This is a genomic window from Rhizobium sp. SEMIA4064 (assembly GCF_003025035.1).
Classification (GTDB): domain Bacteria; phylum Pseudomonadota; class Alphaproteobacteria; order Rhizobiales; family Rhizobiaceae; genus Rhizobium; species Rhizobium paranaense.
The window spans coordinates 1-52,999 of the sequence record NZ_PYJN01000011.1 but is presented as its reverse complement, the minus strand read 5'-3'; the positions used below and the strand labels follow the sequence as shown (position 1 = coordinate 52,999).

45 protein-coding genes and 1 pseudogene are annotated in these 52,999 nt (G+C 60.6%); 31 read left to right on the top strand and 15 right to left on the bottom strand.

The annotated features are described in order from the left end of the window. The 4 genes from C9E91_RS06480 to iolB all read left to right on the top strand — a co-directional run. On the top strand, nt 1–1,251 hold a 1,251-nt coding region (locus C9E91_RS06480), incomplete at its 5' end, for a PfkB family carbohydrate kinase (protein WP_146143983.1). Between the two features lie 88 nt (nt 1,252–1,339). Next, on the top strand, nt 1,340–3,190 hold the full coding sequence (iolD, locus tag C9E91_RS06475) for a 3D-(3,5/4)-trihydroxycyclohexane-1,2-dione acylhydrolase (decyclizing) (RefSeq protein WP_107107547.1): 1,851 nt from the start codon (nt 1,340–1,342) through the stop codon (nt 3,188–3,190). 67 nt (nt 3,191–3,257) lie between these two features. Further along, nucleotides 3,258–4,175 (top strand): myo-inosose-2 dehydratase, encoded by a 918-nt coding sequence (iolE, locus tag C9E91_RS06470; RefSeq protein ID WP_107107546.1) that lies wholly within the window; start codon nt 3,258–3,260, stop codon nt 4,173–4,175. A gap of 83 nt (nt 4,176–4,258) precedes the next feature. Continuing rightward, entirely contained in the window at nt 4,259–5,056 is a 798-nt protein-coding gene (iolB, locus tag C9E91_RS06465; protein ID WP_107107545.1) for a 5-deoxy-glucuronate isomerase, read from the top strand. 50 nt (nt 5,057–5,106) lie between these two features. Here iolB and C9E91_RS06460 read toward each other — a convergent pair whose 3' ends face one another. The 3 genes from C9E91_RS06460 to C9E91_RS06450 form a co-directional block, all read right to left on the bottom strand. Beyond that, a complete protein-coding gene (locus C9E91_RS06460) occupies nt 5,107–6,474 on the bottom strand; it encodes an MATE family efflux transporter (protein ID WP_107107544.1) in 1,368 nt (455 codons plus the stop codon). A gap of 67 nt (nt 6,475–6,541) precedes the next feature. Next, complete coding sequence (locus C9E91_RS06455) at nt 6,542–6,979, bottom strand: glyoxalase superfamily protein (RefSeq protein ID WP_107107543.1); 438 nt, start codon at nt 6,977–6,979, stop codon at nt 6,542–6,544. Between the two features lie 260 nt (nt 6,980–7,239). Further along, nucleotides 7,240–7,686, bottom strand: coding sequence for a baeRF12 domain-containing protein (locus C9E91_RS06450; RefSeq protein ID WP_107107542.1), 447 nt, complete (start codon nt 7,684–7,686; stop codon nt 7,240–7,242). A gap of 229 nt (nt 7,687–7,915) precedes the next feature. On the opposite strand from C9E91_RS06450, the gene C9E91_RS06445 reads away from it, so the two are divergent. Together C9E91_RS06445 and C9E91_RS06440 are read left to right on the top strand one after the other, a co-directional pair. Further along, nucleotides 7,916–8,308, top strand: a complete 393-nt coding sequence (locus tag C9E91_RS06445) for a pilus assembly protein PilZ (RefSeq protein ID WP_107107541.1) — start codon at nt 7,916–7,918, stop codon at nt 8,306–8,308. 90 nt (nt 8,309–8,398) lie between these two features. Next, nucleotides 8,399–9,511: a pyridoxal phosphate-dependent aminotransferase gene (locus C9E91_RS06440; RefSeq protein WP_107107540.1), complete on the top strand. Its 1,113-nt coding sequence runs from the start codon at nt 8,399–8,401 to the stop codon at nt 9,509–9,511. A gap of 131 nt (nt 9,512–9,642) precedes the next feature. On the opposite strand, the gene C9E91_RS06435 is transcribed toward C9E91_RS06440, so the two are convergent. Then, nucleotides 9,643–9,906, bottom strand: coding sequence for an SEL1-like repeat protein (locus C9E91_RS06435; RefSeq protein ID WP_107107539.1), 264 nt, complete (start codon nt 9,904–9,906; stop codon nt 9,643–9,645). A gap of 459 nt (nt 9,907–10,365) precedes the next feature. Here C9E91_RS06435 and C9E91_RS06430 point away from each other — a divergent pair, with 459 nt between their 5' ends. From C9E91_RS06430 to C9E91_RS06425, 3 genes are all read left to right on the top strand, one after another. Further along, complete coding sequence (locus tag C9E91_RS06430) at nt 10,366–10,704, top strand: DUF2147 domain-containing protein (protein WP_107107538.1); 339 nt, start codon at nt 10,366–10,368, stop codon at nt 10,702–10,704. Between the two features lie 182 nt (nt 10,705–10,886). Beyond that, a complete protein-coding gene (locus tag C9E91_RS19740) occupies nt 10,887–11,063 on the top strand; it encodes a hypothetical protein (protein ID WP_181316024.1) in 177 nt (58 codons plus the stop codon). 119 nt (nt 11,064–11,182) lie between these two features. Next, a complete protein-coding gene (locus C9E91_RS06425) occupies nt 11,183–12,685 on the top strand; it encodes an AMP nucleosidase (protein ID WP_107107537.1) in 1,503 nt (500 codons plus the stop codon). A gap of 179 nt (nt 12,686–12,864) precedes the next feature. Here C9E91_RS06425 and C9E91_RS06420 read toward each other — a convergent pair whose 3' ends face one another. After that, nucleotides 12,865–13,611, bottom strand: a complete 747-nt coding sequence (locus C9E91_RS06420) for a helix-turn-helix transcriptional regulator (protein ID WP_107107536.1) — start codon at nt 13,609–13,611, stop codon at nt 12,865–12,867. A gap of 74 nt (nt 13,612–13,685) precedes the next feature. Here C9E91_RS06420 and C9E91_RS06415 point away from each other — a divergent pair, with 74 nt between their 5' ends. Beyond that, nucleotides 13,686–14,084 (top strand): VOC family protein, encoded by a 399-nt coding sequence (locus C9E91_RS06415; protein WP_107107535.1) that lies wholly within the window; start codon nt 13,686–13,688, stop codon nt 14,082–14,084. 101 nt (nt 14,085–14,185) lie between these two features. Here C9E91_RS06415 and C9E91_RS06410 read toward each other — a convergent pair whose 3' ends face one another. Beyond that, on the bottom strand, nt 14,186–14,395 hold the full coding sequence (locus tag C9E91_RS06410) for a hypothetical protein (protein ID WP_107107534.1): 210 nt from the start codon (nt 14,393–14,395) through the stop codon (nt 14,186–14,188). A gap of 156 nt (nt 14,396–14,551) precedes the next feature. Between C9E91_RS06410 and C9E91_RS06405 the strand changes: the two genes are divergently transcribed. From C9E91_RS06405 to C9E91_RS06390, 4 genes are read left to right on the top strand one after another with little or no spacing between them, the layout of a single operon-like run. Then, nucleotides 14,552–14,911: a YciI family protein gene (locus C9E91_RS06405; RefSeq protein ID WP_107107533.1), complete on the top strand. Its 360-nt coding sequence runs from the start codon at nt 14,552–14,554 to the stop codon at nt 14,909–14,911. A 10-nt stretch (nt 14,912–14,921) separates the two neighbouring features. Next, on the top strand, nt 14,922–15,284 hold the full coding sequence (locus tag C9E91_RS06400) for a YciI family protein (protein ID WP_107107532.1): 363 nt from the start codon (nt 14,922–14,924) through the stop codon (nt 15,282–15,284). 18 nt (nt 15,285–15,302) lie between these two features. Next, nucleotides 15,303–15,665, top strand: coding sequence for a YciI family protein (locus C9E91_RS06395; RefSeq protein ID WP_107107531.1), 363 nt, complete (start codon nt 15,303–15,305; stop codon nt 15,663–15,665). Nucleotides 15,666–15,691: 26 nt separating this feature from the next. After that, a complete protein-coding gene (locus C9E91_RS06390) occupies nt 15,692–16,933 on the top strand; it encodes an RNA polymerase sigma factor (RefSeq protein ID WP_107107549.1) in 1,242 nt (413 codons plus the stop codon). A 6-nt stretch (nt 16,934–16,939) separates the two neighbouring features. Here C9E91_RS06390 and C9E91_RS06385 read toward each other — a convergent pair whose 3' ends face one another. After that, complete coding sequence (locus C9E91_RS06385; RefSeq protein WP_107107530.1) at nt 16,940–17,899, bottom strand: lysylphosphatidylglycerol synthase domain-containing protein; 960 nt, start codon at nt 17,897–17,899, stop codon at nt 16,940–16,942. A 94-nt stretch (nt 17,900–17,993) separates the two neighbouring features. On the opposite strand from C9E91_RS06385, the gene C9E91_RS06380 reads away from it, so the two are divergent. The 3 genes from C9E91_RS06380 to C9E91_RS06370 are packed head-to-tail and all read left to right on the top strand — an operon-like array spanning nt 17,994 to nt 21,183. Beyond that, a complete protein-coding gene (locus C9E91_RS06380) occupies nt 17,994–19,013 on the top strand; it encodes a glycosyltransferase family 2 protein (protein ID WP_107107529.1) in 1,020 nt (339 codons plus the stop codon). Then, complete coding sequence (locus C9E91_RS06375; RefSeq protein ID WP_107107528.1) at nt 19,006–20,502, top strand: glycosyltransferase family 39 protein; 1,497 nt, start codon at nt 19,006–19,008, stop codon at nt 20,500–20,502. The genes C9E91_RS06380 and C9E91_RS06375 overlap by 8 nt, the downstream gene beginning before the upstream one ends. Before the next feature lie 60 nt (nt 20,503–20,562). Further along, the gene (locus C9E91_RS06370) at nt 20,563–21,183 is read left to right on the top strand and encodes an NUDIX hydrolase (RefSeq protein ID WP_107107527.1); all 621 of its coding nucleotides are present in this window, start codon (nt 20,563–20,565) and stop codon (nt 21,181–21,183) included. On the opposite strand, the gene C9E91_RS06365 is transcribed toward C9E91_RS06370, so the two are convergent. Continuing rightward, the gene (locus C9E91_RS06365) at nt 21,184–22,551 is read right to left on the bottom strand and encodes an aspartate aminotransferase family protein (RefSeq protein WP_107107526.1); all 1,368 of its coding nucleotides are present in this window, start codon (nt 22,549–22,551) and stop codon (nt 21,184–21,186) included. 288 nt (nt 22,552–22,839) lie between these two features. Here C9E91_RS06365 and C9E91_RS06360 point away from each other — a divergent pair, with 288 nt between their 5' ends. Then, nucleotides 22,840–24,180 (top strand): glutamine synthetase family protein, encoded by a 1,341-nt coding sequence (locus tag C9E91_RS06360; protein WP_107107525.1) that lies wholly within the window; start codon nt 22,840–22,842, stop codon nt 24,178–24,180. 6 nt (nt 24,181–24,186) lie between these two features. On the opposite strand, the gene C9E91_RS06355 is transcribed toward C9E91_RS06360, so the two are convergent. Then, nucleotides 24,187–25,134, bottom strand: a complete 948-nt coding sequence (locus C9E91_RS06355) for a diacylglycerol/lipid kinase family protein (protein ID WP_107107524.1) — start codon at nt 25,132–25,134, stop codon at nt 24,187–24,189. Between the two features lie 349 nt (nt 25,135–25,483). Between C9E91_RS06355 and C9E91_RS06350 the strand changes: the two genes are divergently transcribed. Then, nucleotides 25,484–26,701, top strand: coding sequence for an MFS transporter (locus C9E91_RS06350; protein WP_107107523.1), 1,218 nt, complete (start codon nt 25,484–25,486; stop codon nt 26,699–26,701). A 384-nt stretch (nt 26,702–27,085) separates the two neighbouring features. Continuing rightward, nucleotides 27,086–28,459, top strand: coding sequence for a magnesium transporter (gene mgtE, locus C9E91_RS06345; protein ID WP_107107522.1), 1,374 nt, complete (start codon nt 27,086–27,088; stop codon nt 28,457–28,459). 52 nt (nt 28,460–28,511) lie between these two features. Here the strand turns inward: mgtE and C9E91_RS06340 are convergent, their stop codons facing one another. Next, nucleotides 28,512–28,985: an Lrp/AsnC family transcriptional regulator gene (locus tag C9E91_RS06340; protein WP_107107521.1), complete on the bottom strand. Its 474-nt coding sequence runs from the start codon at nt 28,983–28,985 to the stop codon at nt 28,512–28,514. 145 nt (nt 28,986–29,130) lie between these two features. On the opposite strand from C9E91_RS06340, the gene C9E91_RS06335 reads away from it, so the two are divergent. Continuing rightward, complete coding sequence (locus C9E91_RS06335) at nt 29,131–30,033, top strand: DMT family transporter (protein ID WP_107107520.1); 903 nt, start codon at nt 29,131–29,133, stop codon at nt 30,031–30,033. 89 nt (nt 30,034–30,122) lie between these two features. Here C9E91_RS06335 and C9E91_RS06330 read toward each other — a convergent pair whose 3' ends face one another. Next, a complete protein-coding gene (locus C9E91_RS06330) occupies nt 30,123–30,656 on the bottom strand; it encodes a GNAT family N-acetyltransferase (RefSeq protein WP_245407438.1) in 534 nt (177 codons plus the stop codon). Next, nucleotides 30,656–32,320 carry an electron transfer flavoprotein-ubiquinone oxidoreductase gene (locus C9E91_RS06325; protein ID WP_107107519.1) on the bottom strand — a complete coding sequence of 555 codons (1,665 nt, stop codon included), beginning with the start codon at nt 32,318–32,320 and terminating at the stop codon, nt 30,656–30,658. Before C9E91_RS06325 ends, C9E91_RS06330 begins: the two co-directional genes overlap by 1 nt. Before the next feature lie 287 nt (nt 32,321–32,607). On the opposite strand from C9E91_RS06325, the gene C9E91_RS06320 reads away from it, so the two are divergent. The 6 genes from C9E91_RS06320 to C9E91_RS06295 all read left to right on the top strand — a co-directional run bounded on the left by C9E91_RS06320 (nt 32,608) and on the right by C9E91_RS06295 (nt 40,991). Beyond that, nucleotides 32,608–33,396, top strand: coding sequence for an SDR family oxidoreductase (locus tag C9E91_RS06320; protein WP_107107518.1), 789 nt, complete (start codon nt 32,608–32,610; stop codon nt 33,394–33,396). Nucleotides 33,397–33,825: 429 nt separating this feature from the next. After that, a complete protein-coding gene (locus tag C9E91_RS06315; RefSeq protein WP_107107517.1) occupies nt 33,826–35,070 on the top strand; it encodes an efflux RND transporter periplasmic adaptor subunit in 1,245 nt (414 codons plus the stop codon). Continuing rightward, nucleotides 35,067–38,186, top strand: coding sequence for an efflux RND transporter permease subunit (locus C9E91_RS06310; RefSeq protein WP_107107516.1), 3,120 nt, complete (start codon nt 35,067–35,069; stop codon nt 38,184–38,186). Before C9E91_RS06315 ends, C9E91_RS06310 begins: the two co-directional genes overlap by 4 nt. A gap of 238 nt (nt 38,187–38,424) precedes the next feature. Continuing rightward, entirely contained in the window at nt 38,425–39,714 is a 1,290-nt protein-coding gene (locus C9E91_RS06305; RefSeq protein ID WP_107107515.1) for an Hsp70 family protein, read from the top strand. A gap of 55 nt (nt 39,715–39,769) precedes the next feature. Next, nucleotides 39,770–40,657, top strand: a complete 888-nt coding sequence (locus C9E91_RS06300) for a uracil-DNA glycosylase (protein WP_107107514.1) — start codon at nt 39,770–39,772, stop codon at nt 40,655–40,657. Nucleotides 40,658–40,799: 142 nt separating this feature from the next. After that, entirely contained in the window at nt 40,800–40,991 is a 192-nt protein-coding gene (locus C9E91_RS06295) for a hypothetical protein (RefSeq protein ID WP_107107513.1), read from the top strand. A gap of 274 nt (nt 40,992–41,265) precedes the next feature. Here the strand turns inward: C9E91_RS06295 and C9E91_RS06290 are convergent, their stop codons facing one another. Continuing rightward, nucleotides 41,266–42,141 (bottom strand): hypothetical protein, encoded by an 876-nt coding sequence (locus C9E91_RS06290; RefSeq protein WP_107107512.1) that lies wholly within the window; start codon nt 42,139–42,141, stop codon nt 41,266–41,268. Between the two features lie 335 nt (nt 42,142–42,476). Here C9E91_RS06290 and C9E91_RS06285 point away from each other — a divergent pair, with 335 nt between their 5' ends. The 4 genes and pseudogenes from C9E91_RS06285 (at nt 42,477) to C9E91_RS06270 (ending at nt 49,285) form a co-directional block, all read left to right on the top strand. After that, a complete protein-coding gene (locus C9E91_RS06285; RefSeq protein ID WP_107107511.1) occupies nt 42,477–43,718 on the top strand; it encodes an MFS transporter in 1,242 nt (413 codons plus the stop codon). A 52-nt stretch (nt 43,719–43,770) separates the two neighbouring features. Next, nucleotides 43,771–43,965 (top strand): annotated as a pseudogene (locus tag C9E91_RS20095) (hypothetical protein); the annotation flags it as partial. Between the two features lie 125 nt (nt 43,966–44,090). Next, entirely contained in the window at nt 44,091–46,739 is a 2,649-nt protein-coding gene (pepN, locus tag C9E91_RS06275; RefSeq protein WP_107107510.1) for an aminopeptidase N, read from the top strand. A 230-nt stretch (nt 46,740–46,969) separates the two neighbouring features. Continuing rightward, nucleotides 46,970–49,285 carry a PAS domain-containing sensor histidine kinase gene (locus tag C9E91_RS06270; protein ID WP_107107509.1) on the top strand — a complete coding sequence of 772 codons (2,316 nt, stop codon included), beginning with the start codon at nt 46,970–46,972 and terminating at the stop codon, nt 49,283–49,285. A 1-nt stretch (nt 49,286) separates the two neighbouring features. Here the strand turns inward: C9E91_RS06270 and C9E91_RS06265 are convergent, their stop codons facing one another. Together C9E91_RS06265 and C9E91_RS06260 are read right to left on the bottom strand one after the other, a co-directional pair. Further along, the gene (locus C9E91_RS06265; RefSeq protein WP_107107508.1) at nt 49,287–52,244 is read right to left on the bottom strand and encodes a bifunctional [glutamine synthetase] adenylyltransferase/[glutamine synthetase]-adenylyl-L-tyrosine phosphorylase; all 2,958 of its coding nucleotides are present in this window, start codon (nt 52,242–52,244) and stop codon (nt 49,287–49,289) included. 133 nt (nt 52,245–52,377) lie between these two features. Next, a partial coding sequence (locus C9E91_RS06260) for a sensor histidine kinase (protein ID WP_146143981.1) occupies nt 52,378–52,999 on the bottom strand: 622 nt, incomplete at its 5' end.

Below are 52,999 nucleotides of genomic sequence, written 5' to 3'. Positions count from 1 at the left end.
GACGATGTGCTCGGCGCATTGAAGGAAATCCGACGCCTTTCCTCGGCAACCATCGTGCTGAAGCGCGGCGCCATGGGCTGCATCGTTTATGACGGCCCGATCTCCGACGACCTCGAAGCCGGCATCGTCGGCCAGGGCTTTCCAATCGAAGTGTTCAACGTGCTTGGCGCCGGCGATGCCTTCATGTCCGGCTTCCTACGCGGCTTCCTGCGCGACGAACCGCTGAAGACCTGCGCCACCTGGGCCAATGCCTGCGGGGCCTTTGCGGTCTCGCGCTTGCTCTGCTCGCCGGAATATCCGACCTGGGCCGAACTCGACTTCTTCTTGAAGACGGGCAGCAAGCACCGGGCGCTGCGCAAGGACGAGGCGATCAACCATATTCATTGGGCGACGACGCGCCGCAGTGACGAGATCCCGTTGCTGATGGCGCTTGCCATCGATCATCGTTCGCAGCTCGTCAGCGTCGCCGACGAACTGGGTATCGGCCACGACAGAATCGTTGCCTTCAAACGGCTTGCGGTCGAGGCGGCGGCGCGCGTTTCTAGTGGGCGCGCGGGCTATGGCATGCTGATCGACGAGCGCTTCGGTCGCGATGCATTCTTCGATGCCGCCACCAAGAACTTCAGCTGGATCGGCCGCCCCGTCGAATTGCCAGGCTCCAAGCCGCTGAAATTCGAATTCAGCCAGGATATCGGCTCACAACTCGTCGAATGGCCGCTCAACCACTGCATCAAATGCCTCTGCTTCTACCATCCCAACGACCCGGCGGAATTGAAGGCGGAGCAGCAGGAGAAGCTGCGCACACTGTTCGAAGCGGCCCGCAAGGTCGGCCGCGAGTTGTTGGTCGAGATCATCGCCGGCAAGAACGGACCGCTGACCGACGATACAATCCCGACGGCGATGGAAGAGCTTTACGCGCTCGGCATCAAGCCGGACTGGTGGAAGCTGGAACCGCAGGAATCGACTGCGGCCTGGAAAAAAATCGATGCTGTGATCGCCAAAAATGATCCATTGTGTAGGGGTATCGTGCTGCTTGGCCTGGAAGCGCCGGCGGAGGAACTGATCCGCAGCTTCGAGGCGACGCTGGCCGCGCCCTCCGTCAAGGGTTTTGCCGTCGGACGGACGATCTTTTCCGATGCGGCGCGCACCTGGATGTCGGGCGGCATGAACGACGAGGAAGCGATCGCCGACATGGCGGGCCGCTTCCGGCAATTGACCCAGGCGTGGCTGAAAACCCGCGGCCTGGAATAGCTGGCGCATCGCTCCGAAAGGCGGATACCGCTTTTCGGGGTCAAGCGATGCGCAAACAATGGACTAAAATGCATTTGGGAGGCGCCCCATGGGCAAGACGATCCGATTGACGATGGCGCAGGCCGTCGCGCATTTCCTCAAAAAGCAGATGACGGTGATCGATGGCCAGAAGCAGCCGATCTTCGGTGGCGTCTGGGCGATCTTCGGCCATGGCAATGTCGCCGGCGTGGGGGAAGCGCTCTATCAGGTGCGCGACGAATTGCCGACCTACCGCGCCCATAACGAGCAGGGCATGGCGCATGCGGCTATTGCTTATGCGAAGACGAGTTTCCGTCAGCGCTTCATGGCCTGCACGACATCGATCGGTCCCGGCGCGCTGAATATGGTGACCGCTGCCGGCGTCGCCCATGTCAACCGCATCCCCGTGCTGTTCCTGCCCGGCGATGTCTTCGCCAACCGCGCGCCCGACCCCGTGCTGCAGCAGATCGAGGATTTTGGCGACGGTACGGTGTCGGCCAACGATGCCTTCCGTCCGGTTTCGCGCTATTTCGATCGCATCACCCGGCCCGAGCAGATCATCACGGCGCTGAAGCGCGCCATGCAGGTTCTGACCGATCCATTCGATTGTGGTCCGGTGACATTGTCGCTTTGCCAGGATGTACAGGCCGAGGCCTTCGACTATCCGGAGAGCTTCTTTGAGGAACGCATCTGGACGCCGCGCCGCCCGCAGCCGGATGCGGACGAGCTGGCAAACGCGATCGCACTGATCCGCAGATCCGAAAAGCCCGTGATCGTCGCCGGCGGCGGCGTACTTTATTCCCAGGCGACGAAGGAGCTTGCTGCTTTCGCGGAAGCACATGCCATTCCCGTCGTCGTGACACAGGCGGGTAAATCGGCGATCGACGAAACGCATCCGCTGGCGCTCGGCTCGGTCGGCGTCACCGGTACTTCGGCTGCAAACGCGATTGCCGAAGAAACCGATCTGGTGATCGCTGTCGGCACCCGCTGCCAGGATTTCACCACCGGTTCCTGGGCGCTGTTCAAGAACGAAAAACTGACCATGGTCGGCCTCAACATTGCGGCCTACGACGCGCTGAAGCACAATGGTCACCCCTTGGTGACAGATGCGCGCGAAGGGCTGAAGGCCCTATCTGCCGGCCTCTCTGGCTGGAAAGCTCCGGCGGCTCTTGTCGAGAAGGCAACACGGGAAAAGAAGATCTGGCTGGAGGCAGCCGCCAAGGCGATGGCGACGACGAATACCGCCCTGCCCTCCGACGCCCAGGTGATCGGCGCCGTCACCCGCACGCTCGGCGGCGAGAAAAGCATTGTGCTCTGCGCGGCCGGCGGCCTGCCGGGCGAGCTGCACAAACTGTGGCCAGCGACCGCACCCGGCAGCTATCATATGGAATACGGCTTCTCCTGCATGGGCTATGAGATCGCCGGCGGCCTTGGTGCCAAGATGGCACGCCCGGACAAGGAAGTCGTCGTCATGGTCGGCGACGGCTCCTACATGATGCTGAATTCGGAGCTGGCGACTTCGGTCATGCTCGGCCTGAAGCTCACGATCGTCCTTCTCGACAACAGAGGCTACGGCTGCATCAACCGGCTGCAGATGGCGACCGGCGGCGCGAACTTCAACAATCTGCTCAAGGATTCGCGTCACGAGATCATGCCGGAGATCGATTTCCGGGCGCATGCCGAGAGCATGGGCGCCGTTGCTGTCAAGGTCGCCTCCATCGCCGAGCTCGAACAGGCGATCGAAGCCTCGAAAAAGAACGACCGCACCTCGGTCATCGTCATCGACACCGATCCGCTGATCACGACAGACGAAGGCGGGCATTGGTGGGACGTCGCCGTTCCCGAGGTCAGCCCGCGCGCCGAGGTCAACCAGGCCCGTGCGGGTTATGAAAAAGCCCGCGCCTCCCAGCGTATCGGCTGATCAATTTCCGTCATCTTTCTGGAGGAGCTGTCCCGCTCCTCCAACACTGCTTTTAAGGAGACTATTGATGAAGGCCAAACTCGGCATGTCGCCCATCGCCTGGTGGAACGACGATCTTCCGGAGCTCAGCGACGACGTATCTCTCGAAGAATGCCTGCGGCAATCCCGCGGCGCGGGCTTTACCGGCATGGAACAGGGCCGGCGCTTCCCCAGCAATCCCGATGAGATGCTGCCCATCCTGCGCGCCGCTGACGTGACGCTTTGCGGCGGCTGGTTCTCGGGTACGCTGGTCAATGAGGAGCTTGCCGCAAACAAGGATCGCATCGCTCCGATGATCGAGCTGTTCAAGGCGGTCAACGCGCCTTGCATCGTCTATGGCGAAGTCGGCCGCTCCATCCAGGGCGATCGCTCCAAGCCGCTCGCCACCAAGCCACGTCTTTCGGACGACGAGATGAAGGCCTATGCCCGCCGCCTCACCGAGTTCGGCGAATGGTGCGCCGAGCAGGGCATGCCGCTCTCCTATCACCATCACATGGCGGCCGTCGTCGAAACCGAGCCGGAACTCGATGCCTTCATGCGCAATTCCGGCGAAGGCATTCCGCTTCTGCTCGATGCCGGCCACCTGGCCTTTGCCGGCGGCGACGTGCTGCGCGCCATCGACAACCACCACGCCCGCATCAACCACGTTCACGTCAAGGATATCCGCAAGTCTATCGTCGATGGACTGGATCGCAGCCGGCAGTCCTTCCTCGACGCGGTGGCGCTCGGCGCGTTCACAGTGCCGGGCGACGGTTCGCTCGATTTCGGCGCCATCGTCCAGCGTTTTGCGGATCACGGCTATGAAGGCTGGTTCGTCGTCGAAGCCGAGCAGGACCCGCGCAAGGCTCCGCCGCAGAAAATGGCCGAGATCGGCCATGCCGAATTGATGCGCATCATGACGGCAGCCGGTTATACGGTGGAAACCGAAGGTTTTCCCAAGGGGTAACGGAAAACAAGCAGCCCTCGTTAACTTCCCCTGTTGGATGGTTGGCGAGGAGCGTTTTCCCAGACAATAGAGGAAGAACACCCATGCCAAATCTCAAGGTCAAACCTGATGGCTCCCATGGTCGTGTCACCCATGTCACGCCCGAAAATGCCGGCTGGACCTATGTCGGCTTCGACCTTTACCGGCTGAAGCCCGGCGAAACGGCTTCGGCTGAGACGGGCGATCGCGAGGTCTGCCTCGTCTGGGTCAGCGGCAAGGCGAGCGCCAAGGCAGGCGCGAAGGATTTCGGTTCGCTCGGCGGTCGCATGAACCCCTTCGAAGGCGCGCCCCACGCGCTTTATATTCCGGCCGGCTCCAACTGGTCCGTCGTCGCCGAGACCGACCTCGAGCTCGCCGTCTGCTCGGCGCCGGGCGGCGGCTCCTATGAGGCTCGCGCCATTCCGCCGGGCACCCACCCGGCGCTGACGCGCGGCAAGGGCACCAATGTCCGCTATGTCAACAACATCATGCCGGAGGATGACGGCGCGGCGCATTCGCTGCTGGTTGTCGAAGTCATCACGCCGGGCGGCCATACCTCGTCCTATCCACCGCACAAGCACGATCAGGACAATTTGCCGAACGAAAGCTTCCTCGAGGAGACCTATTATCACCGCCTCAACCCGCCGCAGGGCTTCGGCTTCCAGCGGGTCTATACCGATGATCGCTCGCTGGATGAGGTCATGGCGCTGGAGGATGGCGATGTGACGCTGGTGCCGAAGGGCTATCATCCTTGCGCCGCCTGCCATGGCTACGACCTCTATTATCTCAACGTCATGGCCGGTCCGAAGCGCGTCTGGAAATTCCACAACGCGCCGGAACATGAGTGGCTTCTCAAGGCATAAACTCCCAAGAGCATGGCAAGGCCGCGCCTCGATGGCGCGGCCTTTCAATTTTATGCCGGTAGCAGACCGTATCGCCACCCGCGGTCCCTGGCATTGCGCGACAACACCAACCAGGCGAGCAGAAGCATTCCCGTTTCGGCAAAGACCGGCACCATCCAGATTCCTGTTTCGCCGAACACGAAGGGCAGCAGGAATGTCAGCGGCAGGGTGAAGAGATAGGGTCGCGCCAGGCCGAAGATCGCGCCGCGCTTCGCATCGCCAATCGACTGGAAATAGGACGACAGCACGATCATCTGCCCGAAGAGGAAATAGGCGCCGACCGTCCAGGGCAATATACGCCCCACCTCCGCAACAATGACGGAATCCCCGACGAAAATACTGCCAAGCCTGCCCGCCAGCATTTCGACAGCCAGTTCCACCACGCTGCAATAGATCAGCGCCGACACCATGGCGATCTGCAGGCTCCGCCCGACGCGGGTGGAGAGCCCGGCGCCGTGATTGTGACCGGATATCGTCTGTAGTGCGATGCTGAGACCGAGGAGCGGCAGATAGGCGAAGGTCATCACCCGGGTGATGATTCCGTAAGCGCCCACCGTCGCGACATAGTCTCCCTGGTGCCAGATCGCTAGGTTGAAAAGGATTGCCGCAGAACTCAGGGATATGCCGATGAAACCGAGGCTCATCGGCGCACCGAAGGCGGCGATCCCTCGCCACTCGGTAACCGGAAAGGATGTTGACGGCCTAAGCGCACCCGGCTGCCGCCAACGGTAGAGCAGAATGACCGCCAGGCAAATAAATTGCGCCGCGATCGAACCGGCGGCGGAGCCGATGACGCCCCAGTGCATCACCGCCATCAGCAGCCAATTGGCGAGGATATTGAGCAGGGTCGAGGCAAGCGTCACCAACGTCATGAAGCCGATCTTGCCTTCGCAACGCAGAGCGTCGATATGCACCGACAACAGGAAACTCACCGGAGCAAAGCCGACCATGATGCCCATGAAGGCGCCGGCATTGGCGGCAACAGCGGCATTGCCAGCCGCCCCTGTTGTGATGACCTGCCGCCCGACCGTCCAATAGAGCGCGTTGACCAGGATCACCACCGCCAGGGCCAGGCCATGGGCGGCGCTGAAAACCTGCCTTGCCCCCGTTCGATCTCCCGCCCCCAGACGGCGTGCCAGGATGCTCGCCATGCCGTTGGAGACCAGCGATTGCAACGCGATCAGCAGCATGAGCGCTGGGAAAATGAGGCTGACCGCCGAGAGTGCATCGGCGCCCACAAAGACGCCGAGGAAATAGGCATCGACGACGGCAAACAGGCCGTTGATGGTTGTGATCATGATGATCGGTGCGGCCGTGCGGGCAAAGACGCCCGGCAACCAGCCGGTCAGGAACATGTTGCTTTCGGAATGATTCGTCATAGCGAAATCCACGCAGCATCGCGCGCCGCCAAAGGACGGCCGCGATCGATTGATGAAAGGATGGTTGTTAGATGTCCAGCACCAGATGCGGCACGCCGTCCGAGGTCTTCCGCGGCGAGACGCCGTTGACGTCGATCTGGGCGTTGATGCGCTGCCGGAAGGCCGAGAAGCTCTCGAAGGTCACGACATCCACCGGAGCGTCGAAATGGATGGTGATTCTGTAAAGCCCGCCGGACTGCTCGGAGAGTGCCAGTACCTTACCGGTGAAGGGCTGGTTCAGATAGCGGCCACGCACCGCTGCCCCGACAGCGACCGGCGCAGTCGGCGCCGCGTTCGGTTTCGCGGCGAGTGCCGATAGCGTGTTCCAGTCGCGCAGCCCATATTGCTTGGCGACCAATTCAAGGGCTGCGCTGTGGGCCATTTCGCCACCGCGCTCGGCCATGGCTTGGCGCAGACGTTTGGCCTGCGCTTTCAATTCATCGATGGACGGATAGATCGTCGTCACGGAGTCAGCCTCTCGGAAGGCATGCGTTTACGACTGCAGATCGGAGCTCGCATTACCGCCAGTCAGCATGCGCCAGATGGCTGTGACCATATTCGCGAGGGCTTCACCATGGATTTTCATCCGCGAGCGGCCGGCGCCTCGAACCGGATTTTCGTATGATCGAAGCGGATGCTGCTGTCAAGATGAGGCATTGCTAGAGAGACGGCGCCGTTCAGGCGCGGTTACCGAGGGACGGCTGTATTTCGTCCCTCGCCATCGTTTCAAGCGGCCAGATGGCGCTCGATCTGATCGATTGGAAAATTCGTCAGGTCCTTGGCGACTTCGGCCACGATAACCGCCTGCGAATGAGCCCCGAGATGAGGCCGCAGGACGCCGAGTGCGCGCGGCGGCGCCACGAGGATGAGGCGGCTGATGCCTTTCTGCTGCACTAGCACATCGAGCTTTGCCGCGACGCTTTTTAGGAATTCGGCCGCCGCCTGCTCATGCCATTCCGTTTCTTCCACCGCACTCCCTGCGAACCCATCGGCCTGATGCGTGCGTCCCGGTTTATCTGCGCCGAGCTCCCGATCGGGTGCATGCGGCTGCTCCATGGTTTCGCACGTTCGCAAATCCGGATGCGGGCCACTATCCGAGCTCTTCAGGATCAGCGCCTTGGCGCCGTCGCAAACGACAACCCATGTTCCTCGGGAAATTCTGATATCGACCATCATCCCTATCCTCACGCTTGATGAGACGGCCTGAAAACCGCCGACAAAAAGGGAACGTCTCATGGCGCGAAGGGTTCAAAAAACGACCCATGGGGCATGCGAGTCCGCCCAACCGGCTGAAAAACTGCCGAATCGTTAAAATTCGATTGGCTCAGTTGACGCTTAGGCAAAATCTCCGTGCAAGGTTGATGCTGTAACCGAGATGAATTCGGTAGCCTCCAACCGGGGAATGACAATGCTTCGCGCTACGCATCTGGCGAAAGTCAAATCCGAAGTCTATGAACGGAAGTGGGAACGGTTCTTCGTTCAGCGCCCAGCCCGTATCATTGCCGTACGCCCATGTCTGACAGGCATCTCAAGCCGTAGTGCGGAGATCATCGACATTTCACAGGGCGGCGCCAGCTTCATCGTCGGTACGACCGTTGGCCTGCCGACGCACTATTATCTGAACATCCTCGGCCTCGCCTATCGCATCGGCTGCGCGGAGATCAACCGCGTAGGCAACCGCGTCAATGTTCGCTTCATCAACCTGATCGAGCCGGAAACATTGAGACGCGTCGTGCGCGCCGATTTCATGATCGGCAATGTCGAAGCGATGGCGGCGCGAGGCAAGCGGCAATAGGCGTCGGCATCAGGCTTTTCCGCCCTTGCAACGGCTCGCCAAGCGCCTATTGTGCTGCGCCTTGCAACAGAGTTCGGAAAACAAGCCAGAATGTCCGCCTTTTCGCGCTTCACCCCGCTGATCAGCGCCCTTCCCTCCACCGTGCCCTTCGTTGGCCCGGAGGCCCTCGAACGCCAGCGCGGCCTGATCGTCCAGGCACGCATCGGCGCCAATGAAAACGGCTTCGGCCCCGCCCCCTCGGTTCTCGAGACCATGCGCGAACAGGCCGGCGAGATCTGGAAGTACAACGATCCGGAAAATTTCGCGCTGAAGGGAGCGCTCGCCGCGCATCTCGGCGTCAAGCCTGCGAATATCGCCATCGGCGAAGGCATCGACAGCCTGCTCGGTCTCATCGTGCGTATGGTCGTCGAGCCGGGAGCGCCCGTCGTCACATCGCTCGGCGGCTATCCGACCTTCAATTTCCATGTGGCCGGCTTCGGCGGCCGGCTGGTCACGGTGCCCTATGTCGACGATCGCGAGGATCTCGATGGGCTGCTCGCGGCGGTGAAGCGCGAAAACGCGCCGCTCGTCTATTTCGCCAACCCCGACAATCCGATGGGAAGCTGGTGTGATGCCGACAGGATCGTCGCTTTCGCCCGCGCCCTGCCGGAAAGCTGCCTGCTCATCCTCGACGAGGCCTATAGCGAAACCGGCCCTGCCGGCTCCCTGCCCGATATTTCCGCACTGATCGATCTGCCGAATGTGCTGCGCACCCGCACCTTCTCCAAGGCTTACGGCCTTGCTGGCGCGCGCGTCGGCTATGCCATCGGCTTGCCGGAGACGGTGCTGGCTTTCGACAAGATCCGCAATCATTTCGGCATGAACCGGCTGGCAACGGCGGCCGCGCTCGCGGCGCTGAAGGACCAAGCCTACCTCGCCGAAGTCGTCGGCAAAATCCATGCCGCACGAGAGCAAATCGGCACGATCGCCCGCAATAACGGGCTTTTGCCGCTTGCCTCCGCCACCAATTTCGTCGCCGTCGATTGCGGCCGCGACGGCGCCTATGCGCGTGCCATCGTCGATGGGTTGATCCAGCACCGCGTCTTCATCCGCATGCCGGGCGTTGCGCCGCTCAATCGCTGCATTCGCATCAGCGTCGGCCCCGAGCGCGATCTCAACCTTCTAGCCGAAGCACTGCCGAAGGTGTTGAAGGCAATCGGCTGACCTAAAAAACGAAAAACCGCGCCGGCCTTGTTTCCGGCCGGTCGCGGTTTTTCTGATAGTGGCAGCGCGCCTCTCCGCCCGCTGCCGGGTCCCCTCTTTCGAGGCAATATTCGTATTCTTGGTGACGCGCTTCAGTGCGTGGTCATCCACTCGCGGGCGGCGCGAAGTGCCGAGGCGAGTTCCATCTTGGTCAGCGTGGCTGCGACGTCGGCGCGGAGCTCGGCGGCGCGGTCGCTGCCCTTGATGGCGGCGATGTTCAACCATTTATGGGCAGCAACGAGGTCTGCTTTGCACCCTCTGCCGGTCGCATAGATTATGCCCAGCTCGCAAAGGGCTTCAGCGCTGTTGCCACCCATCATGGCCATTTCGGATGTCGGTATTTCGAAGCGTGCCATCGGTTCAATCCCTGTTTCAGTCTATTCGTTATCGACCCTGTTTTTCCTTCCGGACCTTGCCGTCTATCGCGGCTTGATGATCCTTCCGGTCGGCGGGTTTGCCCCGCTCGTTTGATGGCTTCACTATCGCAGACGGCTTTCAAAAAACGGCTAAAATGCATGCTTAATTCGATGCAAACAAAGTACAAATGCTTGGTAAACTTGGGATTTTGTTAAACATCGCTTCCCTTGCAAATTAAGGACTTTTGAGCCAGTTTTACGCCTCGTTAAGGTTTGGATCTAAACCCTTCGTTCACCACGAAAACAGCCGCTGAAACAAGGCTCGTTATTTTTCGATGCGATCGGAAGGGCCAACCGGCAGGAAAATCGTGCCGGAAAGTCTATTTGCCTTTACGTCCGTATTGGATAACTTCGCCACGTCCGGGCTGTGGGGCCGAAGGACATTCGGGAGGAAAGACCATGATCCGCGCCACCATTCTCGCCGCAGCACTGCTTTTCAGCGCAGGCGTGGCCCTGGCCGACGAGCCGATCGTCGGCAATTGGAAGACCACGGAGGGTGACACCGCCGCCATCACGCCTTGCGCCGACAGCTACTGCGTAACGCTGAAGACCGGCAAATACGCCGGCCGCCAGATCGGCAAGATGCAGGGCAAGGACGGAGCTTACACGGGCGAACTTACGGATCCCGAGGACAACAAGACCTATAGCGGCTCCGGCACCGTCAGCGGTAAAACCGTGAAGATGCAGGGTTGCGTGCTCAAGATCTTCTGCAAGTCGCAAACCTGGACGAAGCTTTAAAAGATACTTCGCCGAGCGAATGCGGGGCCGATCAATACGTGCTTCGCTTGGGAAAGACCTTCGGCTCAAGGTTCATAAGCCGCTAATATTTCTGAACACTGGATGAACCAGTGTCTCAGCACCTGTTCAGCATGACCATGGCAAAACAGTGTCCAGGATAGGGCACGGGTAGGGCCAGGACAATGAACACGATCATCATGGCGCGGCGTTTCGGCATCATCATGCTGTTTGCCGCCATCTTTGCGATCACCTTTTCGGTAGCGGTTGAGCATACCGGCCGCAGCGGTGCGCAATCGCATTTCGGCGCAAGCTTCACTTGCCTGCAGACGGGCAGCCCCTATTGCACGACGGTGCAATAGGGCCGACTTCGCCGCTTTCGAGAAATGAACCGCGAAACGCTATAAAAATAGCTGCGAAAATCGGATAGCGCGCCTTGTAACGTCGTTTGCTTGTTAAAGACGGCACTCTATAATGGCGCATGAGCAACCGAATCTCTCCTTTTTCACCCCTCGACATTTCTTCACCCAGTCCGTTTCAGCCGCGGAGTTTCGACGATCCTGCCAAGGCAGTCGAAGCTTTGACCGAGCTTTACGAGCGTAACACGACGTTCCTGATCGACAGCTTCACGAAGCTCGCCAAGGGTGCGCCGATCGCGGCGCGTTACCGCGCCTTCTACCCACAGGTCAGCATCGAAACGACAAGCTTCGGCCATGTCGATTCGCGTCTTTCCTACGGCCACGTCACGGCGCCGGGCGTCTACACGACCACCATCACCCGCCCGCAACTCTTCCGGCATTATCTGAAAGAACAACTGTCGCTGTTGATGCGCAGCCATAATGTACCGGTCGTCGTATCGGAATCGACGACGCCGATCCCGCTGCATTTCGCCTTCGGCGAAGGCGCACATGTGGAGGCTTCGGCCGCCGCTTTTGACGATATTCCGCTGCGCGATCTCTTCGATACGCCGGACCTGAACACGACCGACGACGAGATCGCCAATGGCGAATATATCCCGCCGCCAGGCGAGCCCTCACCACTGGCGCCGTTTACCGCACAGCGTATCGACTATTCGCTCGCCCGCCTCGCCCACTACACTGCGACCAGCGCGACGCATTTCCAGAACTTCGTGCTCTTTACGAACTATCAGTTCTATATCGACGAATTCTGCCACTGGGCGCGTGACCTGATGGCCAAGGGCGGCGATGGCTATACCGCCTTCGTCGAGCCGGGCAATATTATCACGCCGGCCGGTTCCAGTCAGCCGGAGGGGAACACGGCCCCGCCACGGCTGCCGCAAATGCCGGCCTACCATCTGAAAAAGAAGGGCCACGCCGGCATCACCATGATCAATATCGGCGTCGGCCCGTCCAACGCCAAGACGATCACCGACCACGTCGCCGTGCTCCGCCCGCATGCCTGGCTGATGCTCGGCCACTGCGCCGGTCTGCGCAACAGCCAGCGGCTCGGCGACTACGTGCTGGCCCATGCCTACATGCGTGAGGATCACGTTCTCGATGACGACTTGCCGGTATGGGTGCCGATCCCGGCGCTCGCCGAAGTGCAGGTGGCGCTGGAAGCAGCCGTTGCCGAAATCACCGGCTATGAGGGCTTCGAGCTGAAACGCATCATGCGCACAGGTACGGTCGGCACGATCGACAATCGCAACTGGGAACTGCGCGATCAAGCAGGGCCGGTCAAGCGCCTGTCGCAGGCCCGCGCCGTGGCGCTGGACATGGAGTCAGCGACGATTGCCGCCAACGGCTTCCGTTTCCGCGTTCCCTACGGCACGCTGCTCTGCGTCTCCGATAAGCCGCTGCACGGCGAACTGAAGCTGCCGGGCATGGCGACCGCCTTCTACCGGACGCAAGTGAACCAGCATCTGCAGATCGGTATCCGCGCCATCCAGAAGCTGGCCGCGATGCCGCCGGAAACGCTGCATTCACGCAAGCTGCGCAGTTTCTTCGAAACCGCATTCCAGTAGGAGTAAGTGGCGTTTCGCCCCAGCTCCGAACTGAAATGTGGGATTCAAGCAGGCATTGATGCTGGATCAATTTATAAGAGTGTTGTTTCCGGCGGCTTATCTCGCCGGAAACACTTTCGTGAAGCATTCCGCACATCCAGTGTCGCAGAATGTCTGTTTGCAGCATCGCTAAGCCGTCGTTAGCGACTCAAGCCATTTGCTTTTGCATTCATGATTGCTTGATCGCGGGTCTGGAGCAGCTCGAATTGTTCCGCTCTCCATTGCTGCCATTTGCGGCGGAGCTCGCCGGGGCGCAGGCCGATGGTTTCATCGCACAGAATTGCCCTGGTCATCCTGTCGCAGCGGAAGTGCCTGAAATCCTGCCGTAATTCGCACCAAGCCACCAGCATGCGATGGCTCTCCGCGTAGCCGAGGATGACTGGCCACACGATGCGCTCTGTTATCTCGCCGTTCTCCGCCTGATAGCTCAGCGCCAATTTACGTCTCTGACGGATCGCTTCCCGGATGTCGGCAACGTCAATGATTTCCGTTGGCGGGCGCACGCCTGGTTTCACGCCAATGCTCGGCTCGTCAATAAACGGCCGCAAGTTTTCAGGAACGGCGGCCGCAATTTTGACGATGACATCACGGGCGGCGTTGGCAATGAGAGTATCGGAATGGCCGGCGACCCATTGCGCGCCCAGTATCACAGCCTCGATTTCATCAGGCGTCAACATAAGCGGCGGCATATCGTAGGCGGAATCCAGCAAATAGCCGAAGCCTGCTTCACCCGAAATCGGCACCCTCTGGCCTATGAGATCGCCAATGTCGCGGTAAACGGTGCGTTTCGAGACCTCAAGTTCTTGCGCAATGTCAGCAGCAGTCACCGGCCGGGTACTCCGACGCAGGATTTGAATGATCTGAAACAGGCGATCGGCTCGACGCATATACTGACTCCTGCTGCCATAATGGTGGCAACAGGGCTGTGCGACAAGCTCCATCGTGTGAAAAGGAGCCCACAATGAAATTTGCATCGACACGCATCATCACCGCGGACATCAAGCAACTGGCCGCCTTCTACGAGATGGTCGCAAACGTGAAAGCGCAGTGGCTAGCGCCGGTCTTTGCCGAAATAGTCTTGCCCGGCGCCGTATTAGCGATTGGTTCAGCGGAAACGGTTGCGCTCTGGAAGGAAGGCAGCGCCGAACCTTGCACCAATCGCAGTCTCGTTCTGGAGTTTCAGGTCGACGATATCGACGCCGAATATGCTCGTCTCAAAGACAAGGTGCCCCTCGTGCATGAACTCAAGACAATGCCTTGGGGCAACACAACGTTTCAGTTTCGGGACCCCGATGGAAATGCCGTTTCGCTCTATATGCCGAGTACTGATGAAGCAAAGAAGCGATTTGCCGCCAGATAGAGTGACCACCGCGATTGCGAAAAGTCGGAGTTTCGTAACAGGACGTATTCCGCACTTCAGCTAGCGCGGCCGTTTCGCCCATTATTTTTTGGCCTCCGGCATCAAACGCCCTGATCGGCGGCAGCGACCTGCGGCCGATCGATCGTCGAAGCGGCGACCCAATTGAGGCAGAGGATCAGAACCGCAAAAGCAGCAAAGCCGATTGCGGTCCGAAGAACGACCTTGCCGAGATCCGGCGTCTCCATCAGATCCTTCTCCGATAACGTCTTCCTAGCCCAGTAATTCACCAATGCTGTTTCCAAGGTGTGCATGTCCGTCTCTCCTTTGGTGATGACGGAACCTTGTCGAGCGGCCCCACCCTTTTTCGACAGCGAGGAAATTTTTTGTCATGGTGCCGGTCGGGATGTCGATTTCCGTGCGGACCGCTCGTCTATTGCTGTCAGCAAACGGAAAGAGGAGGCGCTGCGATGAAATATCTTTGCCAGGTCTGGTTCGACGGCACGAAGCTCGATGTCATGACCGAGGAGGACAAGCACAGGCTCGATTCGGATTCGCTCGGCTATGACCGCGATCTGATGGCGAGCGGCCACATGATCCATGCCGAAGCGCTGCAATCGCCAAGCTCGGCGGTGACGGTGCGGGTCCGCAACGGCGAGACGTCGGTGACTGACGGTCCCTTCATCGAGACCAAGGAATATCTTGGCGGCTTCATCCTGATCGAAGCGAAAGACCTGAATGATGCGATCCGTGTCGCCGCGGGCATCCCGCTCGCCAAGCTTGGCAGTATCGAGGTGCGGCCGATCTATTCCTTCGGCCCCGACATTTGAGGAGGCGACTATGAAGTTCCTTTGCCAGGTCTGGTTTGATACCGCCGAGATCAGCACGCTTTCCGAAGAGGAAGGACGAAAGCTGACACAGGACTCGGTCGACAATGACAACCGGCTGCGCGAGAGCGGCCACCTTATTGTTGCCAATGCCTTGCGTGAGCCGGAGACTGCCAGGACGGTGCGAATGCGCAAGGGTGAGACCGGTGTCACAGACGGCCCCTTTGCCGAAATGAAAGAGCATCTTGGCGGCTTCGTACTGATCGAGGCGAAGGATATGGACGAGGCGATAAGCATCGCCGCAACCTTCCCTGTCGCCCGGTATGGCATGATCGAGGTCCGCCCGGCCTATGACATCCGGTTTCCAGACGAATAGGCATAGGAGGATGGCGAGATGCGTTTCTTATGCTTGATCTACACCTCCGCGGACGTCGACGGCACGCTGACCTCTACCGAGGTCGATGGCTTGATCACCGAGCACTTCGCCTATGACGAGAGCCTGCGGCAGAACGGCGAGCTGATCCTTGCAGATGCTCTGGCGACACCCGACAACGCAATCGTCATCCGCCCGCGCGGATCGGCACTTTCCACAACGGATGGCCCCTTCGTCGAAACGAAGGAGCATCTGGCTGGCTTCTATCTCATCGAGGCTGCCGATATGGCCGATGCAACGGAGATTGCCCGGCGCATCCCCTCCGGCCGCCATGGCGCCATCGAAATCCGTCCGATCCGGATACTGACCCTTCCCGGCACCTGACAGGAGAGCAAGAGACCGCCGTGTCGCTGAACGAAACCATCGACGATATCTACCGCAGCCAATCACGCCGCGTGTTTGCGACGCTGATCCGTCTGCTCGGCGATTTCGACCGGGCGGAGGAGGCCCTTCACGATGCCTTCGCGGCAGCGGCGCAGCAATGGACGGAAGAGACCCTGCCGGCCAACCCCTATGCCTGGCTGGTTTCGACAGGCCGCTTTCGGGCGATCGACCACATCCGGCGGCGAGCGCGCTTCGATGCCTCGGAGGCCGACATCGTCGACAGCCTGTATCCGGAGGGCGAGATGATCGAGATCGCCGAAGGCGAAGAGATCGAAGACGATATGCTGCGGCTGATCTTCACCTGCTGCCATCCGATCATCCCGGCGGAGGCGCAGACGGCGATGGCGCTGCGCGAGGTCTGCGGTTTGACGACGGAAGAGATCGCCCATGCGTTCCTCATTTCCGCGCCGACCGTCGCCCAGCGTATCGTTCGCGCCAAGAATCGCATTCGGACCGCCCAAATTCCCTATGAAGTTCCGGCAAAGACGGAGTTGCCGGAGCGACTGGCGCAGGTGCTGCATGTCATCTATCTGGTCTTTAACGAAGGCTATTCCGCATCATCCGGCACAACGATCGTCCGCGCCGATCTTGCCGCCGAAGCCATCCGTCTTGGCCGCTTGCTGCTGAAGCTCCTGCCCGATCCGGAGGTTGCCGGATTGCTGGCGATGATGCTCCTGCAGGATTCGCGGCGGCTCGCGCGCGCCAGCGCTTCCGGCGACCTCATCTTGCTTGCCGATCAGGACCGTGGGCTCTGGGACATCAGGGGAATTCGCGAGGGGCTGGCCTTCGCGACCGAGGCGATGGCGGGCGAAAGCGTCGGCAGCTATGCGCTGCAGGCGGCGATTGCCGCCGAGCACGTACGCGCACCAACGGCGGACCGGACGGATTGGCGGCGGATCGTGATGCTTTATGATCTGCTGCTGGTGGCGCATCCCTCGCCGGTGGTCGAACTCAATCGGGCAGTCGCGGTTTCGATGTGCGATGGACCGGCGGCTGCGCTCGAGATCGTCAATGGCCTGCTGAGCGAAGACCGCTTGGCCCGATATCATCTGGCCTACGCCGCAAAGGCCGATTTCCTGCGCCAGCTCAACCGCAAAGACGAAGCACGACAGTCCTACGAGACGGCGCTTTCACTATGTCACCAGGCGCCCGAGCAGGCGTTCCTGCGCAAGCGGCTGGCGGAGCTTGCCGACAAGACCGGGCGATAAGCCTAGTCAATTGTGCTTCCTTGAGATCAGCAGGGCGAGTGCCGTTCCTGTCAGAGCAGAAACGACGATCAGCAGGTGCGCGCTGATGCTGGCCTGCGCCAGATTATCAAGCGCGTCTTTTAATCCCGGAGCGCCGAAAGCGATGGCACCAGCGGTGATCCCAGCCGGATAGGTTCCGACCCCTCCGGGCGCGTGTACCGGCAACACCGAAGAAAGCTCGCCGCCGACCGCGCCACCGAAGCTTGCCGACAGCGGCGTGACATTCATCAGGCGAAGCGCCCAGGCGAGCACCAAAACCTTCACCAGCCAATTGACCACCGTCGTCAGCCAGGCGCGGGCAAAAGCGCTGGCATTGGCCGGCATTCCGCGTTCCAGCTCATGCACCAGCCCCTGCGCTTTCTTCGGCAATGCCTTGCCAGCAAATTTGAGCAGCGGGCGGCGCAGGATAAAGGCGGCGACCGGTAAGAGCAGGAAAGCAAACCACAGAACCCAAGCAAGAGCACCATAGGGCGAGGCCAGTGCGAGGCCGACACCCGCCGCGGCGAGCAACGCGTGCAGGTCGAGCAGCCGCATGACAAACAGCGCCGAGGTGCCTCGTGCCAGGGGAATGCCGAATTCGGAGCGCATCAGCACCGGAAAGCTGGTCTCGCCGGTGCGGAAGGGCATCATGATGTTGAGCAGATTGTGGACCTGCGTCACGCGAAAGAGCGCGGTGAAATGGCCGCCGGTCTCCTTCGGGAAATAGTCGTAGATGCGCCAGGTGCGAAGGAAGTAGGTGCTCGTTAGCAGCGCCAATGCCAGCAGAATGGGTGGGACGCCGACTTTACCCCATTGCGCCAGGATCGAACCCCAGCCCCAGAACCATTCGATGAAGGCTGCATAGGCGAGGACGACGGCTAATGTCAGCAGCGTCATGCGGTTGCGAATAAACCAGTTCTGTCGGCTGGCAACCATCGGAGTCTTCATGTAGTTAAGGCACCCAATGCGAGCGGAGGCTGACGCCGGACATGTCGCTCGTTCCGTCCGGCCGGTTCTGCCGGTCTTTTAGGAGAAAGAAGAGTTGCAGACAACGGCAGAGTCGATCCGCCCCCTGACCGACACGGTAAGTGCCATTGAGCTTTCGCTGGTCGTGCCCGTCTTTAATGAGGAAGAAAGCGTCGGACCGCTGATCGAGCGCATCTGTTCCGCCATGGTGGGTTTCACCAAGCCCTGGGAACTGATCCTCATCGACGACGGCAGCACCGATGCCACGCTTGCCAATGCGCGCCGTTCGCTCGGGCACGAGGGACTGACGCTGCGCATCGTCGAGCTTCAACGCAATTTCGGCCAGACGGCCGCCATGCAGGCCGGTATCGACACCGCCACCGGCCGGCTGATCGCCACGATGGACGGCGACCTGCAGAACGACCCGAAGGATATCCCCTCGATGGTCGAGGAGTTGGAGCGGCGGCAGCTCGACCTACTCGTCGGCTGGCGCAAGAATCGCCAGGACGGGCTTTTCCTGCGCAAGATTCCCTCCTGGTGCGCCAACTACCTCATCGGCCGCATCACCGGCGTCAAATTGCATGATTATGGCTGCAGCCTGAAGATCTACCGCGCCTCGATCATCAAGCAGGTGAAGCTGATGGGCGAGATGCACCGCTTCATCCCGGCCTGGGTCGCGGGCGTCGTACCGAGCTCGCGCATCGGCGAAATGGTCGTTACCCATCATGCGCGCCAGCACGGCATATCGAAATACGGCATTTCGCGCACCTTCCGTGTCATCCTCGACCTGCTGTCGGTGATGTTCTTCATGCGCTACAAGGCGCGGCCGGGCCATTTCTTCGGCTCTCTCGGCCTTGGCCTCGGGGCGCTCGCCGCCCTGATCCTGCTGTGGCTCTTCGTCGACAAGTTCATCTTCGGCGACGATATTGGCAACAGGCCGCTGCTGCTGGTCGGCGTCGTGCTCCTGCTGTCGTCGGTGCAGATGATCACCACGGGTATCCTAGCCGAGATGATCGCGCGCATCTACTATCGCGATGACCTGTCGCCGAACTATATCGTCCGCAAGATCTTCGATCGGGATCATCAGGATGCATAGGCTTCTGGTCCGCCGACCGGATACCATCATCCTTCTACTTGCCGGTTACTTCGCTCTGGAATTCCTGGTGCGGCTCGCCATGCCGCATGGCATGCGCTACGACGAGTCGCAGCAGGCGCTGTTCTCGCAATGGCTGACACTCGGCTATGATTCCCAGCCGCCGCTCTATAATTGGGTGCAGGCGCTGGTGGTGTCGGTCTTCGGATTGTCGCTGGCGGCGATTTCCATCGTCAAGAACATCGTGTTGTTTCTGGTCTTCTTCAGCTACTACAAGCTGGCGAAGCTGGTTTTGTCGGACAAGGTTTTCGCGGCGATCGCCACGCTGTCGCTGCTGACTATTCCCCAGCTCTTCTGGGAGGCGCAACGTGACCTGACACATACGGTCGCGCAGCTCCTGACCATCAATCTTTTCCTCTACGGTGCGATCCGCACGCTGAAGGCACCGAGTACGGGCTCCTATGTATTTACCGGCATCGCGCTCGGCCTTGGCATGCTGTCGAAATATAATTTCGCGCTGCTTGCCGTCGCCGCGGTCATTGCCGTCCTTATGTATCCGCAGGGGCGCGCGCGCCTCTTCGATAAGCGCTTTCTGCTGACCCTGCTGATCTCCCTGTTGATCTTCCTGCCGCATGGATTGTGGCTGATCCATAATCTCGACCTCGCCTCGGGACGGACCCTGGGGATCATGGAGGAGGATGCGCCGGAAACTGCCTTTGCCAAGCTGGTGAAGGGACCACTGGAATTCGTGAAACTGGTGCTCGTCATCTGCGCACCGACGCTCGTCATCTATGCGCTGGTATTCGGCAAAAGCCTCTTCAAGAACCTCGGACGATCGAACGAATGGACCCGCTTTTTCGAGGTCCTTTTTGCGGCCATCGCCGTGCTGGTGCTGATCCTGATCGTCGGCATCGGCATGACGGCGCTGCGCGACCGCTGGCTGCTGCCCTTCCTGTTCCTGCTGCCGATCTATCTGTGCCTGAAGATGGAAGTGGCTGGCATCAAAGCGGCGGATTTCGGCAAGCGCTTCTTCTATATACCGCTGGCGATGATGCTGCTCATCCCGGCATCCCTTTTGACCCGCGTCACCTTCCCGGCGCTTTTCGGCTCCTATGACCATTACAACACCCCCTACCCCGCCTTCGTCAGCCAGGCCGTGGCGACGGAAGGCAAAAAGCCGGGTTTGGTGCTGACGGACAATTGGCTGCCGGCCGGCAATCTGCATTTGCAACTGCCTGACGTGCCGGCCATGTCGCTGTTCTTCGGAAATCTGACGGCGGACTATCAATGGAGCGCCGACAAGCCGATCCTCGTCGTCTGGCGACCGGGCAAGAACGCCGACGGCGTGCCCCCACCATTAGCGAACTGGTTGCACGATACGCTCGGCCAGCAATATGCGACGCCGGATGTCAAACTCGCAGACGTCCCGTATATCCACGGCAAAGCGGGCGATACGGCGTCTTTCGCCTATTCCTGGATTTATCCGAAGTAAGGGCAACCCGATCCAGAGTGATCGGCCGTCCAGTTTCAACTTTCAACGCAGGAACTGCTCATGGACCCGACCGACACGCTCACAAGCATCCTGCCTGACGCTGCCGATCTTCCGCCATGGCAAGTGAAAAGCTCCACCCATCTGCATCATGACCGGTGGCTGAAAGTCAGGGCTGACGCCTGTGTTACTGCCGAGGGCGTGGAGATCGCCCCTTACTACGTGCTGGAATATCCCGATTGGGTGGAAGTCGTGGCACTCGATGCGGAGGACAATATCTATCTGGTCCAGCAGTATCGCCATGCTCTCAACGTCGTCTCATTGGAGGTGCCAGGCGGGGCTATCGATGCGAGCGATGCCAACCCGATAGAGGCGGCCGCCCGCGAGCTGCGGGAAGAAACCGGCCTCATCGCTTCCGATTGGGAATATGTCGGCGCCCTCGCACCGAACCCGGCCACCCACTCGAACCTTTCCCATATCGTGCTCGCTCGCAACGTCGAGATGTCAGCGAAACCCGCAGACGATCCGACGGAACGCATTCGGCTTATTCGCATGCCGATCCGCCAGGCCATCAAACTGGCGCTGGAGGGTAAGATGATTCAGACCATTCATGTCGCGGGACTGACACTTGCCCTGCACAAAGCGGGCAAATGGGATGCGTCAGCCCTGGCGGACAAGGACTGATTACGCTCTCGCCTCGGCCCACACGGCGTCGAGCGCCAGCCGCGTGATACGCACCATCGCATCCACTTCCTCATGGCTGATGATCAGTGGCGGCGAGGCCAGCATTCGGTCCGCCGTGGCGCGCAGCACGAGGCCATTGGTTAAAGCGTGATTGCGTACGGCGGAGCCGATGGCATCCGGCTTCTCGAAACGGCGGCGGGTGGATTTGTCGGCGGCAAGCTGTAGCGCGCCCATCAACCCGATGCTGACGGCTTCGCCGACCATATCGTGATCCGCCAGACTGCCCCAGGCCTTCGCGAAATAGGGCCCGATATCGTCGCGAACGCGCTCGATCAGCCGCTCATCCTCGATGATCCTCAAATTTTCCAGCGCTGCGGCGGCGCAGACCGGATGGCCGGAATAGGTGAAGCCGTGGTTGAATTCGCCGACATCATTGATCAGCACATCGGCAATGTGGTCGCTGACCAACACGCCGCCGATCGGCAGGTAGCCCGAAGACAGGCCCTTGGCGATCGGCGCGAGATCGGGCTCGACGTTGAAATGCTGATAACCGAACCAGGAGCCGAGCCTTCCGAAGCCGCAGATCACTTCGTCGCAGACGAGCAGGATATTCCGCGCCTTGCAGATGCGGGCGATTTCCGGCCAATAGGTCGCGGGCGGTATGATGACACCGCCTGCTCCCTGCACCGGCTCGGCGATGAAGGCGGCGACGTTGTCCTCGCCCAACTCATTGATCTTCTCTTCCAACTCGCGCGCAGCCTTGAGGCCGAAATCTTCCGGAGAAAGATCGCCGCCATCAGCGTACCAATAGGGTTGACCGATATGGACGACGCCGGGGATCGGCAGATCGCCCTGCTCATGCATGTATTTCATGCCGCCCATGCTGGCGCCAGCAACGGTCGACCCGTGGTAACCATTGCGGCGAGCGATAACGGTCTTCTTGGCCGGTTTGCCCACCGCACTCCAATAGACGCGCGCCATACGGAACCAGGTGTCGTTGGCTTCCGAGCCGGAGTTGGTGAAGAAGACATGATTGAAATGCGGCCCGGCATGAGCACAGACCTTCTCCGACAGGAGCGTTGCCGGGGTCGTCGTCGTGCCGAAGAAGGTGTTGTAATAGGGCAGCTCATTCATCTGGCGGATCGCCGCATCGGCGATTTCCGTTCGCCCATAGCCGATATTGACGCACCAAAGGCCGGCAAAACCGTCGAGATATTTCTTGCCGTTGCTGTCGAAGATATAGACGCCCTGGCCGCGCTGGATGATCCGAGCGCCGTCGGCATTCAACTTCTTCATGTCCGCGAACGGATGGAGATGATGAGCGGCATCGACGGCGGCGAGATTGGAACGGCTGGAAGTGTCGGACATGGCTTATTCGAACCCTGTTGAGATTGGTGCCTGTCAGGCCCATCAACGCCGCGACTATGTGCATGGCCCCTCACCCCAGCCCTCTCCCCGCACGCGGGGGCGAGGAAGCTTATCGCGCCGGCAATCGACCGCATCAGGTGCGGCAAGCATGGGCGGGTCCCCTCTCCCCGCAGGTGCGGGGAGAGGGCTAGGGTGAGGGGCCTGGCACGAAGCCGCAACATAGCCAGACTTGACTAGAGGCTATCATGGTTTACGACCATGACGTGAGCATCGGGGATTTACAAGGGCATGGCGGCTGACAACGCAACCGAGGGCACAGCCCGTATCGAAGTGTTGATATCGGATATGAACGGCCGGCTGCGTGGCAAGCAGGCCCCCATCGAAGCCGAAAAGAAAGTCTGGTCCGGCGCGGTGCGCCTGCCGACCTCAACGCAATCCCTGGATATTTGGGGCGACGACAATGACGATCTCACCGGCCTGTCTCTGACAATCGGCGATCCCGATGGCACCTGCGTCGCTGATCGACGCACGCTTGCGGATATGCCATGGGCGCCGCCGGGATCGAAGCAAGTGCTGGCCATGATGCATGAACTCGACGGCCGCCCGAGCTTTCAGGACCCGCGCGCTATCCTTGCCGCCGTCGTCGACCGCTATAAGACGCTCGGCCTGACGCCTGTCGTTGCGACCGAGCTGGAATTCTATGTTCTCGCCGGCGACTGGCGCGAGCGCGGCATCCCCTCGCCGCCGGCGGCGCTGATGTATCGTGGTGAGCCGAACGGCTATCAGCTCTACGATATGGATGCTGTCGATCTGCTCGGCGATTATCTCGAAACCCTGCGCGCCTATGCCAAGGCGCAGGGCTTGCCGGCGGATGCAACCACGGCGGAGTTCGGCCCGGGGCAGTTCGAAGTCAATCTGCTCCATCGTCCGGACGCGCTTGCCGCTGCCGATGACTGCACTGCCTTGAAACGAATAGCCGAGCAAGCGGCGCGCAAACACGGCCTCAAATCGACCTGCATGGCGAAACCCTATAGCGATCACGCGGGCTCCGGCCTGCATGTGCACGCCAGCATCATCGACGGTGAGGGCCGCAATATCCTCGATGCAGCCGGCGGCGAGCCAAAGAGGCTGAAATCAATCTGCGCCGGTCTGCTGCAGACCCTGCAGGATGCGCAGTTGATCTTTGCGCCCTACGCCAATTCCTATCGCCGCTTCCAGCCGGGCTCGTTTGCGCCCGTGGACCTTACCTGGGGTTACGGTCATCGCGGAACGGCGGTGCGCATCCCTGAAAAGGATGGACCAGGCGCCCGGATCGAGCACCGCGTCGCCGGCGCCGATGCCAATCCATACCTCATGCTGGCGGCTATCCTCGGGGGTATGTTGCTCGGATTGCAGAGTGAACTCGATCCCGGCGAGGAGACGACGCCAAGCCATGTGCCGGCAAATGCACCGCGCCTGACGCATGATTTCCTGACCGCCGTCGAGCGCTTCCGCGCCTCTCCCTTCATCGCCGATATTTTCGGGGAGCGATACCAGAAGCTCTATGGCGATACGAAGCACAAGGAAGCGATCCGCTACCTGCGCACCGTATCCGATTTCGATTACCGGACGTATCTGCCGCGCCTTTGACAGATTTCAGACGACTGCGCTGCTGATGGAGTCTTCCTCGGCAACCCGCGCGGCCGTGCCCTGCTTGACCATCACTTTCAGCTCGCCGGCATGAAGTTTGAGCGCGATATCACGTTCCAACGGCAGCAGCTCGCCATCCACGACGCAGTTCGCCAGGCTGCGCAGCTTCGGGAAATGCAGGTGCACTTCACGCGTATGCATGACCATGACGTCGGCGTTTTCGCGGAAGCGGCCCCGCAGCATATCGATCGCGAGTCGTGCGACGCTCAGCGGCCGCAACGGCCTTGCCGTATAGAAGCCAAGTTCGCCGCCGCGCAGATCGTCGGCATAAAGCAGCGTGTTGGGGCCAAACGGATTGTTCGATACGGAAATTGCCGAAACATGCCGGCGCTCGCGAACTCCCTCCGCTTCGAAATCGACATCGAATTCCGGTGGGTTGAAGACGACACCCAAGGCGGCGCGGATGTTGGCCGACAACTTGCCGGCGCGTGAACGATAGGTATAGGCGTTGCGATAACGCACCATTCGCGCATGCATGCCCGCAGAAAACTGGTGGATGAAAGGGCGGCCATTGGCGCTGCCGATATCCACCTGATCCACCTCTCCGGTCGCAAGTACGTCTAGCACCTGGTAGATATCGAGCGGCAGCCGAAGCGAGCGCGCAAAGAGGTTCATGGTGCCGGCGGGAATGACGCCGAGAGCAACGCCGTTTTTCCAGGCTACCGCGGCCGCTGCAGAAATCGTTCCGTCACCGCCGCCGGCGACGATGCCATCGATATCGTCGCGACGCGCCGCACGCTCCATGGCGGCAACGACTTCACTACCCGACACGACCACACCTTCGAAATCGTGGCCGGCATCCCGGAAGACCTGCTCTGCCTTCATTTCGTAGGCGGCCATGTCCGTTGTCTTGAACGTGCCGCCATCGCGATTGAAAAAGCCGATCAGTTTCATCGAGGCTCCCGGTTTTCTCGTTGAATCTGTCTCAAGAAGATCTGCTCCCGCACCTGCTAATCCAAAAATGGTTTCGGCCAAGGCGATTTCAAGCACTATCCAGTCATGGGAGGCAATCAATGCGGGTGACTGATCGTGCAATAACCTCGCAAATACTTATGCGCAGGGCGATATGCTGCGCTGCAAAAAATGCACGCGACAGCGGTGTCGCCCTGATTCATAGTATTAATTGAGGTGCATTCGCGCCTTCCCATCTTTCATTCCGCATCGTGTATCCGAGACCACCTCCCGGTTTCTCTGCCCGTTGCCCGCTTAGCGGCTGTCTGCCTGATCGCCGCCAGGAGTTTTCGTGAGCGATATCACCGTCGACCTCATCGATTCCCGATCCAGCCTCGAAGCGCCGTCCCGCGCGGCGATCGCCCTCGTCACGCTGGCGCTCGCAGTCGGCAGCTTCGGCATCGGCACGGGTGAATTCGTCATCATGGGCCTGCTGCCCGAGGTCGCCGATACCTTCGGCGTCACGACCCCTCTAGCCGGTCATGTCATCAGCGCCTATGCGCTCGGTGTCGTTGTCGGTGCGCCGGTCATCGCTATCCTCGCCGCCAAGATGGCGCGGCGCACTCTGCTTTTGCTGATGATGGCAATCTTCGCAGCCGGGAATATTTCGAGCGCCCTGGCTCCGACCTTCGAAAGCTTCGCGGCTCTGCGTTTCATCACCGGCCTGCCGCATGGCGCCTATTTCGGCGTCGCAGCACTGGTGGCCGCTTCGATGGTGCCTGTCCATCGCCGCGTGCGTGCTGTCGGTCAGGTCATGCTCGGCCTCACCATCGCCACCCTGATCGGCACACCGATCGCCACCTTCCTCGGCCAGCTTCTGAACTGGCGTGCCGCCTTCATGATGGTCGGCGGCGTCGGCCTCGTAGCCATGCTGCTTATTGCCCTGTTCCTGCCCAAGGACAAAGTCGAGGAAGGTGCAAGCATCGCCCGCGAGCTGGGCGCTCTTCGCCGCATCCAGGTGTGGCTGACGCTCGGCATCGCCGCCGTGGGTTTCGGTGGCATGTTCTCGATCTTCAGCTATGTCGCAACAACGACAACGCAGGTTGCCGGTTTGGGAACGGGCATGGTGCCGGTCGTACTGGCACTCTTCGGCATCGGCATGAATGTCGGCAATATCGTCGGTTCGCGCCTGGGCGACCTGTCGCTCAAGGGGACGATCGGCGGCATGATGGTCTTCAACGTCATCATCATGACGCTGTTTTCGCTGACGGCAGCCAACCCCGTGATGCTCTGCCTCTGTGTCTTCCTCATCGGCTGCGGTTTTGCGGCCTGCCCAGCGGTGCAGACACGTCTTATGGACGTCGCCGCCGACGCGCAGACGCTGGCCGCCGCCTCCAACCATTCGGCCTTCAACATCGCCAATGCGCTCGGCGCCTGGCTTGGCGGCCTGGTGATCTCCTGGGGCTTCACAGCGGCGTCGACGGGCTATGTCGGCGCGGTGCTCTCCGTCTTCGGCCTGATCGTTTTCGGACTGTCAGTCGCTTTGGAGCGCAACGGCCGGGGCGTATGAGGCCGAAGGGTAAGGTCGTTCTGGCCGGTTTCTGAATCCACTCATTGCCTTCGATCGGCCGGGTGCACATCACCCGGCCGATCTCGTTTATTTTTGCAACAGCCATTGCTGCAGCGCATAAGCCTTTAGCCGCTCAACAAAAAATTGCCTGCGACATTATGGCATTAACCGCGGGCGCCACTTGACTTTTCCCCACTTCGGAGCGACTTCTCGCGACGTGGGGAACATGCGTTTTCCATACCGATTAACCGGAGCCATCTTACGATGCCTAGCGACAGTAGTAGTCGATTGCCTTTGCCGTCAGTGGCTTTCGTGCTGTAACCGACTCCTGTCGGCTCGCCACGATCTGCCACGACGGCGGATCGACCGGAAAGGCGAGCTATAATGAACATCAACAGCTTTCCCGTGCGGGCTGGCAATGCCGCTCGTGCATTCATCAATAATAACCGTGCCCTTACCATTGCAGAACGCGTTGAGTCGCTGAATGCGCTCGAGGCGGACGAAGCCGCACGCCTCCTGGCCAAAATGCCAGAGGAGCGGGCCGTTCGTATTCTCGATCGGCCGGAACTGCGCAACGCGCCTGCCATTCTCGAAGTCATGACCAATGCAGACGCCGCACGGCTGCTGCATGGCATGTCCAACGACCGCGTGGCCGACATTCTTCTCGAACTGGACGACGACGCACGCGCTCGGTTGTTCGCTACCCTTGAGGAGCCGGTTCGTGTCGCGATCCAGGGTCTGATGGGCTATCCGCCGCGCACGGCTGGCGGCATCATGACGACCGAGTACGTCAGCGTATTCGCCAGTTGGACCGTTGCGCAGACGCTTGACCATGTGCGCCAGGTCGAGCGCTCCCGCGAGACGGTCTATGCCATCTATGTGCTCGACGACGACACCCATGTTCTGCTGCATGTCGTGACGCTGCGCCGTCTCATCACCGGCCAGCCCGACGCCTGCATTCTGACCGTGGCACAGAAGGGTACGCCCGTCACTGCGCCTGCGCTGATGAAGCAGGAGGATGTCGCCCGGCTGATCCGCCGTCACGACCTGCTCGCTCTGCCGGTTGTCGACGAAAACGGCCTGATGCTCGGCATCGTCACGGTCGACGACGTCATCGATACGATGATCGCCGACACGACCGAAGCCGCGCAAAGATTCGGCGGTATGGAAGCCCTCGGCCAGCCCTATATGAAGATCGGCTTCGCGGGCATGATCCGCAAGCGCGCCGGCTGGTTGGCCGCCCTCTTCCTCGGCGAAATGCTGACGGCCAGCGCCATGCAGCATTTCGAAGGCGAGTTGGAGAAGGCTGTCGTGCTGACGCTGTTCATCCCGCTGATCATGAGCTCGGGCGGTAATTCCGGCTCGCAGGCGACCTCGCTGATCATTCGAGCACTGGCGCTCGGCGAGCTCAAGCTGTCCGATTGGTGGCGCGTTGCTTTGCGCGAATTGCCAACGGGCATCGTGCTCGGCTCGATCCTCGGCCTTGTCGGCTTTGCCCGCATCGTGCTTTGGCAGACCATTGGGCTCTTCGACTACGGCCCACACTGGCAGTTGGTCGGCGTCACCGTTTTCGCCGCACTGATCGGCATCGTCACATTCGGCTCTCTGGCCGGCTCGATGCTGCCGTTCATGCTGCAGAAGCTGCGCCTCGATCCGGCCAGTGCATCGGCGCCAGCGGTGGCAACGCTGGTCGATGTGACCGGGCTGGTGATCTATTTCTCGGTCGCCCTGTTGATCCTCAGTGGCACGATGCTCTGAGAGCAATGCAAATTTAACCAGGAAGGGGCCGGCGACGGCCCCTTTTTCATTTTCAAACCGGCTGCGGCAGCTTCAGGGCGCCGTTGGTCTTGATGCTGCGGATCGCAAAATTCGAGCGCAGGTCGGAGACGCCAGGTAGCGTCAGAAGCTTTTCCGACATTACCTTTTCATAAGCGGCGAGGTCCTCGACGACGACTTCCGCCAGAAAATCCGCAGCTCCTGAAATCAAGTGGCAGGACACGATTTCCGGGATAGCGAGCAGCGCCGCCTGCTGCGCCTCCGAATTCTCCTTGGAGTGATGCCCGACCTTGAGTTCGACGAAAACGGTCAAGCCGAGGCCAGCTTCCTTGCGGTCGATATCGGCGCGATAGCCGCGCAGCAGACCCGATTTTTCCAGGTTGCGGATGCGCCTCAGACAGGGCGAAGGCGACAGATTCACCCGCTCGGCGATCTCGACATTCGTAGCGCGTGCGTCCTCCTGCAGGCAGTTGAGGATGGCAATATCGAATTTATCCAGTTTTGGCATTTCTATAAACTTTCTTCGCCTGTATTGGCAGATAATTGCTCATAGCACTTTCTTTGAGCCATAACTAGCAAGGACATGCCTCGGCCTTCGGAGCTATCTTTTCTTCAACCGGATAATGATCCCAACGGTTCGAAAGGATACGTCGATGAGTGCCTTGACCTTCTCCTCCCGCAAGACAATGCCCGCTACGGCCGGCTATGCCGGCGCCATCATTACGGTGCTGATCTGGGCCAACTGGATTCTTGCCACGCGCCACACCGCCGAAACGCAGATGGGCACGATCGACCTCGGCTTGATCCGCTACGGTATTCCGGCGCTGGTGCTCTCTCCCGTCTGGCTGCGCACCGGGCTGTTGCCGAAAGGCGTGCCGCTGAAACTATTGGCGCTCATGGTCTGCGGTTCGGGTGCGCTTTTCTTCCAATTGACCACTTTCGCCATCCACTCCACGCCCGCCGCATCGGCTGGCATTCTGCTCGGAGGCTCGATGCCGCTGGCGACCGCGCTGATCGGGGTGCTGCTGTTTCGCGAGCGGCCGGACATCACCCGTTGGCTCGGCCTCGGCGGCATCGTCGCCGGCGTCGCCATCCTTTTGGCACGCAGCCTTTCCAGCGCGGAAATTTCCTGGGTCAGCTTTACGCTGCTGCCGCTTGGTGCCCTGCTCTGGGCCGGCTACACCCACGCATTCCGCCGCTCTGGCCTGAACGCCATTCAGTCAAGCGCGATCATCGCCATCTGGTCGTTCCTCATCCATGTCGGCCTGGCCCTGATCTTCGGCAGCTCGCTCGCCTCCGTCCCGCTGCCGGAAATCGGCCTGCAGGTCGTAAGCCAGGGCCTGCTTTCCGGCCTCGCCGCCACGCTTGCCTACGGTCTCGCCGTCCAGGCCCTTGGCGGCACGCAGGCTGCCGCCTTCACCGCCATCACCCCGGTTCTCGCCACCTTCGGCGGCGGGCTGCTGCTCGGCGAGCCGCTTGGCATGACGGAGATTGCCGCCGCTGTCGTCACCGGCATGGGCGTTGCGCTTTCAACGGGAGTCTTGTCGAGGAAATAAGGGCAACAATCGGCAAAGGAGAGATGGAAGGCTGCCATCGGCAGCCTTCTGCATTGAGAAAGGCATAATTTGATGCCTGGCGGAAAATCTCAGAACCACAGCGCCATGGCGACCCGCCGATCGGGGTCCGCGCCATGGTCGATCTCGAATTTCAAGGTTTCAAGCAGTCCCGCCGGCATCTCGCCTTCATCCAGCACACGTAATCCAAGCGAGACGTAGAATGGCGCGTTGAACGGCACAAAACGGTCTGTCGTCAGTGTGACGCCTGATGCGCCCCGCTGCCGCGCCGTCTCGATCACGGTCTGCATCAAGCGCCGCCCGACACCCTTCTGCTGCCAGCGCCGCATGACATCGATCTCCAGGACATAGATCGCGCCATCGAGCTCGGAACTCGCGACGAAGGCAAAGGGGTGATCCAGATGATCGACCGCCACGAATAGCAGCCTTGCATCGAGCGACATCTCCAGCGTCTGACGCGGCACGGTCCTACCCTCGTCCTCCCTGCCTAGGGCACGGCCGAGGGTTGCGAAGGCATCGATCTCGATTTCCGCCAGGAAATCCAGGTCAGTGGAACGAGCAAGGCGAATAGTATAAGCGTCTCGCTCCATCTTCCCCGCGCTCATCACATGTTCGGATAAACTGGCCCCTCACCGCCCTGCGGCGGGACCCAGTTGATGTTCTGGTTCGGGTCCTTGATGTCGCAGGTCTTGCAGTGGACGCAGTTCTGGGCGTTGATGACGAAGGTATCCTGACCGTCCTTCTCCACCCATTCATAAACGCCGGCCGGACAGTAGCGGGTCGACGGACCAGCATAGATGTCGTGTTCCGACCGCTTCTGCAGGCCCATGTCCTTGACCTGCAGATGCACCGGCTGGTCTTCCTCATGATTGGTGTTCGACAGGAACACCGAGGACAGCCGGTCGAAGGTCAAAACGCCGTCCGGCTTCGAATAGGCGATCGGCTTGTGCTTGGCCGCCGGCTCCAGCGATTGAGCATCGGTCTTGCCGTGCTTCAGCGTGCCGAAGAAGGAGAAGCCGAACAGCGTGTTCGTCCACATATCGAGCCCGCCGAGCGCCACGCCGACCGCCGTGCCGAACTTCGACCACAGCGGCTTGACGTTGCGCACCTTCTTCAGGTCCTTGCCGATATCGCTGGCGCGCCATTCGTTTTCGATCTCGACCACTTCATCATTGGCGCGGCCGGCCGCGATCGCTGCGGCGATCTTGTCGGCCGCCAGCATGCCGGACAGCACCGCATTATGACTGCCCTTGATGCGCGGCACGTTGACGAAGCCGGCCGAGCAGCCGATCAGCGCGCCGCCAGGGAAGGAGAGCTTCGGCACCGACTGATAGCCGCCCTCGGTGATGGCACGGGCGCCATAGGAGATGCGCTTGCCACCTTCGAAGGTGCCGCGGATCGCCGGATGCGTCTTGAAGCGCTGGAACTCCTCGAAGGGATAAAGATAGGGGTTCTTGTAGTTGAGGTGGATGACGAAGCCGACGGCGACGAGATTGTCCTCGAGGTGATAGAGGAAGGAGCCACCACCGGTCTTCATGCCAAGCGGCCAGCCGAAGGAGTGCTGCACCAGACCCTGCTTATGGTTCTCCGGCTTCACCTGCCAGAGCTCCTTGATGCCGATGCCGAATTTCTGCGGCTCGCGGCCTTTCTGCAGGTCGAACTTGGCGATGAGCTGCTTGGCAAGCGAGCCGCGCACGCCTTCGCCGATCAGCACATATTTGCCCATGAGCGCCATGCCGCGCGTATAGTTCGGGCCAGGCTCGCCGTTCTTCTCGATGCCCATGTCGCCGGTGGCAACACCGATGACGGCGCCCTGGTCGTTATAAAGCACTTCGGTCGCGGCAAAGCCGGGATAGATCTCGACGCCCAGCCCCTCGGCCTTTTCGGCGAGCCAGCGACAGACATTGCCAAGCGATACGATATAGTTGCCGTGATTGTTCATCAGCGGCGGCATCAGCGCATTCGGCAGGCGCACCGAACCAGCAGGTCCGAGGAACAGGAAATGATCGTCCGTCACCTCGGTCTTGAAGGGATGGCCTTCCTCCTGACGCCAGCCGGGCAGCAGGCGGTCGATGCCGATCGGATCGACGACGGCGCCCGACAGGATATGCGCCCCGACTTCTGCGCCCTTTTCGAGCACGACGACGGTGAGATCGGGATTGACCTGCTTCAGGCGGATCGCCGCCGAAAGACCTGCTGGCCCCGCACCGACGATCACAACGTCGAATTCCATGCTCTCGCGTTCAGGCAGCTCGCTAGCGTCAGTCATTCACTCTGTCTCCGATTGGCCGGGCTCCCGTTGATTGGGTGCGGCCTTCTCCCCATTTTGGGCGTCTTCCCCGTTGGCTATCTCTTGTCAAAACGGGAGGGGATTGTCGAGCCGGGAAGCGACAGCCGATCCTCCAATTCGCACAACTGGCGTGAAAATTAAATTCACCTTACGTCAACGTCAATGCCTAGGCGTTGTCCGCTTGCTGTTTATCGGCTTCCAAAAAGCATTCGCGGCATTCTATAAAACTCATTGGAACAATCCGGACAGCATAAGGGGTGAACAAGATGGATCTCGGCATCAAGGGAAAGCGGGCGCTGGTTCTGGCTTCGTCCAAGGGGCTTGGCCATGGCATTGCCGTGGCGCTGGCACGCGAAGGGGCAAATGTCCTGCTCTGCGGCCGCAGCGGCGAGAGGCTGGAGAGCAATTGCAAGGCTATCAATGCGGAAGGGAAAGGTCGGGCGGATTGGATCTGGGCCGATCTCAATGATGAGATGTTCGTCGAAACCGTCAGCAAGGCGGTCACCGAAAAGCTCGGCGGCCTCGACATTCTCGTCAACAATACCGGCGGTCCGACGCCGGGAACTTCGGAAGATATGACCGCCGATAAGCTGGAAACCTATTTCCTGTCGATGGTGGCGCGGGTCATCACGCTGACCAACGCGCTGCTTCCGGCCATGAAGGCGCAGGGTTGGGGCCGTATCCTCACCGTTGCCTCCTCCGGCGTCATCGAACCGATCCCCAATCTGGCCCTTTCCAATACGCTGCGCCCTGCCCTTGCCGGCTGGAGCAAGACGTTGGCGGCGGAGGTGGCGGCACATGGCATTACCGTGAACATGCTGCTGCCGGGCAGCATTGCCACCGACCGGCTGGCCGACCTCGACAATGCGGCTGCCAAACGCAGCGGTAAACGCCTGGAGGAGATCGAAGCCGAGCGGCAACAGCGTATTCCCGCGGGTCGCTACGGCCGGGTCGAGGAATTCGCGGCGACGGCCGCCTTTCTTTGCAGCGAACCCGCAAGCTATGTCACCGGCTCGATGATCCGCTGCGATGGCGGCGCGGCGCGTTCTCTTTGAATACGCGCCCAACGAATGAGGCATTCGTCCCCAGAAAAGCGATCTTCTGAACACAATTACGTGAGAGACGAATTGGCTGGCGCCAAGCCCTAACCCTGCCGCTTCCGGGTAGGTGAAGGCAAAAGACCAGCATTTCTCCGCTTTTATTACATAGCGGCAATCAAAAAATAGTCATTTCGGCCATTTATTGCACTGCAAACGAAAGCATACCGGGAAAGCTTTCCAACTGTTAATTTTTCACCCTGTCGAACAGGTGGTAGGTTACTGCGAACTGGCGTTCATCCATTCACGTTATAGGGACAGAATACCGAACGTTAGCGGTAACGGCGATGTGATGGATTGCGGCGAAACGCGTCTTTTTCGCGCTGCAATAAATCCACCTCAAGGTCACCGCATTTCCTGCAACTCGCCTCGACCGGTTTTTTAAATATGAAGAAATTTTGGCTCTCTCTCGGCCTTCTCGTTGTCGCAGCTCTTGGAGTCTGGAGCTACCGCGACCGTATCCCCTTTATGTCCGCTTTAATCGACAGGGCATCCGCCAAGACCGAGGATAGCAGCAAGGCAGCAGATGCCGGCGGCCACGGCAAGCGTCAGACGGCGGCCCAAATGGTCAAGACCGTGGCGGTCACGAAAACGACGCTCGCCAACGACGTTACCGCCACCGGCTGGGCCGATGCGCAGGATACGACGACGATCGCCGCACAGGAATCCGGCATCATCACCTCGATAGCGGCTGAGGATGGCGCCATGGTCAAGGCCGGCGATCTGATCGCGAAGCTCGATCCGCGCACGGCTCAGGCCGCGGTCGACAAGGACCAGGCAACGCTTGCCAAGGATCAGGCGACGCTCACCGAAGCAGAAGCGGCACTGACGCGGGCCAAGACCCTGCTGAATGGAGCCGGCACGCAGCAGACGGTGGACCAGGCTGTCGCAGCGCGCGATACGGCTGTTGCGACGGTCAACGGCGACAAGGCACAGCTCGCGGCCGATCAGGTTCTGCTCGAGCACACCGAAATCCGCGCGCCCTATGATGGCCGTCTCGGCAATGTCGCCCTCAGCGTCGGCGCTTATGTGAGCCCCGGCACGGCAATCGTATCGATCGCCCAATACGATCCGATCTACGTCAAGTTCCATCTGCAGGAGAGCCACCTGCGCGAGTTGGAGGAGGCGATGAAGGCCGGGACTGTTCCCGTCAGCACCGTACCCCGGTCGGAACAAGGCAAGTCGCGCCAGGGCGCGATGAGTTTTTATGACAATCAGGTCGATGCGGCATCCGGCACGATCCTCGCCAAGGCGAAGTTCAACAATGCCAACGGCGCCCTCTGGCCCGGCCAGTCGGTCAACATCGTCGTACATTTCAACGACAACCAGCCTGTTCTCGTTGCGCCCACCGTTGCGGTCAGCCCCGGCCCGGACGGCTTCTTTGCCTTTGTCGTCAAGGACAACAAGGTGCATATGACACCGGTCACCGTTGCGCGTCAGAACGGTGGATACAGCGCGATCGCCAAGGGCCTTTCGGAAAGCGACCACGTCGTGACCGAAGGACAGGTGCAGTTGAACGACGGCCAGAGCGTCGTCGAGCAATTCAGCGATGCCACGCCGCAGAAAGTCGCCTCGGCTGACGATCAGTCGGGTCAGAAAACCGAAACGATCTCTGTCGGAGCGCAGCAATGATCCCCAGCTTCTGTATCAGGCGGCCAGTGGCGACGACGCTTTTGGCCTTGGGGGTCGTCATGGCAGGCTGGGCAGGCTATCGCCTTGTGCCCGTTGCGGCTCTGCCGCAGGTCGACTTTCCGACCATCAACGTCACCGCACAGTTGACCGGCGCCTCGCCGCAAACCATGGCAACATCAGTTTCGACGCCGCTGATCAAGCAGTTCGAGACCATCCCCGGCATCAGCGAAATCTCGTCGACGAACTCGCTCGGCAACACCAGCATCGTGCTGCAGTTCGACCTCAACCGCGATATCGACGCCGCGGCCGCCGACGTCCAGGCCGCAATCTCGCATGCAACGCGCCAGTTGCCCGACAACCTGACTGTGCCGCCAAGCTATCGCAAGACCAACCCGGCCGATGCGCCGGTCATGCTGCTTGCCGTGCAGAGCGATACGATGCCGCGCAGCAAGCTCGACGAAATCGCCGAAGACATCATCTCGCCGTCGCTGTCGACGCTTCCGGGCGTGGCGGAAGTGACGGTGTTCGGCGCCCAGACATATGCAGTACGCGTCGAAGTCGATCCGGCCAAACTGCAGGACCGCAGCATCGGCATCGATACTGTCAACAATGCGCTGGTCAACGCCAACAGCCAGGTTCCGGTGGGCACTCTGCAGAACAATTCGCAGAGCATGACCATCAACTCGAATACGCAGCGTACCAATGCCGCGGAGTTCCGTTCGCTTGTTATCGCCAACCCGAACGGCGCGCCGATTCACCTCAGCGATGTCGCAGACGTTCAGGACAGCGTGGAAAATACCAATGCCGGTTCCTGGTATGACGGCAAGCGAGCGATCATTCTTGCCATCCAGCGCCAGCCGGATGCCAATACGGTCGATGTGGTCGACGCCATAAACGCCAAATTGCCGCAGCTACACGCGGAAATACCGGCCTCGGTGAAAACAACAGTCATGAACGATTCAGCGCAGCCGATCCGCGACGCGATTTCGGACGTTAAATTCACGCTGCTGCTGACGATCGGCCTCGTCGTGCTGGTGATCTATCTCTTCACCGGTCATGTCACGGCAACGATCATCCCTGGCCTTGCCGTGCCGCTATCGCTAATCGCGACCTTCGGCATGATGTATATTCTCGGATATAGCATCGACAATATCTCGCTGCTCGGATTGACCCTCGCGGTCGGTCTCGTGGTGGACGACGCCATCGTCATGCTGGAGAACATATTGCGCCATGTCGAAGAGGGCATGCCCGTGCTTCAGGCGGCGCTCAAAGGGTCGGCGGAAGTCAGCTATACGATCATATCGATGTCGATTTCGCTGATCGCCGTGTTCATTCCGATCCTGCTGATGGGCGGCGTCGTCGGCCGCATCTTCAACGAATTCGGCATGGTCGTCGCGATCGCCATTGTATCTTCCGCGATCGTGTCGCTCACCGTCACCCCGATGCTCAGCTCGCGCCTGTCGGCGGGCCATGGAGAGCCCCCTTATCCAGTGCGTCTCTTCAACGCAGGCTTCGATTGGACCCAGCGCGGCTATGACAAGGGCGTCGCCTGGTGCCTTCGCCATCGCGGAACGGTGTTGCTGAGCTTCTTCGGCTCGGTCGCCCTCTCGGCGTATCTCTTCAATGTACTACCGGCAAGCTTCTTCCCGACGGAAGACATTGGCCGCCTGACGATCTCGACGCAGGCGCGGCAGGATATTTCCTATCCGGCAATGCAGGATCTGCAGAACCAGGCCGCCGCAATCGTAAAACAGAACTCTGCCGTCGCTCACGTCATGTCGATCGTCGGCGGCAATGTGCGCCAGCCGCTGAACAACGGCACGATGTATGTCGAGTTGAAGGCAAAGGATCAGCGTGAGCCGCTTGACAACACCCTGCGGGAGTTGCGCGCTGGTATCAGCAAGATTGCCGGCCTGAAGGCCTATATCACGCCGCAGCAAAGCCTGCGCTTCGGCGGCCGTCAGACCGCCAGCCAGTATCAGCTCGTCATTCAGGCGCTGAGCGCCGACCAGACCAATCTCTGGGCCAACAAGATCCAGGATGAGATGCGCCGCGACCCGCGCTTCACGGACGTTGCCTCGGACGAGCAAAACAACGCGCTGCAGGCCAATATCGTCGTCGATACCGAAAAGGCCGCGGCCTACGGCATCAACAACAATCAGCTACGCACATCACTGGAAGAAGGCTTCGGCGGTTATGCCGCCGCTCAGATCCAGTCCACCGGCGACAGCTACGACGTCATCGTCGAATACGATACTAGCAAGCCTTGGGATGACCAGAAGCTGCAGGAAATCCAGATTGCCTCGTCAAGTGGCACCCTGGTGCCGCTGTCGAACTTCGCCCATGTCGAACGCACGACCGGCCCGGTCACCATCAACCAGACCGGCCAGCTCGTTTCGACCACGGTGTCCTTCAACCTGCCGGCCGGCGAAGCGCTCGGCGACGCCACCGCGCAGATCGACCAGATTAAGAAGGACATCAACATGCCGGCGGACGTCTTCACGTCCTATGGCGGCACCGCCCAGATCTTCCAGCAGTCGCAAGGCAGCACGCCTTACCTGATCCTTGCCGCTGTCCTGACGATCTATGTGGTCCTCGGCGTTCTCTATGAGAGCTTCATCCATCCGCTGACCATCCTCTCCGGCCTGCCGGCCGCCGCTCTCGGCGCGCTGCTAGCCCTGAAGGTCTTCGGCTTCGACCTGTCGATTATCGCGCTCATCGGTTTGCTGATGCTAATCGGTATCGTGAAGAAAAACGCGATCATGATGATCGACGTGGCGCTGGAAACGCTTCGATCGAGCGCTGGCATATCGCCTGCGGAAGCGATCCATGAAGCCTGCGTGCGCCGCTTCCGTCCGATCATGATGACGACCTTCTGCGCCCTGCTCGGCGCGCTGCCGATCGCCATCGGTGGTGGCGCCAGTTCGGAGTTGCGCCAGCCGCTTGGCATTGCCGTCGTCGGCGGTCTTGTCGTCTCGCAAATCCTGACGCTGTTCATCACGCCGGTGATCTTCCTTGAGATGAACCGCCTGAACGACTTCGTCGGCCGTCTCGGCAAGCGCAAGGACAAGCACCAGCACGAAGAAGAAAGGCCGACCGCCATCGCGGCCGAATGACATCAGACGGGCGCCACGAGGCGCCCGTTTCAGTTTGGCATGATCCGGAACCCGAAACTGCGCAGCCAAAGCTGAGAGCGTTTTTCGGACAAGATCATCGCAAAACAAATGCGCGCTCCGTCTTGCACTTGCAGTCCAGCCATGCCATGACGCGCCCTCTTTACGAAAGGGCGCGTCTCGCGTTCCATAAGGGGCGTTGCCCCATTCCAAAAAATTTTCAGCAGAAGGGAGTGCGGGCATGGCTCGGGCGCTTGGTTTCGACTTCGGCACAACGAACACGGTTTTGGCGATGGCCGATGGCCCGGCGACGCAATCGGTCGCCTTCACCAGCGTCGCCGGCACCGCTGACAGCATGCGTACGGCCCTGTCCTTCATGAAGGATCCGGGACTAGGTGCCGCGGCACTGAAGGTCGAGGCAGGGCATGCCGCCATCCGCCAATTCATCGACAATCCCGGCGATTGCCGCTTTCTGCAATCGATCAAGACCTTTGCGGCAAGTGCGCTTTTCCAGGGCACGCTGATCTTTGCGAAGCGCCACAGCTTCGAGGATCTGATGGAGATCTTCGTGCGCCGGCTGCGCGCTTACGCCGGCGAAGGCTGGCCGGCGGATGTTGGCCGCATCGTCGCGGGCCGGCCGGTGCACTTTGCCGGCGCCAACCCGGACGCGTCCCTCGCCACGGCCCGCTATAACGAGGCGCTGTCTCGCTTCGGCTTTCCGGAAATCCATTATGTCTACGAACCGGTGGCGGCCGCCTTCTACTTCGCCCAGCACCTGAAAGCGGATGCGACCGTGCTGGTGGCCGATTTCGGCGGCGGTACCACGGACTATTCACTGATCCGCTTCGAGACCCATGGTGGAAAGCTGACGGCGACCCCGATCGGCCATTCCGGCGTCGGCATTGCCGGCGATCACTTCGACTTCCGGATGATCGACAACATCGTTTCGCCAGCCATCGGCAAGGGCAGCCTCTTCAAGAGCTTCGACAAGCTGCTGGAAGTACCCACCTCCTACTACGCCAATTTCGGCCGCTGGAACCAGCTATCGATCTTCAAGACCTCGCGCGAATATGCCGATCTGAAGACGCTGGTGCGCAGCTGCCTGGAGCCGGAAAAGCTCGAGACCTTTATCGAGCTCGTTGAACACGACGAAGGCTATCCGCTCTATCAGGCGGTGTCGGCGACGAAGATGGCGCTTTCGGCCAACGAGGAAGCTGAATTCAACTTCCCGCCGCTTGGCAAGGCCGGCCGCAAAACCGTGCGCCGCAGCGATTTCGAAAGCTGGATCGCCGACGATCTCGCCCGCATCGAAGGTGCGCTGGACGACGTTCTGGCGACCACCAACACAGCGCCGGAGGCCATCGACAAGGTGTTCCTCACCGGCGGCACCTCTTTCGTGCCCGCCGTGCGCCGCATCTTCACCGAACGCTTCGGTCAGGAACGGATCGAAACCGGCGGCGAGTTGCTGTCGATCGCCCACGGCCTCGCCTTGATCGGCGAGCGCGACGACATCAGCCAGTGGACGGCGTGAGGGTGGGGAACACCCTGCCCTTTCGTTCTTCCGCTGCTTTGGCTAGAGTTCGCCAATGATCTCCGCCAACGACCTCACTCCGGCCGAACTTGCCGCCCTTCTGCATTTTCATGCGGATGCAGGCGTCGAATGGCTGCTCGAAGAGGAGGCCGTTGACCGTTTTGCCGAATTCGAAGCGATGAAGGCAGCTCGCCAAGGCGCCCGGCCGGTTCAGCCGCGCGTCGAGGCACCCCCGCTCGCCACACGGCCTGCTACGCAGCCGGAACGTCGTCAGGCCATACAGCCGGCCGCCCCGCCGATATCGGCGCGAAGCGCGCCGGCCATCCCTGACGAACAAGCTGTCGAACAGGCCCGATTCGCCGCCGAAAGCGCCCGGTCGCTTAGCGAACTCAAGACGGCACTGGAGGCCTTCAACGGCTGCAACCTGAAAAACAGCGCACGCTCGACCATCTTCGCCAGCGGCAGCGCCGAGGGCCGTATGATGGTGATCGGCCCGATGCCCAGCGCCGACGACGACCGCGAAGGCCTACCCTTTGCCGGACGAACCGGACAATTGCTCGACAAGATGCTGGGCGCCATCGGCCTGCAGCGTGACGGAATCCTGCTCACCAATGTCATTCCGTGGCGCCCGCCGGGGAACCGTGCGCCGTCGGCGCCGGAAGTCGAGATCTGCCGCCCCTTCATCGAACGGCAGATCGCGCTGGCGGAGCCGAAAGCCCTGCTGCTGCTCGGCAATTTCACCGCTCGGCACTTCTTCGAAAGCAACGAAACGATTCACGGCCTGCGCGGGCAATGGCGGGACGTCACGATCGCCGGCCGAACGATACCAGCGATTGCCAGCCTCCACCCTCAGGAATTGCTGACGGCTCCAATCAACAAGCGATTGGCCTGGAATGATCTTTTGACCTTCAAAAATCGCATCACTGCCGAAGTTTCAGGCTAATTTTTCATCAGTGTTAACGGAAGATGAAACTTGCCATGCGTTATTTGCATGGCAGTGTTCCAGCCTTGTGCATTGCAGAATCAATGCTGCATTGCAATATATGCGATGTGTCTTGGGAGGAAATTTGAAAGGAACCAAGGCCATGACTGCTCGTTTCCGTCCTATCCATAGCGGGTTTGATACCCTGCGCCGCGTCATCGTACCTGTGCGCGCCACCAACGGCCATCGCAGCCTCGGCATTGCCGCTAATGAGCAAATGACTGCTCGCGGCACCGGCCTCTCTGCTCGCGTTGCTCGCCCGACCGCTATATTTGCCGACTTTCGTGAGTACTGATACCGTGTCTCTAGGCTTGCGCTCTTTTTTCACCCTTCTCGACTCCGTCGGGCATATCGGCTCCGCCGTGCGCGCAGCCGAGGAATTCGAGCGCTCGCGTGGCCTGCGCACGGCTGACAAAAGCGAAATCAGCCGCGCGCGTGCGGCGGCTGCCGGCATCCCCTTATAGGTTTGAAAAGGGTGGGATCGATGATCCCGCCCCTTTTTGTTTCGGATTTCATAAGAGATTTTCATGAAGAACAGCGCCGGGCCCAGCTCGGCGTTTTTATTTGGCTCACTGCTCTGAAACCGCACACGCGGCTGCCGATTGCGCCCATGCAAACGCTTCATCCACAGTAGCGAGTTTCTCGGCCTGCCAGCGGCAATATTCGTCAAGAAAGTCGCGGGACATCCAAAGGTGAGTCTTTTTCGATTCGTCGTACCAGCCCAAACTGCCACCATCGACGGCCTTGCGCAAAAGGCGCTGTAGATGGGTGCGCGACATCATGAACTGTGCGGCGATTGCCCGTGTATCGATGCGGCCAAGATTGACGCGTCCATCCACTTCGGTGCTCATATCCAGCCGAGAGACGAGATGGTCCATCACCAGTCCCCCGGCTTCCGTCCAGAGAAACAGGCCGACGCGCTCCGGCGGCTCCCGCCAGGCTGTCGTTTCCAGGCAGCGGCGCGCCATACGCGGCTGCGCCAGATCGATCAGCTCCGGATGAGTGGCCAATGTGGCGGCGCGGTTGCCGTCATCGAGCAGATCGAGTGCGGCGAGATTGGCAAGATACCAACTGATCATCGCGGTGTGACTGACTTCGGCCGGCCCATAGCGGCGCGGACGTTTGACAACGCCAGGGACAGGAACGAGGAAGCGATACGTCAGCAGTTCCTCGACATAGCTCAACACGGTGTTGCGGCTTGCGACGCGGTATTGAGTGATCACGTCGCGAAGCTTGACAACGGTGAGGCCCGAACCGGGAACGGCAGGATCATATTCGAGATGAAGCGCATAGGCCGTCTGGGTCAAGAGCCAGCGCTGATGCGAGGCCAACAGGCGTGCGATCCGCGGTCCGCTGTCGTAGCGATCCCGCAAAGCCTCCGCTAAAAAACGCAGGGAGGATACGAATTTGGGATGGCAAGCAAGTTGCTCGACGGAAAAGCTCAATCGGGCCTCCTTATGGCGCCCTTCTAAAAGACCGATCGGAAGGAATTGTTCTCATTTTTTTGAATAAATCTGCGGCTTCAGATCGCAGCTCCGACATCAGATAGCATGCTATAGTTATGTGAAAACACTGTTATCACAAGAAGTTAAACAAATAATTTAACTTTAAAACCATTCTTTCACCATCATCTTTTTTAGACTAACTTGCGAGGTGGGCCACAGATCAACCAACCGCGCCATATGCCGTCGCGATTGATCGCGCATCGTTGCTGGGTTAGAGCAAGATGCGCTTTCACGACGCGCATCTGCTTTAACCAATCGACCGGAATCCCGCTTCAATGCTGGCCAGCCTCGTCTCGATCGCCAGTCTGATGTTGTCAACGCTGTTGATGATGGTCGGCTATGGCTTGATGAACTTCGTCGTCCCGATCCGCTCCGTGGCGGAAGGCTGGTCGACTTTCACCATTTCGGTGATCGCGACTGGTTACACCTTCGGCTTCACCATATCCTGCATCGTCACGCCGCGCTTCGTGCAGCGGGTGGGACATGTGCGCGTCTTCGGCGCCCTGATCTCACTTCTCAGCATCGGCATTCTGCTGTGCGCATTGATGGTCGATTGGCGCGCCTGGCTGGTTTTCCGCTGCATCAGCGGCTTCGGCATCGCCGGCGCCTATCTTATCATCGAAAGCTGGTTGAACGAGCGGGTCACCAACGACAATCGCGCGACGATCTTCTCGGTCTATATGATCACCTGCCTAGTCGGCTCGATCGGTGGGCAATATCTGGTGCCGCTCGGCGATCCCAGCAATACCTCGCTTTTCATTCTCTGCGGCGTCATCTTCGCGCTCGCGATGCTGCCGACGGCGCTATCGACCGCCAAGTCGCCGACGCCGATTCATCAGGCCAAGTTCGACCTGCCGAAACTTTATCGGCTATCGCCGATCGCCTTCGTCGGTTCGCTGCTGTCGGGCGCTCTTTCCGGCACATGGAGCAGCCTTGGCGGCGTCTATACCCAGAATGTCGGCATGAACACGGCCGAGGGTGCGACGCTGCTTGCCTGCGTGCTCGCCGGCGGTGCAGTATCGCAAATGCCGATCGGTCGCATATCGGACCTGATGGACCGTCGCTACGTGATGATCGTCTGCGGCGTCGTCGGCGTCCTCGCCTGTGCCATCATGACCTTGTTCGACGTGCATGCGCAGTTGACGCTCTATATCGCCGGCTTCTTCATCGGCACCGTGCTCTATCCGATCTATGCGCTCAATGTCGCCCATGCCAACGACCGCGCAGCGCCGGATGAATATGTCACCATCTCCAGCGGCATCATGCTGCTTTATGGACTCGGCACGGTCTCCGGGCCGCTGGTCGGCGGCGCGATGATGGAAGTTGCCGGCCCATCCGGCCTTCTCTGGTTCCTGGCTCTCGCCTTTGCGCTCTATGCCGGCTATGCCGGCTGGCGCATCGCCATGCGCAAGCCGAACGAGGGACGCGTCGAAAAGACGGACTTCCAGTCCATATCTCTGCCCGTCCGTGGCAGCAGCGAATCGACGGTCCGCACGATGCAGTCGACGGCCGACTGATCGCCTCGGATCTGTCGGCCAGGAGCCGAACCAAGGACGATCGCATAACGCGGGTAGCTACTACGACAATAACGACACCATCGTCGCTTGTGCCAAGACGCTCGGTTGTGAAGACCATGATGGGCTTGGATGGTATGGTGTCGTCGCAGAGCAAACGGAAGCCGACGACGCGATCAAGGCGGCGTTCAACCTGAAATCAAACGTGGCCTTCCCGATCAAATACTTTGCTCGCCATCACGAATTGTAGCGGCGCCACGATATGACTTTAACTTTGGTTCAGATTTCGATGTAATGATGCGCGCGGATTTGCTTCCGGAGCGCTGCTTCGGATCAACGCCGCCCGCCGCAGTATAAGCCTGATCAGGATAGACCATGCGAACAGACACCGGCCAGATCGTCCATCTGGCAGACTATCGTCCCACCGACTTCGTTCTGGAACGCGTGGACCTTACCTTCGATCTGCATCCGACCGAGACCAAGGTCGAAGCGCGGCTGATCTTCCATCGCCGCGAAGGTACCGACCCCAAGGCACCGCTTGTGCTCGATGGCGACGATCTCAGCCTTTCCGGGCTGCTGCTCGATCAGGTCGACGTTCCGGCCGGGCAATTCGAGGCGACGGCGGAAAGCCTGACAGTTCGCGACTTGCCAGAGAGCACGCCCTTCGAGCTGACGATCACGACCATCATCAACCCCGAAGCCAACACGCAATTGATGGGGCTTTACCGCAGCGGCGGCATCTATTGCACCCAGTGCGAAGCCGAGGGCTTCCGCCGCATCACCTATTTCCCCGATCGCCCCGACGTCCTTGCTCCCTACACGGTCAACATCATCGCCGACAAAGCCGCCAATCCGCTGCTGTTGTCGAACGGCAATTTCCTTGGCGGTGCCGGCTATGGCGAAGGCAAGCATTTCGCCGCCTGGTTCGATCCGCATCCGAAGCCGAGCTATCTCTTCGCGCTCGTTGCCGGCGATCTCGGCGTGGTTGAGGACACGTTCGTCACGATGTCCGACCGTGAAGTGGCGCTGAAGATCTATGTCGAACACGGCAAGGAGCCACGCGCAGCCTATGCCATGGACGCGCTGAAGCGCTCGATGAAGTGGGATGAGGAGCGGTTCGGCCGCGAATACGATCTCGACATCTTCATGATCGTCGCCGTCTCCGATTTCAACATGGGGGCGATGGAGAACAAGGGCCTCAACGTCTTCAACGACAAATACGTGCTGGCTGATCCGGAAATCGCTACCGATGCCGACTATGCCAATATCGAGGCGATCATCGCGCATGAATATTTCCACAATTGGACCGGCAATCGCATTACCTGCCGCGACTGGTTCCAGCTCTGCCTCAAGGAAGGCTTGACGGTCTATCGCGACCACGAATTTTCCGCCGATCAGCGTTCGCGGCCGGTCAAGCGCATCGCCGAAGTCCGCCATCTGAAATCGGAGCAGTTTCCGGAAGACAGCGGGCCGCTTGCTCATCCGGTTCGCCCGACGAAATACCGCGAAATCAACAACTTCTATACGACGACGGTCTACGAGAAGGGCAGCGAAGTCACTCGCATGATCGCCACGCTCCTCGGCCGCGATCTGTTCAAGAAGGGCATGGATCTCTATTTCGACCGCCACGACGGCCAAGCTGTGACGATTGAGGACTTCATCAAATGTTTCGAGGATGCGAGCGGGCGCGACCTGACGCAGTTCTCGCTCTGGTATCATCAGGCTGGCACGCCGCTGGTGACCGCTTCGGGCACCTATGACGCGGCAGCCAAGACCTTCGCTCTTTCACTCGAGCAGATGGTCCCGGCCACTCCCGGCCAGGCGACCAAGGAGCCCATGCATATTCCGCTACGCACAGCGCTTTTCGCCGCGGACGGGGCATTGTTGACGCCGACATCGGTGACCGACGCGGAACTGACCGACGATGTCCTGCACCTGACTGCGCGGACGCAGACGGCCGTCTTCCACGGCATTCCTTCCCGGCCGGTGCTGTCGCTGAACCGCAGCTTCTCGACGCCGATCAATCTTCAGCTCAGCCAGAGCGCCAAGGACCTGGCGCTGATCGCTCGCTACGAAACCGACCATTTCGCCCGCTGGCAGGCGCTGATCGACCTTGGCCTGCCCAACCTGCTGCAGGCTGCCCGCGACGCGCGGCAGGGTAATCCGATCACTTGCGACGCAGCCTTCGTCGACGCGCTTTTGGCGGCTGCAAATGATGAGAGCCTGGAGCCCGCTTTCCGCGCCCAGGCGCTCGCCCTGCCGAGTGAGGCCGACATTGCCCGCGAACTCGGCGGCAATAATGATCCGGACGCAATCCACGCCGGCCGTCAGGCGATCCTCGCACTGGTTGCCGAAGCCGGGAGAAGCGTCTTCGCCGCCCTCTATGACAACATGCAGACATCGGACCCCTTCAGTCCGGATGCCGCCAGCGCCGGACGGAGAGCCTTGCGGAATGCCGCGCTCACCTATCTGTCGCAGTCGGACAACGCGCCGGCTCGCGCCAAAGCAGCCTTTGACGCGGCGAATAACATGACCGACCTCAGTGCTGCCCTGACGATCCTTGCCCACCGGTTTCCGGAGTCGGCGGAAGCCAAGGCAGCCCTCCAGGGCTTCCACGATCGCTTCGCAGAGAACGCGCTGGTCATCGACAAGTGGCTTGCCATTCAGGCGGCTATCCCTGGCGCCGCGACCTTGGAGCGCATCCAGGGCCTGATGGAAACGCCGCTTTTCAAGCGCACCAATCCGAACCGCATGCGCGCCCTCGTCGGCACCTTCGCCTTTGCCAATCCCACCGGCTTCGGTCGTGCGGATGGAGCCGGCTATCGCTTCCTCGCAGAGCAAATCCTCGACATCGACCAGCGCAACCCGCAGTTGGCTGCCCGCATCCTGACCTCCATGCGCTCCTGGCGCTTGCTGGAGCTAGTGCGCGCCGATCACGCCCGCTCCGCCTTGATGCAAATCGAACGCGCCGGCAGCCTTTCGACGGATGTTCGTGATATTGTGGACCGCATCCTCAAGGAATGAATTTTTGCTTGCTCTTGCGAGATCGAGGCGGGTGATTTGAGCCCGCCTTTTTCAGCCGGAACGAGTCCCTTGTAGCCGCGGCTTACCATTGCGAGTACAAAAAAGCACGAAATCGCATATGGTTAAGAAAGTTTTACCCTGCCCTCTGGACAAGGCGAATCACGAGTGATTCATTAGGGTAGATTCGGGCGAGCGGCGCTGCGAATCACACGAGGGACAAGGCTAGAGCGATGGTGGACGTGCGGCGGGCAACCGCGGCCGATGGACGGCTGCGTGTTAATTTCGACGGTCTGAAATCCTGGCATAGCGGCGTTACCGATCGAGCGGGCGTACGGGCGGAGACAGTTTCGCGCCGTTTTCCGCAGGCGGAACATATACTCAAGCGGGTGATCCCCGTCCTCATCGTCTCCTTTCTGATGGTCGTCGCCGCCTCGCATTTCTTCGGCATGATGATGGAGCATGGGCGGATGACCGCGGCCGCTCGCCAGGCGACGTCACTGTCCATCGCCGCGGCGTCCGCAGCCTTCTCCAACGATGCCAGCCTCTTCCAGTCCGGCGACCGAAACGGCGCTGAAAAGAAACTCGCGGCTTACCTTCCGCAGGACCGGCTCGACACCGGCGCATTCATCCTGCTGGTGCAGGCGAGCGGCCGTGTCTTCGGCTCGTCGGCCGCCGGCTCTCCCTATATCGGCCTGACGATCTCGGATTTCTTCCCCGAGGTTTCGACAATCAGAAGTTTTGGCGACCATGCTGGTGTGATCGAGACGATGATCGACGGCGCGCCCTTCTATGCGGCGATTTCTTTAATCGGAGACAAGGGCGATTTCGTCCTCTCGGCCGCCTCAATGGACCAGATCGACAAGCTCTGGCGCGATGAGCTGACGCTCAATGTCACGCTCTTTGCGGGCATTTCCTCCATCCTGCTCGTCATTCTCTACGCCTATTATACCCAGGTGAAACGGGCACGCGATGCCGATGAGATCTTCCTCGAATCCAATCTGCGCGTCGAAACCGCCCTGTCGCGCGGACGCTGCGGTCTCTGGGATTTCGATTTCGCCAGCCGCGAATTCTTCTGGTCGCGGTCGATGTACGACATGCTCGGCCTGCCGGCCGCCGATCGGCCGCTGTCCTTCGTCGATGCAGCCCGGATGATGCATCCGGATGACAACAGCCTGCATGTGCTGGCACGATCGGTCACCCGCGGCACCGCCGGCCAGGTCGATCAGATCCTGCGGATTCGTCACGCTAAGGGACACTATGTCTGGATGCGTGCCCGCGCCCAGGTCATCCGCACCAATTCCGGTCATGTCCACATGATCGGCATCGCCATGGACGTCACCGAACAGCATCGGCTGGCGCAGCGCTATGCCGAGGCCGACCAGCGTTTGGCCGATGCGATCGAATGCACTTCGGAAGCTTTCGTACTCTGGGACAAGAACGACCGCCTGGTCATGTGCAATGGCCACTTCCAGCAAGCTTACGGCCTGCCGGACAATGTGCTGGTGCCAGGCACCGAACGTGCCGTCGTCAACGCCGCCGCGGCCCGCCCGGTCATCGAGCGTCGCATTGTCGATCCCGGCCGCTCCAACCACTCGCAAACGACGGAAGTGCAGCTTGCCGACGAGCGCTGGCTGCAGATCAACGAACGCCGCACCCGTGACGGCGGCCTCGTTTCCGTCGGCACCGACATCACGCAGTTGAAGCGCAACCAGGAGCGTCTGCGCGAGTCCGAGCGCCGGTTGATGGCAACCATCAACGATCTTTCCGCCTCCCGGCAAACCCTCGAGCGGCAGAAGGCGGAGCTTTCGACCGCCAACACCAATTATCTCGCGGAAAAGGAACGCGCCGAAGCCGCCAACAAGGCCAAATCCGAATTCCTCGCCAACATGTCGCATGAGCTGCGCACGCCGCTCAACGCCATCCTCGGTTTCTCGGAAATCCTGCAGGATCAGATGTTCGGCCCGCTGGGCTCCGCGAAATACAATGAATATGCCAAGGATATCCACGACAGCGGCAAGCATCTGCTGAACGTCATCAATGACATTCTCGACATGTCGAAGATCGAGGCCGGCCACCTCAAGCTCTCCTGCGAGCGGATCGATCTTGCACCATTGATCGAGGAATGCCTGCGCTTTACCGCTATTCCGGCCGCCTACAAGAACATCCTCGTCGAACAGCGCATCTCCTCCGGCATCAAGCTGACGGCAGATCGCCGCGCCATGAAGCAGATTCTTCTCAACCTCCTCTCCAATGCCGTCAAGTTCACCAATGACGGCGGGCGCATCGCGGTGCGCACACGCAAGGTCGATGACGCGGTGACGCTGACGATCGCCGATACCGGCATCGGCATTCCAAAGTCGGCACTCGGCAAAATCGGTCAGCCGTTCGAGCAGGTGCAAAATCAATATGCCAAGAGCAAAGGGGGCTCGGGCCTCGGGCTTGCCATTTCACGGTCGCTGACGACCCTGCATCGCGGCCGCATGCGCATCCGCTCACGCGAGGGCATCGGCACCGTGATTGCCATTCGAATTCCTGATCGGAGCTGAGCTACGCCTTCACAACCGATTGGAAAACTTTACGCACCGCTTTCGAAAGCCGCTTGAGTTCCGCTTCCAGCGTCTTGATATCGGGGCAATCGCCGGCGCGGCAAACCAGCTCGATCAGCCCGGAAGGGGCCTTCTCCGGATCGAACGGTCCGTCGACGCAGAGCCGGATCAACTGCGACAGTTCGGTATAAAGATGCAGCGCCTCCAGGGCGAGGTCGAGATCGTTGCGGTCCATCAAGCTGCCGCCGAGCAGTTTCAGCGCCTCGCCGGTGCTGAGGCCATTGGCGTCGATGCCCACGCCCCGGGCGGGCGCGATCAGCCGCAGATATTGCGCGATGAATTCGATATCGATCAGGCCGCCGGGGATGAGCTTCAAGTCCCAAATGCTCACAGGTGGCTTTTCCTCTTCGATCAAGCCCCGCATCTCGGTGACATCCTTGGCGATCTTCGGAATATCGCGCTTGGCCGAAAGCACCTCGCCGATGATCCGCTCCGCATTCAGCACGAGGTCCTCATCGCCGCAGATCAGGCGAGCGCGCGATAGCGCCATATGCTCCCAGGTCCAGGCCTCCCCGCGCTGATATTTCTCGAAGGAGTTGATGCGCGTTGCGACCGGGCCCTTATTGCCGGATGGGCGCAGGCGCATGTCGACTTCGTAGAGCACGCCCTCTGCCGTCGGCGCGGAGAGTGCGGCCATCAGCCGTTGGGTGATGCGGGTAAAGTAGCGCGTCGCGTCGAGCGGCTTCGGCCCGATGGATTCGCTGGCGTCATCGTCATAGTCGTAAAGCAGGATAATATCGATATCCGAACCGGCGGTGAGTTCAAAGCTGCCGAGCTTCCCCATGCCGACAACCGCCACGCGGCCGCCAGGATAATCGCCATGGACAGCCTGGATTTCCTTCATCACCGCCTTCAACGCCGCTTCCACGATCAGATCGGCAAGATAGGTGAAGGCACGGGCGGCCATGGCGCCGGCGATAGCACCCGTCAGCAGACGGATGCCGATCAGGAAGCGCTGCTCCGAGGCGAAGATGCGCAGCCGGTCCAGCACCTCCTCGTAATGCCCCGCCGGCGCCAGAAAGCTGTTGATCCGTTCGGCCAAGTAATCGCGCGTCGGCAGCTCCGCCATCAGGCCGGGGTCCAGCATGCCATCGAAGACATGCGGCTTGGCGGCGATGATTTCCGCAAGTCGCGGCGCCGATGACATGATGTTGACGATGAGCGAAAGCAGCGCCGGATTGGTGCTCAGCAGCGAAAAAAGCTGGATGCCCGCCGGCAGACCCGAGATGAAACTGTCGAAGCGCAGCAGCGCCTCGTCTGCCCGCTTGCTTTCGCCGAACACGCGCAGCAATTCCGGCGTCAATTCGGTCAATCGCTCGCGCGCCTCCACCGATTGCGTGGCCCGATAGCGTCCATAGTGCCATGTGCGGATGACATGGGAGATATCGGAGGGACGCTCGAAGCCGAGGCGGTGCAGTGTCTTCAGCGTATCGGGATCATCGCCCTGACCGGTGAACACGAGGTTGCCGGTCCCGGTCGAAAGCTTGGTCTCCTGCTCGAACAGACGGGCATAGCGCCGCTCCACCGTCTTCAGCGTGGCAACCAACGCCTCGGAAAAGCTGGACAGATCGGAGAAGCCCATCAGGAAGGCGATGCGCTTCAGCTCGGCATCCGTTTCGGGAAGCAGATGTGTCTGCTCGTCCCGCACCATCTGGATGCGGTGCTCGACATCGCGCAGAAACCAGTAGGCCTCCGTCAGTTCGTCGCGCGTTTCCGCGTCGATCCACTTCGCCTTGGTCAGCTCCGCCAATGTTCCCTCGGTGGCACGGCCACGCAGCGCCGGCATGCGGCCGCCGGCGATCAACTGCTGCGTCTGGACGAAGAACTCGATCTCGCGGATGCCGCCGCGGCCGAGCTTGACATTGTGGCCCTTGACCGCGATCGCGCCATGACCCTTGTGCGCATGGATCTGCCGCTTGATGGAATGGATATCCGATATCGCCGCGTAGTCGAGATATTTGCGGAAGACGAAGGGCACGAGGTCTCGGATGAAGACCTGACCGGCCGCAATATCCCCGCCGACGGCGCGCGCCTTGATGAAGGCGGCACGCTCCCAGTTCTGCCCCCGGCCCTCGTAATAGATCATTGCCGCATCAACGGGGATGGCAAGCGGCGTGGAACCCGGATCGGGGCGCAGACGAAGATCGGTTCGGAAGACGTAGCCATCGGCAGTGCGCTCCTGCAGGATGCGCACCAGCCGGCGCATCAGCCGCGGGAAGATGTCGATCGCATCGTCGGGATTGGGAACGATGCCTGCCATTTCGTCGAAGAAAACGACAAGGTCGATATCGGAGGAATAGTTCAGCTCCTCGGCGCCCAGCTTGCCCATGCCGAGCACGATGAGGCCAGAGCCGCGGCTCGGCGTCGAAGGGTCGCGGACCACGATCTTGCCGGCCTCGTGCGACGACAGGAGCAGATGGTCGATCGCTGCCGAAATCGAGGCTTCGGCAAGGGCGCTCAGCCAGCGCGTCGTCGTTCTTCCGTCGAAAATGCGGGCGAGATCGGCAAGCGCGATCAGGAAGGAGGCGCGGCGTTTGGCGATGCGCAAACGGCTCATGACCTCGGATTCCGCAGGCGACGATGCACCGTCCTGTGCCGGCAGCCAGGCACGGCAGGCCTCGGCCACCAGGGCCTCTATCTGCGGTGACAGCGGTTTGCTGATGGCTGAGACAAGAAGCTTCGGGTCGAGATTGGCCGTTTCGCGCAGATAGGGTGAGAGCGTCAATGCGGCGGAGATGAAATCGCGTAAGGGACTGTCCCCTCCGAGAAGCGCGGCAATTGCCGGTTCCGCTGCGGCGATGTCCTTGAGGTCGGCGAGCGTCGCTTTCAGCTCCGTCTGATTGAGCGGGCGAAGCCGCCCGGGCGGAACATCCTGCAGAAAATCGCTTTCCGTCGTCATCCAGCTCTCCTCCTACGGCGCCGCGTCCGATCGGACGTAAGGCACGCAGTAACATCTTGAATCGTGCATGATCTCTAAAATCGGAAGCCGATATAGAGATCATGATGAAGCAATCCGGTAGGGCAGGATTAATCTATTGTTCCTGCGTGGGGAAGATCATGGTTACCGTCAAGCCGCGGGCGTCGGGGCTGGTCGGGTCGGTATCGGAAAGTTCCAGCCGGCCGCCATGCAGCTCCATCACCGCTTCCACCAGGGCAAGGCCCAGGCCGGTGCCGGGCTTGGAGCGGCTCTCATCCAGACGGAAGAAGCGTTTGATCACTTCCGTCCGCTGGTGGGCAGGAATGCCCGGACCGTGGTCCGCGACGGCGAGGTGCACGGCACCCGGCGTACGCGAGAGTTTCAACACCACCGCCTGCTTGCCGGGACAGCCCGAGGCATATTTGACGGCGTTGTCGATCAGATTGAAGATCGCCTGGCCGATCAGCTCGCGATTGCCCTGCACCTCCACGTCGGGCTCGATATCGGTCGTCAGCGCCAGACCCGCCTCCTCGGCCACAGGCTCATAAAGCTCGGCAGTGTCCGCGACGATGGTGGAGAGGTCGACGCCGGTCATTTCGGCGGCGACGGAACCGGCTTCGACGCGGGAGATCATCAGCAGCGCATTGAACGTGCGGATCAACTGGTCGGACTCGCCGATAATGCCCTCCAGCGCGACACGGCGACCTTCGCTGTCGGCATTGTCGAGTGCGTCCGCC

Coding starts and splice junctions, on each gene's coding strand:
- iolD (WP_107107547.1), top strand. CDS start 1,340: ATGGGCAAGACGATCCGATTGACGATGGCGCAGGCCGTCGCGCATTTC.
- iolE (WP_107107546.1), top strand. CDS start 3,258: ATGAAGGCCAAACTCGGCATGTCGCCCATCGCCTGGTGGAACGACGAT.
- iolB (WP_107107545.1), top strand. CDS start 4,259: ATGCCAAATCTCAAGGTCAAACCTGATGGCTCCCATGGTCGTGTCACC.
- C9E91_RS06460 (WP_107107544.1), bottom strand. CDS start 6,474: ATGACGAATCATTCCGAAAGCAACATGTTCCTGACCGGCTGGTTGCCG.
- C9E91_RS06450 (WP_107107542.1), bottom strand. CDS start 7,686: ATGGTCGATATCAGAATTTCCCGAGGAACATGGGTTGTCGTTTGCGAC.
- C9E91_RS06445 (WP_107107541.1), top strand. CDS start 7,916: ATGACAATGCTTCGCGCTACGCATCTGGCGAAAGTCAAATCCGAAGTC.
- C9E91_RS06440 (WP_107107540.1), top strand. CDS start 8,399: ATGTCCGCCTTTTCGCGCTTCACCCCGCTGATCAGCGCCCTTCCCTCC.
- C9E91_RS06435 (WP_107107539.1), bottom strand. CDS start 9,906: ATGGCACGCTTCGAAATACCGACATCCGAAATGGCCATGATGGGTGGC.
- C9E91_RS06430 (WP_107107538.1), top strand. CDS start 10,366: ATGATCCGCGCCACCATTCTCGCCGCAGCACTGCTTTTCAGCGCAGGC.
- C9E91_RS19740 (WP_181316024.1), top strand. CDS start 10,887: ATGAACACGATCATCATGGCGCGGCGTTTCGGCATCATCATGCTGTTT.
- C9E91_RS06425 (WP_107107537.1), top strand. CDS start 11,183: ATGAGCAACCGAATCTCTCCTTTTTCACCCCTCGACATTTCTTCACCC.
- C9E91_RS06420 (WP_107107536.1), bottom strand. CDS start 13,611: ATGCGTCGAGCCGATCGCCTGTTTCAGATCATTCAAATCCTGCGTCGG.
- C9E91_RS06415 (WP_107107535.1), top strand. CDS start 13,686: ATGAAATTTGCATCGACACGCATCATCACCGCGGACATCAAGCAACTG.
- C9E91_RS06410 (WP_107107534.1), bottom strand. CDS start 14,395: ATGCACACCTTGGAAACAGCATTGGTGAATTACTGGGCTAGGAAGACG.
- C9E91_RS06405 (WP_107107533.1), top strand. CDS start 14,552: ATGAAATATCTTTGCCAGGTCTGGTTCGACGGCACGAAGCTCGATGTC.
- C9E91_RS06400 (WP_107107532.1), top strand. CDS start 14,922: ATGAAGTTCCTTTGCCAGGTCTGGTTTGATACCGCCGAGATCAGCACG.
- C9E91_RS06395 (WP_107107531.1), top strand. CDS start 15,303: ATGCGTTTCTTATGCTTGATCTACACCTCCGCGGACGTCGACGGCACG.
- C9E91_RS06385 (WP_107107530.1), bottom strand. CDS start 17,899: ATGAAGACTCCGATGGTTGCCAGCCGACAGAACTGGTTTATTCGCAAC.
- C9E91_RS06375 (WP_107107528.1), top strand. CDS start 19,006: ATGCATAGGCTTCTGGTCCGCCGACCGGATACCATCATCCTTCTACTT.
- C9E91_RS06370 (WP_107107527.1), top strand. CDS start 20,563: ATGGACCCGACCGACACGCTCACAAGCATCCTGCCTGACGCTGCCGAT.
- C9E91_RS06365 (WP_107107526.1), bottom strand. CDS start 22,551: ATGTCCGACACTTCCAGCCGTTCCAATCTCGCCGCCGTCGATGCCGCT.
- C9E91_RS06360 (WP_107107525.1), top strand. CDS start 22,840: ATGGCGGCTGACAACGCAACCGAGGGCACAGCCCGTATCGAAGTGTTG.
- C9E91_RS06355 (WP_107107524.1), bottom strand. CDS start 25,134: ATGAAACTGATCGGCTTTTTCAATCGCGATGGCGGCACGTTCAAGACA.
- mgtE (WP_107107522.1), top strand. CDS start 27,086: ATGAACATCAACAGCTTTCCCGTGCGGGCTGGCAATGCCGCTCGTGCA.
- C9E91_RS06340 (WP_107107521.1), bottom strand. CDS start 28,985: ATGCCAAAACTGGATAAATTCGATATTGCCATCCTCAACTGCCTGCAG.
- C9E91_RS06335 (WP_107107520.1), top strand. CDS start 29,131: ATGAGTGCCTTGACCTTCTCCTCCCGCAAGACAATGCCCGCTACGGCC.
- C9E91_RS06330 (WP_245407438.1), bottom strand. CDS start 30,656: ATGAGCGCGGGGAAGATGGAGCGAGACGCTTATACTATTCGCCTTGCT.
- C9E91_RS06325 (WP_107107519.1), bottom strand. CDS start 32,320: ATGACTGACGCTAGCGAGCTGCCTGAACGCGAGAGCATGGAATTCGAC.
- C9E91_RS06320 (WP_107107518.1), top strand. CDS start 32,608: ATGGATCTCGGCATCAAGGGAAAGCGGGCGCTGGTTCTGGCTTCGTCC.
- C9E91_RS06315 (WP_107107517.1), top strand. CDS start 33,826: ATGAAGAAATTTTGGCTCTCTCTCGGCCTTCTCGTTGTCGCAGCTCTT.
- C9E91_RS06310 (WP_107107516.1), top strand. CDS start 35,067: ATGATCCCCAGCTTCTGTATCAGGCGGCCAGTGGCGACGACGCTTTTG.
- C9E91_RS06305 (WP_107107515.1), top strand. CDS start 38,425: ATGGCTCGGGCGCTTGGTTTCGACTTCGGCACAACGAACACGGTTTTG.
- C9E91_RS06300 (WP_107107514.1), top strand. CDS start 39,770: ATGATCTCCGCCAACGACCTCACTCCGGCCGAACTTGCCGCCCTTCTG.
- C9E91_RS06295 (WP_107107513.1), top strand. CDS start 40,800: ATGACTGCTCGTTTCCGTCCTATCCATAGCGGGTTTGATACCCTGCGC.
- C9E91_RS06285 (WP_107107511.1), top strand. CDS start 42,477: ATGCTGGCCAGCCTCGTCTCGATCGCCAGTCTGATGTTGTCAACGCTG.
- pepN (WP_107107510.1), top strand. CDS start 44,091: ATGCGAACAGACACCGGCCAGATCGTCCATCTGGCAGACTATCGTCCC.
- C9E91_RS06270 (WP_107107509.1), top strand. CDS start 46,970: ATGGTGGACGTGCGGCGGGCAACCGCGGCCGATGGACGGCTGCGTGTT.
- C9E91_RS06265 (WP_107107508.1), bottom strand. CDS start 52,244: ATGACGACGGAAAGCGATTTTCTGCAGGATGTTCCGCCCGGGCGGCTT.